General features: G+C 73.0%; 55 protein-coding genes (2 of these 55 cut by a window edge). 32 read left to right on the forward strand and 23 right to left on the reverse strand.

The features are described from left to right. The 3 genes in view from argB to ABD774_RS13475 are tightly spaced (each overlapping or abutting the next) and all read left to right on the forward strand, a layout consistent with a single transcriptional unit that may run on beyond the window. Positions 1 to 800, forward strand: the 3' portion of a protein-coding gene (gene argB, locus ABD774_RS13465; protein ID WP_345042080.1) for an acetylglutamate kinase. 130 nt of this gene lie to the left of the window's left edge; the window shows 800 of its 930 coding nt (coding positions 131-930); the start codon falls outside the window, past its left edge; the stop codon is at positions 798 to 800. Beyond that, on the forward strand, positions 797 to 1,174 hold the full coding sequence (locus tag ABD774_RS13470; RefSeq protein ID WP_345042082.1) for a hypothetical protein: 378 nt from the start codon (positions 797 to 799) through the stop codon (positions 1,172 to 1,174). Before argB ends, ABD774_RS13470 begins: the two co-directional genes overlap by 4 nt. Continuing rightward, positions 1,171 to 1,758 carry a TetR/AcrR family transcriptional regulator gene (locus ABD774_RS13475; RefSeq protein WP_345042085.1) on the forward strand — a complete coding sequence of 196 codons (588 nt, stop codon included), beginning with the start codon at positions 1,171 to 1,173 and terminating at the stop codon, positions 1,756 to 1,758. The genes ABD774_RS13470 and ABD774_RS13475 overlap by 4 nt, the downstream gene beginning before the upstream one ends. A gap of 31 nt (positions 1,759 to 1,789) precedes the next feature. Here the strand turns inward: ABD774_RS13475 and ABD774_RS13480 are convergent, their stop codons facing one another. Beyond that, complete coding sequence (locus ABD774_RS13480) at positions 1,790 to 2,854, reverse strand: metallophosphoesterase family protein (protein WP_345042087.1); 1,065 nt, start codon at positions 2,852 to 2,854, stop codon at positions 1,790 to 1,792. A gap of 154 nt (positions 2,855 to 3,008) precedes the next feature. Between ABD774_RS13480 and ABD774_RS13485 the strand changes: the two genes are divergently transcribed. Then, entirely contained in the window at positions 3,009 to 3,677 is a 669-nt protein-coding gene (locus ABD774_RS13485) for a class I SAM-dependent methyltransferase (RefSeq protein WP_345042089.1), read from the forward strand. Here ABD774_RS13485 and ABD774_RS13490 read toward each other — a convergent pair. Beyond that, positions 3,649 to 4,419 carry a DUF554 domain-containing protein gene (locus ABD774_RS13490; protein WP_345042092.1) on the reverse strand — a complete coding sequence of 257 codons (771 nt, stop codon included), beginning with the start codon at positions 4,417 to 4,419 and terminating at the stop codon, positions 3,649 to 3,651. The two genes, ABD774_RS13485 and ABD774_RS13490, sit on opposite strands and share 29 nt — an antisense overlap. 129 nt (positions 4,420 to 4,548) lie before the next feature. On the opposite strand from ABD774_RS13490, the gene ABD774_RS13495 reads away from it, so the two are divergent. The 6 genes from ABD774_RS13495 (at position 4,549) to ABD774_RS13520 (ending at position 9,112) form a co-directional block, all read left to right on the forward strand. After that, a complete protein-coding gene (locus tag ABD774_RS13495; protein WP_345042094.1) occupies positions 4,549 to 4,983 on the forward strand; it encodes an ATP-binding protein in 435 nt (144 codons plus the stop codon). Between the two features lie 13 nt (positions 4,984 to 4,996). Continuing rightward, on the forward strand, positions 4,997 to 6,457 hold the full coding sequence (locus ABD774_RS13500; RefSeq protein ID WP_345042096.1) for a wax ester/triacylglycerol synthase domain-containing protein: 1,461 nt from the start codon (positions 4,997 to 4,999) through the stop codon (positions 6,455 to 6,457). Positions 6,458 to 7,128: 671 nt separating this feature from the next. Beyond that, positions 7,129 to 7,692 carry a nuclease-related domain-containing protein gene (locus ABD774_RS13505; RefSeq protein ID WP_345042098.1) on the forward strand — a complete coding sequence of 188 codons (564 nt, stop codon included), beginning with the start codon at positions 7,129 to 7,131 and terminating at the stop codon, positions 7,690 to 7,692. Between the two features lie 91 nt (positions 7,693 to 7,783). After that, the gene (locus ABD774_RS13510) at positions 7,784 to 8,215 is read left to right on the forward strand and encodes a nitroreductase/quinone reductase family protein (protein WP_345042101.1); all 432 of its coding nucleotides are present in this window, start codon (positions 7,784 to 7,786) and stop codon (positions 8,213 to 8,215) included. Beyond that, positions 8,212 to 8,631: a helix-turn-helix domain-containing protein gene (locus tag ABD774_RS13515; protein ID WP_345042104.1), complete on the forward strand. Its 420-nt coding sequence runs from the start codon at positions 8,212 to 8,214 to the stop codon at positions 8,629 to 8,631. The genes ABD774_RS13510 and ABD774_RS13515 overlap by 4 nt, the downstream gene beginning before the upstream one ends. A gap of 55 nt (positions 8,632 to 8,686) precedes the next feature. Then, positions 8,687 to 9,112, forward strand: coding sequence for a VOC family protein (locus tag ABD774_RS13520; protein ID WP_345042106.1), 426 nt, complete (start codon positions 8,687 to 8,689; stop codon positions 9,110 to 9,112). Positions 9,113 to 9,207: 95 nt separating this feature from the next. On the opposite strand, the gene ABD774_RS13525 is transcribed toward ABD774_RS13520, so the two are convergent. Next, positions 9,208 to 9,870, reverse strand: a complete 663-nt coding sequence (locus ABD774_RS13525) for a response regulator (RefSeq protein ID WP_345042111.1) — start codon at positions 9,868 to 9,870, stop codon at positions 9,208 to 9,210. After that, positions 9,867 to 10,973 carry a sensor histidine kinase gene (locus ABD774_RS13530; protein WP_345042114.1) on the reverse strand — a complete coding sequence of 369 codons (1,107 nt, stop codon included), beginning with the start codon at positions 10,971 to 10,973 and terminating at the stop codon, positions 9,867 to 9,869. The genes ABD774_RS13525 and ABD774_RS13530 overlap by 4 nt, the downstream gene beginning before the upstream one ends. Before the next feature lie 219 nt (positions 10,974 to 11,192). Here ABD774_RS13530 and ABD774_RS13535 point away from each other — a divergent pair, with 219 nt between their 5' ends. After that, on the forward strand, positions 11,193 to 11,570 hold the full coding sequence (locus tag ABD774_RS13535; RefSeq protein WP_345042116.1) for a DUF6223 family protein: 378 nt from the start codon (positions 11,193 to 11,195) through the stop codon (positions 11,568 to 11,570). Between the two features lie 56 nt (positions 11,571 to 11,626). Here ABD774_RS13535 and ABD774_RS13540 read toward each other — a convergent pair whose 3' ends face one another. Beyond that, complete coding sequence (locus ABD774_RS13540; RefSeq protein ID WP_345042118.1) at positions 11,627 to 12,307, reverse strand: TetR/AcrR family transcriptional regulator; 681 nt, start codon at positions 12,305 to 12,307, stop codon at positions 11,627 to 11,629. A 124-nt stretch (positions 12,308 to 12,431) separates the two neighbouring features. Here ABD774_RS13540 and ABD774_RS13545 point away from each other — a divergent pair, with 124 nt between their 5' ends. Further along, positions 12,432 to 14,957, forward strand: coding sequence for an MMPL family transporter (locus ABD774_RS13545; protein WP_345042121.1), 2,526 nt, complete (start codon positions 12,432 to 12,434; stop codon positions 14,955 to 14,957). Positions 14,958 to 14,989: 32 nt separating this feature from the next. On the opposite strand, the gene ABD774_RS13550 is transcribed toward ABD774_RS13545, so the two are convergent. Further along, positions 14,990 to 15,358 carry a cupin domain-containing protein gene (locus ABD774_RS13550; protein ID WP_486327316.1) on the reverse strand — a complete coding sequence of 123 codons (369 nt, stop codon included), beginning with the start codon at positions 15,356 to 15,358 and terminating at the stop codon, positions 14,990 to 14,992. A 96-nt stretch (positions 15,359 to 15,454) separates the two neighbouring features. Continuing rightward, entirely contained in the window at positions 15,455 to 16,156 is a 702-nt protein-coding gene (locus ABD774_RS13555) for a TetR/AcrR family transcriptional regulator (RefSeq protein WP_345042126.1), read from the reverse strand. A 171-nt stretch (positions 16,157 to 16,327) separates the two neighbouring features. Here ABD774_RS13555 and ABD774_RS13560 point away from each other — a divergent pair, with 171 nt between their 5' ends. From ABD774_RS13560 to ABD774_RS13570, 3 genes are read left to right on the forward strand one after another with little or no spacing between them, the layout of a single operon-like run. Further along, on the forward strand, positions 16,328 to 17,293 hold the full coding sequence (locus ABD774_RS13560; RefSeq protein ID WP_486327317.1) for an NAD(P)-dependent alcohol dehydrogenase: 966 nt from the start codon (positions 16,328 to 16,330) through the stop codon (positions 17,291 to 17,293). 54 nt (positions 17,294 to 17,347) lie between these two features. Then, complete coding sequence (locus ABD774_RS13565; RefSeq protein WP_345042131.1) at positions 17,348 to 18,094, forward strand: DUF4386 domain-containing protein; 747 nt, start codon at positions 17,348 to 17,350, stop codon at positions 18,092 to 18,094. A 23-nt stretch (positions 18,095 to 18,117) separates the two neighbouring features. Beyond that, positions 18,118 to 18,852 carry a DUF4386 domain-containing protein gene (locus ABD774_RS13570; protein WP_345042134.1) on the forward strand — a complete coding sequence of 245 codons (735 nt, stop codon included), beginning with the start codon at positions 18,118 to 18,120 and terminating at the stop codon, positions 18,850 to 18,852. 53 nt (positions 18,853 to 18,905) lie between these two features. Here ABD774_RS13570 and ABD774_RS13575 read toward each other — a convergent pair whose 3' ends face one another. From ABD774_RS13575 to ABD774_RS13595, 5 genes are all read right to left on the reverse strand, one after another. Next, positions 18,906 to 20,186 carry a ubiquitin family protein gene (locus ABD774_RS13575; protein WP_345042137.1) on the reverse strand — a complete coding sequence of 427 codons (1,281 nt, stop codon included), beginning with the start codon at positions 20,184 to 20,186 and terminating at the stop codon, positions 18,906 to 18,908. Between the two features lie 163 nt (positions 20,187 to 20,349). Continuing rightward, complete coding sequence (locus ABD774_RS13580) at positions 20,350 to 21,519, reverse strand: MFS transporter (protein ID WP_345042140.1); 1,170 nt, start codon at positions 21,517 to 21,519, stop codon at positions 20,350 to 20,352. A gap of 4 nt (positions 21,520 to 21,523) precedes the next feature. Next, positions 21,524 to 23,029: a tripartite tricarboxylate transporter permease gene (locus ABD774_RS13585; RefSeq protein WP_345042142.1), complete on the reverse strand. Its 1,506-nt coding sequence runs from the start codon at positions 23,027 to 23,029 to the stop codon at positions 21,524 to 21,526. Further along, positions 23,029 to 23,580 (reverse strand): tripartite tricarboxylate transporter TctB family protein, encoded by a 552-nt coding sequence (locus tag ABD774_RS13590; protein ID WP_345042144.1) that lies wholly within the window; start codon positions 23,578 to 23,580, stop codon positions 23,029 to 23,031. The genes ABD774_RS13585 and ABD774_RS13590 overlap by 1 nt, the downstream gene beginning before the upstream one ends. Next, entirely contained in the window at positions 23,577 to 24,629 is a 1,053-nt protein-coding gene (locus ABD774_RS13595; protein WP_345042146.1) for a Bug family tripartite tricarboxylate transporter substrate binding protein, read from the reverse strand. Before ABD774_RS13595 ends, ABD774_RS13590 begins: the two co-directional genes overlap by 4 nt. A gap of 145 nt (positions 24,630 to 24,774) precedes the next feature. Between ABD774_RS13595 and ABD774_RS13600 the strand changes: the two genes are divergently transcribed. Continuing rightward, complete coding sequence (locus tag ABD774_RS13600) at positions 24,775 to 25,437, forward strand: GntR family transcriptional regulator (protein ID WP_345042148.1); 663 nt, start codon at positions 24,775 to 24,777, stop codon at positions 25,435 to 25,437. 146 nt (positions 25,438 to 25,583) lie between these two features. Continuing rightward, entirely contained in the window at positions 25,584 to 25,973 is a 390-nt protein-coding gene (locus ABD774_RS13605; RefSeq protein ID WP_345042150.1) for a universal stress protein, read from the forward strand. Positions 25,974 to 26,020: 47 nt separating this feature from the next. Here the strand turns inward: ABD774_RS13605 and ABD774_RS13610 are convergent, their stop codons facing one another. Next, on the reverse strand, positions 26,021 to 26,353 hold the full coding sequence (locus tag ABD774_RS13610; RefSeq protein ID WP_345042153.1) for a YnfA family protein: 333 nt from the start codon (positions 26,351 to 26,353) through the stop codon (positions 26,021 to 26,023). A 61-nt stretch (positions 26,354 to 26,414) separates the two neighbouring features. On the opposite strand from ABD774_RS13610, the gene ABD774_RS13615 reads away from it, so the two are divergent. Further along, positions 26,415 to 26,813: a MerR family transcriptional regulator gene (locus ABD774_RS13615; protein ID WP_345042155.1), complete on the forward strand. Its 399-nt coding sequence runs from the start codon at positions 26,415 to 26,417 to the stop codon at positions 26,811 to 26,813. A 108-nt stretch (positions 26,814 to 26,921) separates the two neighbouring features. Here ABD774_RS13615 and ABD774_RS13620 read toward each other — a convergent pair whose 3' ends face one another. Continuing rightward, entirely contained in the window at positions 26,922 to 27,581 is a 660-nt protein-coding gene (locus ABD774_RS13620) for a TetR/AcrR family transcriptional regulator (RefSeq protein WP_345042157.1), read from the reverse strand. A 115-nt stretch (positions 27,582 to 27,696) separates the two neighbouring features. Between ABD774_RS13620 and ABD774_RS13625 the strand changes: the two genes are divergently transcribed. Beyond that, positions 27,697 to 29,292: a GMC family oxidoreductase gene (locus ABD774_RS13625; protein WP_345042159.1), complete on the forward strand. Its 1,596-nt coding sequence runs from the start codon at positions 27,697 to 27,699 to the stop codon at positions 29,290 to 29,292. Positions 29,293 to 29,506: 214 nt separating this feature from the next. Here ABD774_RS13625 and ABD774_RS13630 read toward each other — a convergent pair whose 3' ends face one another. Beyond that, entirely contained in the window at positions 29,507 to 30,952 is a 1,446-nt protein-coding gene (locus tag ABD774_RS13630; protein WP_345042258.1) for a SulP family inorganic anion transporter, read from the reverse strand. Positions 30,953 to 31,306: 354 nt separating this feature from the next. On the opposite strand from ABD774_RS13630, the gene ABD774_RS13635 reads away from it, so the two are divergent. Both ABD774_RS13635 and ABD774_RS13640 read left to right on the forward strand, forming a co-directional pair. After that, positions 31,307 to 32,536 (forward strand): serine hydrolase domain-containing protein, encoded by a 1,230-nt coding sequence (locus ABD774_RS13635; RefSeq protein ID WP_345042161.1) that lies wholly within the window; start codon positions 31,307 to 31,309, stop codon positions 32,534 to 32,536. A gap of 13 nt (positions 32,537 to 32,549) precedes the next feature. Then, positions 32,550 to 33,110, forward strand: a complete 561-nt coding sequence (locus ABD774_RS13640) for a putative glycolipid-binding domain-containing protein (protein ID WP_345042164.1) — start codon at positions 32,550 to 32,552, stop codon at positions 33,108 to 33,110. Here ABD774_RS13640 and ABD774_RS13645 read toward each other — a convergent pair. Next, positions 33,074 to 33,685, reverse strand: coding sequence for a GNAT family N-acetyltransferase (locus ABD774_RS13645; protein ID WP_345042166.1), 612 nt, complete (start codon positions 33,683 to 33,685; stop codon positions 33,074 to 33,076). The two genes, ABD774_RS13640 and ABD774_RS13645, sit on opposite strands and share 37 nt — an antisense overlap. A gap of 363 nt (positions 33,686 to 34,048) precedes the next feature. Here ABD774_RS13645 and ABD774_RS13650 point away from each other — a divergent pair, with 363 nt between their 5' ends. From ABD774_RS13650 to ABD774_RS13700, 11 genes are all read left to right on the forward strand, one after another. Then, positions 34,049 to 35,071 carry a LacI family DNA-binding transcriptional regulator gene (locus ABD774_RS13650; protein WP_345042168.1) on the forward strand — a complete coding sequence of 341 codons (1,023 nt, stop codon included), beginning with the start codon at positions 34,049 to 34,051 and terminating at the stop codon, positions 35,069 to 35,071. Next, positions 35,068 to 36,048 carry a carbohydrate ABC transporter permease gene (locus ABD774_RS13655; protein WP_486327314.1) on the forward strand — a complete coding sequence of 327 codons (981 nt, stop codon included), beginning with the start codon at positions 35,068 to 35,070 and terminating at the stop codon, positions 36,046 to 36,048. Before ABD774_RS13650 ends, ABD774_RS13655 begins: the two co-directional genes overlap by 4 nt. Further along, positions 36,048 to 36,875, forward strand: coding sequence for a carbohydrate ABC transporter permease (locus ABD774_RS13660; RefSeq protein ID WP_345042173.1), 828 nt, complete (start codon positions 36,048 to 36,050; stop codon positions 36,873 to 36,875). Before ABD774_RS13655 ends, ABD774_RS13660 begins: the two co-directional genes overlap by 1 nt. Positions 36,876 to 36,903: 28 nt before the next feature. Continuing rightward, positions 36,904 to 38,193 carry an ABC transporter substrate-binding protein gene (locus ABD774_RS13665; protein ID WP_345042176.1) on the forward strand — a complete coding sequence of 430 codons (1,290 nt, stop codon included), beginning with the start codon at positions 36,904 to 36,906 and terminating at the stop codon, positions 38,191 to 38,193. A gap of 195 nt (positions 38,194 to 38,388) precedes the next feature. Then, positions 38,389 to 39,570 carry an ADP-ribosylglycohydrolase family protein gene (locus ABD774_RS13670; protein WP_486327315.1) on the forward strand — a complete coding sequence of 394 codons (1,182 nt, stop codon included), beginning with the start codon at positions 38,389 to 38,391 and terminating at the stop codon, positions 39,568 to 39,570. Continuing rightward, complete coding sequence (locus ABD774_RS13675; protein WP_345042180.1) at positions 39,567 to 40,922, forward strand: ADP-ribosylglycohydrolase family protein; 1,356 nt, start codon at positions 39,567 to 39,569, stop codon at positions 40,920 to 40,922. The genes ABD774_RS13670 and ABD774_RS13675 overlap by 4 nt, the downstream gene beginning before the upstream one ends. Beyond that, entirely contained in the window at positions 40,919 to 41,872 is a 954-nt protein-coding gene (locus ABD774_RS13680) for a ribokinase (RefSeq protein WP_345042182.1), read from the forward strand. Before ABD774_RS13675 ends, ABD774_RS13680 begins: the two co-directional genes overlap by 4 nt. Then, positions 41,869 to 43,854, forward strand: coding sequence for an SUMF1/EgtB/PvdO family nonheme iron enzyme (locus ABD774_RS13685; RefSeq protein WP_345042185.1), 1,986 nt, complete (start codon positions 41,869 to 41,871; stop codon positions 43,852 to 43,854). Before ABD774_RS13680 ends, ABD774_RS13685 begins: the two co-directional genes overlap by 4 nt. Further along, the gene (locus ABD774_RS13690; protein ID WP_345042188.1) at positions 43,851 to 45,059 is read left to right on the forward strand and encodes a CaiB/BaiF CoA transferase family protein; all 1,209 of its coding nucleotides are present in this window, start codon (positions 43,851 to 43,853) and stop codon (positions 45,057 to 45,059) included. The genes ABD774_RS13685 and ABD774_RS13690 overlap by 4 nt, the downstream gene beginning before the upstream one ends. Continuing rightward, a complete protein-coding gene (locus tag ABD774_RS13695; protein WP_345042190.1) occupies positions 45,056 to 45,883 on the forward strand; it encodes an HpcH/HpaI aldolase/citrate lyase family protein in 828 nt (275 codons plus the stop codon). The genes ABD774_RS13690 and ABD774_RS13695 overlap by 4 nt, the downstream gene beginning before the upstream one ends. Before the next feature lie 46 nt (positions 45,884 to 45,929). Beyond that, complete coding sequence (locus ABD774_RS13700; RefSeq protein ID WP_345042192.1) at positions 45,930 to 48,095, forward strand: alpha/beta hydrolase-fold protein; 2,166 nt, start codon at positions 45,930 to 45,932, stop codon at positions 48,093 to 48,095. Here ABD774_RS13700 and ABD774_RS13705 read toward each other — a convergent pair. The 7 genes from ABD774_RS13705 to ABD774_RS13735 all read right to left on the reverse strand — a co-directional run. Next, on the reverse strand, positions 48,082 to 48,828 hold the full coding sequence (locus tag ABD774_RS13705) for a competence/damage-inducible protein A (RefSeq protein WP_345042194.1): 747 nt from the start codon (positions 48,826 to 48,828) through the stop codon (positions 48,082 to 48,084). The genes ABD774_RS13700 and ABD774_RS13705 overlap by 14 nt on opposite strands. 49 nt (positions 48,829 to 48,877) lie before the next feature. Next, positions 48,878 to 49,180, reverse strand: coding sequence for a DUF1540 domain-containing protein (locus tag ABD774_RS13710; RefSeq protein WP_345042197.1), 303 nt, complete (start codon positions 49,178 to 49,180; stop codon positions 48,878 to 48,880). Positions 49,181 to 49,269: 89 nt separating this feature from the next. Continuing rightward, positions 49,270 to 50,955, reverse strand: a complete 1,686-nt coding sequence (locus ABD774_RS13715) for a long-chain-fatty-acid--CoA ligase (RefSeq protein WP_345042199.1) — start codon at positions 50,953 to 50,955, stop codon at positions 49,270 to 49,272. A gap of 104 nt (positions 50,956 to 51,059) precedes the next feature. Then, entirely contained in the window at positions 51,060 to 52,505 is a 1,446-nt protein-coding gene (locus ABD774_RS13720; RefSeq protein WP_345042201.1) for an amidase family protein, read from the reverse strand. A 26-nt stretch (positions 52,506 to 52,531) separates the two neighbouring features. After that, a complete protein-coding gene (locus tag ABD774_RS13725; RefSeq protein ID WP_345042204.1) occupies positions 52,532 to 53,221 on the reverse strand; it encodes an ABC transporter ATP-binding protein in 690 nt (229 codons plus the stop codon). After that, entirely contained in the window at positions 53,221 to 54,960 is a 1,740-nt protein-coding gene (locus tag ABD774_RS13730) for a branched-chain amino acid ABC transporter ATP-binding protein/permease (protein ID WP_345042206.1), read from the reverse strand. Before ABD774_RS13730 ends, ABD774_RS13725 begins: the two co-directional genes overlap by 1 nt. After that, positions 54,957 to 55,646 carry the 3' portion of an ABC transporter substrate-binding protein gene (locus tag ABD774_RS13735; protein WP_345042208.1) on the reverse strand. Its footprint extends 549 nt past the window's final position, so only the last 690 of its 1,239 coding nucleotides appear in the window; its start codon lies off the right edge, out of view — the gene reads right to left on this strand; it ends in the stop codon at positions 54,957 to 54,959. The genes ABD774_RS13730 and ABD774_RS13735 overlap by 4 nt, the downstream gene beginning before the upstream one ends.

Below are 55,646 nucleotides of genomic sequence, written 5' to 3' on the forward strand. Positions count from 1 at the left end.
AGTACGGCGGCCACGCCATGGTCGACCCGGCGCTCCAGCGGGCCTTCGCCCAGGACGTGCTGTTCCTGCACCGCGTCGGGCTCAGGCCCGTCGTCGTCCACGGCGGGGGGCCGCAGATCTCCCGCATGCTCGACCGGCTCGGCATCGCCACGGAGTTCCGCGGCGGCCTGCGGGTCACCACGCCTGAGGTCATGGACGTCGTCCGCATGGTCCTGACCGGCCAGGTCCAGCGCGACCTCGTCGGCCTGCTCAACGCCCAGGTCGCGCACGCCGTCGGCATCTCGGGCGAGGACGGCGGGCTCTTCCGCGCGCGGCGCCGGCGGGCGCTGGTCGACGGCGAGGAGGTCGACGTCGGCATGGTCGGTGACGTCGTCGCCGTCAACCCCCAGGCCGTGGAGGACCTGCTCGCGGCGGACCGCATCCCGGTGATCTCCACCGTCGCGCCGGACATCGGCGATCCCGAGCACGTCCTGAACGTCAACGCCGACACCGCGGCCGCGGCCCTCGCCGTCGCGCTGGGCGCCCGCAAGCTCGTGGTGCTCACGGACGTGGAGGGCCTGTACTCCCGGTGGCCCGACCGCTCCTCGATCCTGCGCCGGGTCTCGGTGTCCGAGCTGGCGGAGATCCTCCCGGGGCTGCAGTCCGGGATGGCCCCGAAGATGGAGGCGTGCCTGCACGCGGTCCGCGCCGGCGTGCCCCAGGCCCACGTCATCGACGGCCGGCTCGAGCACTCCATGCTGCTGGAGATCTTCACCGACGACGACATGGGCACGATGGTGCTGCCGGACGGTGCCCTGTGAGCAGCGCGACGCAGGAGAGGACCGTCCCGGTCGCGGCGCCGGTCCTCGTCGACGCCGGGGAGCCGCCGCTCGGGCGCGTCCTGCACGGACTCGTCCGGCGGATCGTCACGGCGGAGGACCTGGTGGTCCTGACGACCGCGCCGGGTGGCGCGCCGGCGGTCGCGGCGGCGATCGAGCGTGCTCGCATCGCCCCGATCCTCGCTACCGTTGCCGGGAACGCGACGGTCCTGACCAGGACCCGTTCGACCATCGCGGCCGGGGTCGTCGCCAGGTATCTGACGGCGGTCGCCGGCGTCGGTGGCGTCCGCCCCGGCGCGGCGGGGCACAGAGCAGAGACGGGGACGCCCGACGCCCCCGCGGAGGAGACGAGATGACGACCGTGGGCCGTCCGGCACCCGCCGCCCGCCCGAGCACCACGGGCAGGGGCGGGCGTCGCCGCGCCGAGATCGCCGAGGCGGCGGCGGCCATCCTGCGCGAGGAGGGGCCCGCCGGCGTCTCGCACCGCACGGTCGCGCGCCGGGTCGGCTGCTCTCTCTCGCTGACGACGTACTACTTCGAGAACCTCGACGAGCTCCTCGGCGAGGCGGGGCGCATCAACATCGGGCTGTGGGCCTCGCGCGCCGAGGCCGTGGCGGAGGCGGTCGAGGGGGCGCCCCCGCCGACGGGCCGGGACGAGATCACCGCGCTGATCCTGCGTGCCTGCCTGCCGGAGGGGGACGCGCTGCTCGGTCACTACCTGCAGCTGATCGCGTCCGCCGGCGCCGCGCCGGTGACGTCGGCCTACCGCACGGGCCGCGACCGGCTCAACGGCGCCGTGGCCCGGGTGCTGCGGCAGCTGGAGATCGACTGCCCGCCCGAGCTCGTCATCGCCGTCGTCGACGGCGCGGCGGTCACGGCCCTCAGCGAGGGCCGGGACGTGCGGAGGACCGCGGAGCGGCTCCTCCAGCACGTCCTCTAGCGTGACCCCAGCCCTCGAAGGGCACCCGACCTCAGCCCTCGAAGGGCACCCGCTCCCAGCTGAGCACGTCCGCGGTCTCCGACGCGTTCGGAGCCACGGAGACCCGGAGGTAGTTGTCGGCGGCGGCGGAACCGTCGACGGTGACCCGCTCGAGCGCGGGCGCCGTGACGCCGTAGACCTCTGCCCACGGCGAGTCCGCGGCCAGCGGCGCGTCCTCGTTGAAGACGTGGCTGTCGCCGTTCACGAGGTAGACCTCGCCGTCGAACGCGTTCGTCCGCTCGGCGACGGCCTCGACGATGTCCTGGAAGCCGGACACGGTGGCGGCATCCTCCTGCGCGGCCGCGAGCTGGGACGGGTCGAACATGTCGGCCTGCATGACGAGGACGACGGCGCGGCTGTTCCGGCGCTCCGCCGTCTCGAAGGTCTCCTCGATCTGCGCGACGGCGGCGTCGGTGCGGTGCTCGACGTCGGCGAGCTGCTCCGCCGTCGGCTCGGCAAGGCCGAGGCCCGTCCAGGGCGCGCGGCCGTTGTTCGAGCCCTGGACGTTCAGGACCGAGAACTCGACCCGGTTGCGGTGGAACGTGACGTTCTCGGGCAGCCCGATCTCCTCGCGGGCGTCCACCGGCATGGTCGCGCCCAGGGTCTTGCCGGGCACGGGGAAGAAGACCTCTCGCACGGCGTCGAGTCGCTCGAGGGGGTCGTACGCGCCGTTGTTCTGCCGGTGGCAGTCGGTCCACTCGTTGTCGCCCGGCGTGAAGACGAACGGGAGGGTGAAGGCGTCGAAGTGCGCCCGGATCATCGCGAAGTACTCGTCCGAGCACTCCGAGGAGCCGTTCTTGATGTCACCGACGTGGGTGACGAAGTCCAGGCTCTCGTCGGCGTTGAGCTGGGCGACCTGGCCGGGGAAGGCCTCGATCGCGGCGGCGCCGTAGGGCACGTCGCCGATCACGGCGAAGCTGAAGGCGTCGCGCTGGGCCGCGGCGGTCGCGGAGTCGTCGGCTCCCGGTGCGGACGCCGCCGCGGCCGCAGGCGCGACGGCGAGTCCGGGGGCGAGCAGCCCGGAGGCGAGAAGGGCGGTGGTGGCGTGGCGGCGCACGTGTGCTCCTGTCGGTCGGCGGAGACGGCCGGGATCGGCCCGTCGGCAGCGCGACCGTAGAGGGCGACGGCGTCCGGGACGGGACCTGTCGGTAAACACCCGGTGACGCGATGCCGCTGTCGTCGCCCCGCGGGCGGGGGTCATACTGGGCGGCATGGCGGGGTGCTGCGACCCGCGCGGCTACGAGGCCACCTTCACCGAGAGGTCCGCGCACCGTGCGGCGAGGCGTTACCGGCGGCGGGGCCTGGACCCGATGGCGGCGAAGGTCGTGCGGCGCTGCGTCTACCACGGCATCGAGGGGGCCACGGTCCTGGAGATCGGCGGCGGCGTCGGGGCGCTGCACCTCGAGCTGCTCCGCCGCGGTGCCGCCACCGCCACCAACCTGGAGCTGGTGGGGACCTACGAGCGCGACGCCGCCGAGCTGGCCGCCGAGACGGGCCTGACCGGCCGCGTGCACCGCCGGGTGCTCGACCTCGCCACCGACCCCGGGGGCGTCGAGCCGGCCGACGTCGTCGTGCTCAACCGCGTGGTGTGCTGCTACCCCGACCTCGGCGGTCTCCTCGGCGCCGCGGCCGGGCGCGCCCGGCAGCTGCTGGTGCTGACCTACCCGCGGTCCAACCCGTTCACCCGCGGGCTCATGGCGGTCGAGAACCGATTCACCGCGCTCCTCGGCCGGTCCTACCGGGCGTTCGTCCGTCCGCCCGCCGAGATCTTCGCCGTCCTGCGCGCCCACGGGCTGGAGCCGGCCGTGAGCGAGAACGGCGCGATCTGGTGCCTCACCGCCGCGACCCACGTCAGCGCAGCAGCACCACGAGCTGCGTGAGCACCGGCGCCACCAGCAGCGCGGGCAGCATGTCGGCCACCGGGACCTCCCGCACACGCAGCAGCCGCAGCCCGATGCCCACGAGCATCAGCCCGCCGGTCGCCGTCAGCGCGGCCACGTGCGCGTCCGGGATCACGGAGCCGAGCACCATCCCGACGACGGTCAGCGCCCCCTGGACCACCCCGACGGAGACGGCGGAGAGCAGCACGCCGACGCCGAAGGTGGAGGCGAACGCCAGCGCGGCGAAGCCGTCGAGCACGGCCTTGAGCGCCAGCTGGTCGATGCCGCGGCCCAGCCCGTCCGAGAGGCTGCCCAGCACGGCGAGCGGGCCGACGCAGAACAGCAGCGTGGCGGTGAGCCAGCCGTCGACGAACCGCTGCCGGGCCGCGTGCGCCTCGAGCCGGACGGCGCCGGGCCGCGTGGTCCAGGCGTGGACCCGGCCGGCCAGGCCCTCGAGGCGGTCCGCGAGCCGGAGCGCCGAGCCGGCCATGCCGCCGATCAGCAGCGCCCCGAGGACGATCAGGACGGGTGCTCCGGACCCCACCGCCGCGGCGAGCGCAGGGTCGGCCACGCTCATGGCGGACTGCGCGGCCAGGAGCAGGGTGACCAGCCCGAGGCAGTCGGTGACGACGTCGCGGACGCGGTCCGGCAGCCGGTGTCCCACCGCCATGCCGAGCACGGAGCCGACGGCGATGGCCGCGACGTTGATGAGCGTGCCCGTCCCGGGAACGGCGACGTCCACCCGCACTCCTCTCGTGTCCACGGTCGCGCGGTGGGCGACCCGGGTTCATGCAAGCGCGACGCCGGTCCGGTTGCCGCCCCGTCCCGCTGCCTGGACGATGAGGCGTCACCATTCGATCCAAGGAGCCCCGTGAACCCCGGACTGCCGACCGAGTCGTACCCGCCAGAGGCCTACGACGTCGTCGCTCACTGGCTCCTCGACCGCCCGGAACACCTCTCGTCGTTCCGCGCGGACCTGACCCAGGCCCTTCTCGACCAGGGCGCCACGTACTCCGGCGGCCTGACCGGCATCGCCGACCAGATGGTCCTCGTGGCCTCCGAGCTGGCGACGAACGCCATCACCCACGCCCTGCCGCCCACCCGGGTGCAGCTGCTCGTAGGCGACGAGGAGTTCGTGCTCGACGTCATCGACCACGCCCCGGACATGCCGCCGCTGATCGCCGAGGACCGTGAGCTCGGCGAGGGCGGTGCCGGCCTGAAGATCGCCCAGCGCATCGCGCTGGACGTCGCCTGGTACCCGGACGGCATGGCGAAGCACGTCTGGGCCCGTTTCCCCCGCCAGTAGCAGGGAGGGCGCCGTGGATGCGGCGGACCGGCTGACCGCGCTCGACGTCACCAACCTCGTCGTCGAGTCTCACGGGGCACCGATGCACGTGGCGGCGCTCGCCGTCCTCGACGGCGCCTCGCTGCTGGACCCGAGCACCGGCGAGCCGCGCGTGGGCGAGGTGCGCGCCCACGTGGGTGAGCGCCTGCCGCGTCGGCTGCGGCAGCGGCTCGTGGTGCCGCCGCGCGGGCGCGGTCGCCCGCACTGGGCGGCACCCTCCGCCGTCGACCTCTCCCGGCACGTCCGCACTCAGGAGGTGCAGGCACCGGCCGACGAGACCGCGCTGCTCGAGCTCTGCTGCCGTCTCAACGAACGGCCGCTGGACCGGCGCCACCCGCTGTGGGAGATGTGGCTGCTCACCGGGCTGGGGGAGGGGCGGGTCGGCCTGCTGATCCGCCTGCACCACGTCATCGCCGACGGCGTCGCCGCCCTCGCGCTCCTCGGCTCCTTCCTCGACCCGGCGCCCGGGGGGTCGCCTGCGGAGGCTGAAGGGTCCCGGGCCACGACGCCGGAGGGCCGGGCGGGCGCGAAACCACGCAGCGACGACGGCGGAGCCGGGTCGCAGCCGCCCGCCGTGGCCGGCGCGGCCGAGCCCGGACGGCAGACCCCGGCCGGCCGGGGCGCCCTCGCTGCGTGGGTGGCGGCCGCCGTGGGCCTGGCCGCGGCCCGCGTCGCGCAGATCGCGGACCTGGTGCGGGCAGGACGGACGCCCGCCCTCTCGTTCAACCGCCCGGTCGGCGGCCGCACCCGGATCGTCCTTGCCCGGGCCGACCTGGGGCGGACGAAGGCGGTCGCCCACGCGCACGGCGGGAAGGTCAACGACGTCGTGCTCGCCGCCGTCGGGGGCGGCGCCCGGCGCCTGCTCGCCGAGCGCGGGGAGCTCACGGACGATCTGACGCTGCGGGTGTCGGTGATCGCCTCGCTGCGCGGCGCGAGGACGGGCGTGACGGCCGGCGCGACGGCCGGCCCGACTCCCGTTGCCGGGGCCGCAGCTCCGCCGTCCCCGGCGGAAACCGCTGGCGGAAATCGCACCGGCGTGCGCGTGATCCCGCTGCCCGTGAGCGAGCCCGACCCCGTCCGCCGCCTCGAGCGGATCGTGGCGGCCACCGCGGCGCAGCGGTCGCGGCCGCCGATGCAGCCCGGCGGGAGGCTGCTGCGGCACGGCATGGTCGCGGTGATGCGCCGGCAACGGATGGTCAACCTGCTCCTCACCAACCTCCCCGGGCCGCCCGAGCCGCTGATCTTCGCCGGGGCGCCGGTGCTCGAGATGTTTCAGCTCGGGCAGAACCAGGGGAACCTGGGCATCTCCGTCGGGGTGCTGTCGTACGCCGGGACGCTGGGCATCGACGTCGTCGCCGACGCCGAGCTCGTGCCCGACGTCGAGACCTTCGCCGCCGGGCTGACCGACACGCTCGAGGCGCTCGGAGCGATGTAGGCGCTCACACACCTGTGGCCCCGGATCGCATCAGAAGGTAAAACGCCTCCATTCTCCGGACGGCAAAGGCACTGCATTGGGAGCATTCGCTTATGAAAGTGCCTCCGTCCGTAAGTGTGGGACTCGACCGGGGATCCGACTGGTCGCGTGCAGTCACGGTCCGACACCACCGGACGTCAATCGGGGACCGTCTCGACGTCCTCTCCGCGGACGGCAGCGTGATCGGGTGGTATTTCCTGACGACCAACACGGCTCACGCCGCGGCGCCAGAGTTCCTGCCCAGCGTGCTGGTCGCGACGGCCGAGTGGCTTCGTCGGCCTCCGGCGACGGGCAGGCACGCCCGGCGGGACGAACCCTACGCACCGGCTGTCGCGCCGGGCGTGAACGCCCCCGCCCCCGCCGTGCGACCGTCGTCGGGCTCCACGGGGTTGTACGGAGGACTGCGGTCCGGAGCTGGCCTGCCGGGAAGCCGGATCATCTCCGGGCCGTCGTCGGCGGTTCCTCCGCCGCTGGTGCCGGGGGCGCCCGCCCGCGCGCTTCGCGGTCGGCGCACGTCCGTGCCTGCACAGGCGCCTCGCCCGCCAGAGCCGCCGCCACCGCCGCTGCCTCCCGGAGCGGACGATCTCGTCGACCGCGTACCGGGGCTGAAGCTGCTGGAGAAAGCCGATGCCTTGCGACGGGAGGCTCCGAGGCGGCGCCTCTTCGCGGCCCGCGCCAGCCAGAACGACGACGGAGGCTCGTGGCGGGCCGGAGCCGCCGGAGAGGAGGCCGTCGCCCGTCGGCTCGGCATGCTGCGAGCCGTGGACTACCGGTGGGGCTACCTCAACTCCGTCCCGGTCGGTTCGCGCGAGGCCGACATCGACCACGTGGTCATGGGGCCCGGCGGCGTCTTCACGATCAACACCAAGCACCACCGCGGCGCGAGCCTCTGGGTGACCGGCGGCACGTTCCTGGTCAACGGTGCCAAGCAGCCGTACATCCGGGCCAGCAGGTTCGAGGGTGAGCGGGCCGCCCGGCTGCTGAGCCGCGCCTGCGGGTTCCAGGTGCCGGTGACGCCGCTCATCGTGCCGGTCGGGTGCCGCAAGCTGACGATCAGGGAGGACCCCGACGGCGTGTCAGTCGTCACCCCCGAGAAGCTGCCGATCTGGCTGGGAAAACACCCCGACGTCATCCCGCCCCAGCAGCTCCGGATCATCCTGGAGAGGGCGCGGATCTCGACGACCTGGACCCGTTAGCTGTACGCCGCGATCCGCCCGGCTGAGACAGCGGCATCGCGCCCGGGACCGTATCGTCGGGACGTGACCGGCGACGGACGAGGAGCGGCCCGTGCCTCGTGATCTCACGCTCAAGGCCATGAACGCCGTGCACCGGGCGTGGATCGCGGTCACCGGTGGGCGCAGCGGCTGGGACGCCGCCCGCATGCCGGTGCTGGAGCTGACCACGACGGGACGGCGGAGCGGCCGCCCGCACAGCGTGCTGCTGACGTCCCCAGCGCGGGTGGGTGAGGCGTTCGTCGTCGTCGCCTCGCGCGGCGGGGACGACCGCCCGCCGGCGTGGCTGCTCAACCTCCAGGCCAGGCCCGAGGTCCAGGTGCGGCTGCAGGGCGGCCCCGCCCGGGCGGCCGCGGCACGGGTGGCGACGCCGGCCGAGCGGGGGGCGCTGTGGCCGCAGGTCACCTCGGCCTACCCGGGCTACGCGCGGTACCAGGCTCGAACGAGCCGGGAGATCGCGCTGGTGCTGATCGAGCCGGCGTCGTGAGCCGGGAGTCGGAGCAGGCGAACCGCAGGCTGCTACGCGCCCGCGACGCCATGGACCGCTCCTACACGGAGCCGCTCGACATCCCGGCGCTCGCGCGCATAGCCCTGGTCTCGGAGGCGCACTTCATCCGCACGTTCAAGGAGACGTTCGGCGAGACCCCGCACCGCTACCTCCAGCGTCGCCGCGTGGAACGGGCGATGAACCTGCTCCGCGAGACGGACCGGTCCGTCACCGACATCTGCATGAGCGTCGGGTTCACCAGCCTGGGCACGTTCAGCCGCACCTTCCACGACATCGTGGGCCGGTCGCCCAGCGAGTTCCGTGCAGCACCGGCGCCGGCGGCCGTCCCGACGTGCTTCACCAAGCGGTGGGACAGACCGAGCAGTTTCGGAGAAGCCTCGCGTGGGCGGGGCTGAATAGCGTCGTGCCGTCGGCCGCCCGCACGGGGCGGCCCCGGACCGGGAGACGGTCATGATCTCGTCATTGCGCATCACCCAGATCTACGTGCTCGACCAGCAGGAGGCGCTCGACTTCTACGTCGGCACCCTCGGGCTCGAGGTCTCCGACGACCAGGACCTCGGCTTCATGCGCTGGCTCACCGTGGCGGTGCCCGGGAACCCCGACCGCAAGATCCTGCTCGAACGGCCAGGCCCGCCCTCGATGGACGAGCGCACCGCCGAGCAGGTCCGGGACCTGTTGACCAAGGGCGCCGCCGGCGGGCACCTCTTCTTCGTCTGCGACGACGCCCGGGCCGAGTACGACCGGCTCGTCGCCCGAGGTGTCGACATCACGGACGAACCGACCGTGCGGCCCTACGGGACCGACTTCGGGCTGCGGGACCCGTTCGGCAACCACATCCGCATCACCCAGCTCGCCGACGTCCCGGCCACAGCCTGATCCGCCCGGCACCGCGGGCACGCACCGCGACGAGTCCGACACCCTGTGGCTCGACGGGAAGGCGACGCGTCCCGCCGGCTGGTGAGCGGCTCAGGTCAGGACGTTCGCGGCGCGACGAGCCCGGACTCGTACGCGAGCACGACCAGCTGGGCCCGGTCGCGGGCGTGGAGCTTCGTCATGGCGCGGTTGACGTGGGTCTTGGCCGTCAGCGGGCTGATCACCATGCGCTCCGCGATCTGGTCGTTGGTCAGGCCGTGCGCGACCAGCGCGACCGCCTCGCGCTCGCGGTTGGTGAGCCCGTCCAGCTTCGTCCCGGCGACGGCGTCGATCGGCTGGGTGACGTAGCGGTCGATCAGCTTGCGGGTGATCGACGGGGCGAGCAGCGCGTCCCCCCGGGCGGCGACGCGCACCGCGTGGAGGAGGTAGTCGGGCTCGATGTCCTTGACGAGGAAGCCGGCCGCGCCGGCGCGCAGCGCGTTGAACACGTACTCGTCCAGGCCGTAGTTGGTCAGCACGACCACGTGCACGCCCGCGAGGGCGGGGTCGGCCGCGATCCGCCGGGTCGCCTCGATCCCGTCGACGACCGGCATCTGGATGTCGAGGAGGACGACGTCGGGCAGGTGCTCCCGGGCCAGCGCGAGCCCCTCGCCGCCGTCGGCGGCCTCGCCGACCACCTCGATGTCGTCCTCGATGTCGAGCAGCGCGCGGAACCCGCTGCGGATCAGCGGCTGGTCGTCCACCAGCAGGACGCGGATCACGCCCGTTCCACGGGCAGCTCGGCGTGGACGGTGAAGCCGCCCTGCCGGCGCGGCGCGGCCCGCAGGCGGCCACCGAGGGCGGCCACGCGCTCACGCATCCCGAGGAGCCCGACGCCGGGCACCAGCGGGGCGTCCGGCGCGGCCCTTCCGTCGTCGTCGACCCGGATGACCAGCGCGTCCGGCCGGTAGTCGATCCGGACCGACGCGCTGACGGCGTCGGCGTGCCGGGAGACGTTGGTCAGGGACTCCTGGACGATGCGGTACGCGGTCCGGTCCACCTCGGCCGGCACGTCGTCGGGGTCGCCCGCGATGGTCAGGGTCGCGTCCAGCCCGCTCGCCCGGGCGCGCCGCATCAGCTCGGGGACCTGGTCGAGCCCGAGCGCCGGTCCGCGCTCGTCGTCGCGCAGCGTCTCCAGGGTCGCCCGCAGCTCCCGGGCCGCCTCGCGCCCCGCCTCCTGGATCGCGAGCAGGGCGGGGGGCACCGGCTCGCCCTGCCGCCGGGCCACGTGCACGGCGGCGTCGGCCTGCACCTTGATCACCGAGATCTGGTGGGTGAGCGAGTCGTGCAGCTCACGCGCGATGTGCAGCCGCTCCTCGTCCGCGCGTCGCCGCGCCGCCTCCTCTCGGCTCCGCTCAGCCTCCTCGGCCCGGCGCTCGGCCTGCCGCAGGGCCTCGCCCGCCGCCCCGGCGGCGATCAGCCACGCGATCTCGAGGGCACCCCGGGACCGGGCGAGCGCCTCGCCGACGTCGTGGAGCGACACCAGCGCCGCGAGCGGCAGGGCGGCCAGCATGATCAGCGAACCCACGACGGCGACGGTGCGGTGGCCCGCGCGCACCGCGCCGTAGACGGCGAACAGGTAGGCGACCACGGGCACGTCGAGGCCGGTGAGCTGATGCCCCAGTGCGCACACGCCCGTCGCGGCCAGGACGGCGACGGGGGCGCGGCGGCGCGCGGCGAGCGCGAGGCCCCCGGCGACCAGCAGCGCGTGACCGAGCGGGTCGAGACTCGTCGACGGCTGCTCGGCCAGGCCGGCGACCAGCTGTGACGCCGCGACACCGACGGCGATGAGCCAGTCGGTCGCAGGGATCCGGCGCCGGACCATGCACGCACTGTAGCGCCGGCGACCGGTCGGGCGGCTCCGACCTCAGGATGATCCAGCCGCTGCTGCGCGTGCAGTACCTCCGGTCTCGCTACGACGCACGCGGCAGCCGCGCACGCCGAGCGCGGCAGCGCGAAGTCACGCCGTCCGGACGACGACCTGGGGCGACCGGGCGGAGAGGATCGTCGGTGTCCACGTCGTAGAGCGAAGAAGGAGCACGTCATGTTCGTCAGTCATCTGGCCGCCGCCGCGGAGGTCGGTGCCTACACCTTCACCACCGCGCGGTTCTGGGCCACCGCGGCGGCGCTGCTGGCGCTGGCCGCAACGGTCCTCGCCGCCCTGGCGCGGGCCCGCGCCGCGCGTGGCCGCGGTGAGGGCGGACGGCGCGCGGCCGTGGTGGCGCTGGTCGCGGGGCTGGGTGCGGCGGCCGGGGGAGCGGTGACCCTTCTCGTGGCCGACGGCGGGCCAGGGACCGGCAACGGCGTGGTTGCCGGCGGTGCGGCCGTCGTGCTCGGGCTGGCCGCCGTGGTCCTCGGCGGGCGCGTCCTCGCCCGCTCGCGCCGGGCCGACGCGCCCGCCCTGGCCGGGAACGGACGCTAGAGCCCGGGCGGGCCGGCAGACCTCGGCCCGACGGCGCCGGTCGGGCTGGGGGACGCTCAGCTCCGCGACGTCCAGCGCCGCGCCACGTCCTCCGCGTCCGCCTCGCCGAGCCGGTCGGGGAGAGGGGCGTCCGGGCCTGTGGCCCGGAGCCCGTCGGTGAAGATCCTCAGGTAGCGCCGGTAGGCCCGGGGGTTGGACGCCGTCGCGTGCATGGCGAGCTCCGTGATCATCAGGAACATCATCGTCAGGTCCTGCGGCGTGGCGTCGGGCCGCACGGAGCCCTCGCCCTTCGCCCGCTCCAGCAGCTCCTCGACGTGGCCGGCCACCCGCTCCGCCACGTCGCCGAAGTCCTCCGAGAGCTGGCCCGGCCCGAGCGCGACGTCACGCAGCCCGAGGTTCGCGGCGAGCAGGTCCGCCACGTGCCCGATCAGCAGCATCAGGCCGTCCCACGCCGGCTCGGCGGCGATCGCCTCGTCGGCGACCGCGAGGATCTGGGCGACCTCACCCTGCAGCGCCTCGCGGACGAGCGTGGCCCTGTCCGGGAAGCGCCGGTACACCGTGCCGACCCCGACGCCGGCGTGGCGGGCGATGTCGTTGAACCCCACACCGAGGCCGTGGGCGGCGAAGGCCTCACGCGCCGCGCGGATGACGCGCAGCCGGTTCTCCTCCGCGTCCCGGCGCAGCGGTCGGGCGCCGCCTGCCCCACTGCCGCCCGCCGTCGCCCTCTCACTCCTCATGTGACGAAGCATACGGACGCATGTGGATGCGCCCTATCCACTTACGCGGGTACCGTACGGAACCGGATAAACCGCATCCACTTCGACGACGGCGGACGCCGCGCGCGCATCCCGGGAGACCTCCATGGCAGAACTGCTCTACCGGCTCGGCAGGTTCGCCGCCCGCCGCGCCTGGCTCATCGTCTCGGCGTGGCTCGTGGTGCTGGTCGCCGCCGGGGCCGCGTTCGCCGCCTTCGGCGGCACGCTGAGCACCGCCATCACCATCCCCGGCACGCCGACGGCGGAGGTCACCGACAGGCTCCAGGCCGAGTTCCCCGACGCCGCGGGAGGCACGGGCACCGTCGTCCTCCACACCAGCGACGGCTCCGAGCTCACCGCCGCCCAGCGGGACGCGCTCACCGAGGTCTTCGCCGAGGTCTCCGACGTCGAGGGCGTCCGCTCCGTCGTCGACCCCTTCGCGGTCCAGACCCAGCTCGCCGGCCAGGAGGGGCAGATCACCGAGGGCCGCGAGCGGATCGCCGCCGGCCGGGAGCAGATCGCCGCGGGGGAGGAGCAGATCGGCGCCGCCCGCGCGGAGCTCGATGCCGGGCAGGCCGAGCTCGACGCCGCCCGTGCCCAGGCCGAGGCCGCCGGCCTCCTGGCCCAGGCGCAGCCTCGGCTCGACGCCCAGCAGGCCCAGCTCGACGCCGCCCGCACCGAGCTCGACACCCAGGCCGCCGCCCTGGAGGAGCAGAGCACGGAGCTCGAGGCCGGCAGCGCGGAGCTCGAGCTCGGCGCCGAGCAGCTCGCCCTGGCGAGCGGCATCCGCACCGTCTCCGACGACGGCTCCGCCGCCACCGTGACCGTGCAGTTCGCCGACCCGCTCTACGAGGTGCCCACCGAGACCAAGGAGGGCGTCGAGGCCGCCTTCGAGGACAACCCGGTCGACGGCGTCGAGGTGGACTACTCCGCCGAGATCACCCAGAGCATCGACAGCATCGCCGGCGCCGCCGAGATCATCGGCCTGGCGGTCGCCGTCGTCGTCCTCATCGTCATGCTCGGCTCGCTCGTGGCCGCGGGGCTGCCCATCCTCTCCGCCCTCATCGGCGTGGCCGTCGGCTCCCTCGGCGCGCTGGCGCTGTCCGGCACGGTCGAGATGATCAGCGTGACGCCGGTCCTCGGCCTCATGCTGGGCCTCGCCGTCGGCATCGACTACTCCCTGTTCATCCTCAACCGACACCGGCGCCAGCTGCGCGAGGGCCTGGAGCTGCACGAGTCCGTCGGGCTCGCCACCGGCACCTCCGGCAACGCCGTCGTCTTCGCCGGGCTGACCGTGCTCATCGCGCTGCTCGCCCTCAACGTCACCGGCATCGGGTTCCTGGGCCTCATGGGCACGGTCGCGGCGGCGTGCGTGGCGATCGCCGTCCTCGTCGCCGTCACCCTCATGCCGGCCCTGCTCGGGCTCCTCGGCGACCGCGTCCTGCCCCGCCGTCAGCGCCACCAGGCCGCCCGCACGCACGCGAGGCGGCCGGTGCGCGCGATGTCCACCGGCGCCGCGATCCTCTCGCTGGTCGCTGGGATCGCCGCGCTCGTCGTGATCGCCCTGCCCGCGCTCGACATGCGCCTCGGCCTGCCGGATGGCTCCTCCGAGCCGCAGGGCTCCACCCAGTACGAGGCGTACTCCGTCGTCGAGGAGAAGTTCGGCGCCGGCCAGAACGGGCCGCTGCTCGTCGTCGCCGAGCTCCCGGCCGGGACCGGGGAGGCTGAGGTGGCCGCGCTCCAGGTCGCCGTCGGGCAGGAGATCCTCGCCCTCGACGACGTCGAGGCGGTCGCGCCCGTGGGCACCTCCGAGGACGCGACGCTCGCCGCGTTCCAGGTGGTGCCCGCCGAGGGCCCGAGCAGCGAGTCCACCGAGGCGCTGGTCCACACGCTGCGCGATCTCAGCGTCGACGGCGAGCCCGACGTCGAGCTGGCCGTCGCCGGTGCGGCCAGCGGCAACATCGACATCTCCGAGAAGCTCTCCGACGCCCTGCCCGCCTACCTCGGCCTGGTCATCGGCCTCTCGTTGGTCATCCTCGTGCTGGTGTTCCGCTCGGTCCTCGTGCCGGTGATCGCCACGGGCGGGTTCATCCTCTCCGTGTTCGCGGCCTTCGGCGGCGTCACGGCCATCTACCAGTGGGGCTGGCTGGGGGAGATCTTCGGCGTCCACACGCCCGGGCCGGTGCTGAGCTTCCTGCCCACGATCCTCATCGGTGTGCTGTTCGGGCTCGCGATGGACTACCAGCTCTTCCTCGTCTCCGGGATGCGGGAGGCGTACGTGCACGGCACCCCGGCCCGCGAGGCCGTCATCGAGGGGCGCCGCGCCGGCCGCGCCGTGGTGACCGCGGCGGCGATCATCATGATCTCCGTGTTCGGCGGATTCATGTTCTCCCACCTCGCGATGATCCGGCCGATCGGCTTCGGCCTCGCCTTCGGCGTCCTCCTCGACGCCTTCGTCGTGCGCATGCTCATCGTGCCGGCGCTCATGCACCTGGCCGGCGACAAGGCCTGGTGGCTCCCGCGCTGGCTCGACCGCCTCCTGCCCGACGTCGACGTCGAGGGTGCCGCGCTGGAGCGGCGGCACCACCGGCACGACGCGGAGCCGGTACGCGAGGGGTCCGCCGTACGCTAGCCGGCCGCCCGGCGGTCGGGCTGACGGTGTCCTCAGGGCCCCGGCGGCTTCGCGTAGCTCTGGACCTGGCCGAAGTCGACCAGGACGCACGTCTCGTCGCCGATCACCTCGGCGTCGTGCCCCGGCGGCAGGGCGAAAAGGTCGTCGGGGCCGACCTCGAACTGCATGCCGTCGTCCATGACGACCCGCATCCTGCCGGACAGGACGTATCCGAAGTGCTCGACCTGGCAGGAGTCGGTCTGGGCGATCGGCCTGAGGTTCACCGACCACTTCCAGCCCGGCTCGAACGTGGCCTTGCTGACCGTACGGCCGTTGACGACGAGAACCTCCGCCCGGCCCTTCCCCTTGAATTCCCTCGTCTCGTCGGGCGAGCTGAAGCTCTTGGACTCGGCGCCGGCCATGAGGACCCGCTTTCTGGGTAGGTGGGCCAAGCGTCCGCTCGTCCGGGCACCGGCGCCATGACCGGAAGGTCCAAGAAAACGCCCCGGAGTCAGTCGTCAGGCCTCGGCGCCGCGCGGCAAGGAAGCTCTCATCGGCCCGGCGAGCCGTTCCAGGGCGTCAAGGATGACGCCCAGGCCGAACTCGAACTCGTCACCGAAGTCGTAACCGGGCTTCATGGCGCGCTCGGTCGCGTACTCCTGCATGTAGGGGTAGTCGCCGCCGGAGAACCGCGCCGCGATCGCGGCGACGACCTCGGGGGTGGTGTTCGTGTCGAACGGCAGTGCCGCCTCCTGGATGGCGAACCCGTAGACGAAGGCGTCGAGCAGGGCGTAGGCGTGCCCGGTCATCTCGAGCGAGAGCCCAGCTCCGCGCAGGGTGGCCAGCACGGCCTCGTGCTGCCTCAAGTTGGCGGGTCCGGGCGTCGACCGCGACTCCATGAGTGCGATCGCCCAGGAGTGGCGCCGCAGCACGCTCCGCGCCGAGGCCGCGCGGCGCGTGATCTCCTCGCGCCAGTCCCCGCCGGGCGAGGGGAGCTCGATCTCGCTGAAGACCTGGTCCACGATGCCGTCGAGGATCTCGTCCTTGTTGGCGAAGTAGTGGTAGAGCGCCATGGGCCTGACGCCCAGCTCCTTGGCCAACGAGCGCATGGTGAGCGAGGCGAGGCCGCCGGCGTCAGCCACCGCGACGGCGTGGTCGAGCACCCGCTGACGACTGAGCGGGATGCGCCCCTCCCGGCTGCCGTCCCCGTCCTCCAACATCGTGACTCGCTCCCTCTTCCACGTTTGTACTATGTACGGTAGCCTACCGTACAAAGTACAGGGCGCGCGACGGGCGTGTCCGCGGAGAAGGGAACCGAGATGGGCGCTGAGGACCAGCACGTCACCACGCACCGCGCGACAGCGGCGGAGGCGGCTACGGCGGAGGACACGATGCGGGCGGTCGTGCGGGAGCGGTACGGCGAGGCCGACGTCGTCCGGGTGTCCCGGGTCGCCAGGCCGGAGCCCGCCGACGGCGAGGTGCTCGTCCGGGTGCACGCGGCCGGTCTCGACCGCGGCGTGTGGCACGTGATGACCGGCCTGCCGTACGCCGGTCGCCTGGCCTTCGGGCTGCGCCGGCCGCGGAACCCGGTCCTCGGGTCCGACGTCGCCGGGACCGTGGTCGCCGTCGGAAGGGCAGTGACGAGATTCGCCGCGGGGGACGAGGTGTACGGCTTCGGCGCGGGCACCTTCGCCGAGTACGCGGTGGCGCCGGAGAAGAGCCTGGCCCGCAAGCCGGCGAGCCTGACGTTCGAGCAGGCCGCCGTCGTCCCGGTCTCGGCCGCGACCGCGCTGAAGGGGCTGCGCGACGTCGGCCGTGTCCAGGCGGGGCAGAAGGTGCTGATCACCGGGGCGAGCGGGGGCGTCGGCTCGTACGCGGTGCAGCTCGCCAAGGCGTTCGGGGCGGAGGTCACCGGTGTGGCCAGCACGGCCAAGCTCGACCTCGTGCGATCGCTCGGGGCCGACCACGTCGTCGACTACACCGCGCACGACTTCGCCGACGGCTCCCGTCGCTACGACCTGATCCTGGACATCGGGGGCAATCCGTCGCTCGCGCGGCTGCGCCGGGCGCTGACTCCGACCGGGACGGCCGTGATCACCGGAGGCGAGGGTGGCGGAAAGCTCACCGGCATGAGGCGGCAGCTCGGTGCCCTGGCCCTCTCGCCGTTCGTGCGGCAGCGGCTGACGATGTTCGTCTCCGTCGTGCGCTCGGCGCAGCTCGAGGAGCTTACCGAGCTCATCGAGGCGGGCGCGGTGATGCCGAGCCTCGAGCGGAGCTACCCGCTCGAGCAGGCTCCGGAGGCGATCCGCCGCCTCGTGGCCGGCGAGGTCAGGGGCAAGGTCGCCGTCACCGTCTAGCGCGCCGTGCGCGGTCGTGCCCCAGGTCTGGCCACCAGTGGAGAAGGAACAGCCATGTCGACGAGAACGACCGGGCGGATCGTGGGGGCCCTCATCCTGCTGGCATTCGTCCTGTACGGCGGTGGCACCATCCTCGTCGGCTCCGGTGCGGGTGTGCCGGCGGTGCTCTCCGACGTCGGCGAGAGCCGCACGCAGATCTCGGCCGGCGCGCTGCTCATCCTGCTCAACTCAGCCGCGGTCGCCGGCATCGGCGTGCTGGCGCTGCCGGTGCTCAAGCAGCACCACGAGGTCTCCGCGTACGCCTACCTGATCACCCGGACCTTCGAGGCGCTGATGCTGGCCGTCGGGGCGTTGTGCCTGCTGGTCCTGATCCCGCTCTCGCGTGAGTACGCCGAGGCAGGAGCGGTGGATGCGTCGGCTCTTCCCGCGCTGGCCCGCGTCGCGCAGGAAGGGAACCAGACGGCCTACCAGTTCGCCATGATCGGGCTGGGACTGGGCAGCATCCTGTTCTGCCGCGTCCTGCTGCGGGCGCGGCTGGTGCCCAGGCTCCTGGCGGTGTGGGGCATGGCTGGATACGCGATCGTCGCGCTGGGCATGTCGCTGGACGTCCTCGGGTACGGCGTCGGCCTGATGATGTGGATCCCGGGCGGCCTGTTCGAGGTCGTCCTGGGAGTGCTCCTCCTCGCGAGGGGCTTCCCTGCCCTGCAGAGCGGTGACCGTGACGGTGCTGTGCACCGCGCTCCGGTGCCCCCGGTGGTCACCATTGAGAGACTCGAGCGCTCGGGAAGCGGGACATCATGAGTCGGACCAGGAGGGGCACAGGTGTGGCTCGGGCGGCTGGCGCGCTGTTCCTGCTCAGCGCGATCACCTTCGCCGTCGCCGCCAGCGTCCTGTCCGCCACCTTCGACTGGCCGGACATCCTCCGGGAACCCGCCGACGTCGTGCTGCCCGCGTTCACCGCCGGAGGCGCGAGCCTGGTGTGGACGTGGTTCGCCACCGCCTGGACCTACGGGATCCTCGCGGTGCCGATCCTGCTGCTGCCGGCCGCGCTGGGCCGGCGGGGCGACCCCGCGTTGCGGGTGGCCACCTGGGCCGGAGCCGTCTCCGTGGTGCTGGCGCTGGTCGGGTTCCTGCGGTGGGTGTTCGTCGTCCCGGCGCTGGCACGCTCCTTCGCCGCGGGCGACGGGACCACCCGCGCCGCGGTGGACGCCGCGTGGACCGCGCAGCACCAGTTCGGCGGCGCCCTCCTCGGCGAGCACCTCGGGCAGCTGCTGGTTGTCGCCTGGTCGGTCACCGTCGCCGTCGTCATCCTGCGCACCGGGGTGCTGCCCCGCTGGCTTGGGGTCACCGGCCTGGCGGCCGGAGCGCTCTACCTCGCGAACCAGGGCGACATCCTCGCGACCGCCGTCCCCGGCTTCCCGGTCTGGGACCTCGCGGGCCTGATCGGCAGCACCGCCTGGGGACTGTGGGTGGCTGCCCTGGGCGCGACGCTGCTGCTGGGGCGGGTGCGCGCCGTGGGTGCCGACGTCACCGAGAACCTCGCGCGCTCGGCCGTCTGACCCAGGTGACCCGGGCGCACGGGACCGCGCCGAGCGCCAGCAGCGCGCCGGCGTCACCCGTTCCGTACCGTGCCCCGGAGCTTCCGAAGGCGGTGTGCGGCCAGGAGGGCGTTCCCGAGACCGTCGACGGTGAGCAGGACGGCGGCGGTGGTGCGCAGCCAGCCGGGCACGTCGCTCCACGCCCCGAGCAGACTCAGCCAGACCAGCGTGCCGAGGGCGAGCTCGAGCAGGCCGAACGCCAGGTGCCATCCCGGACGCGCGCGGAAGAGGCGCCGGAGGCGGCTGAACGGGTCCGAGCCGGTGGGCTCACGGGAGAGCTCCGCCCGGAAGGCGGCGCCGACGAGCCCGGAGGCGCTGCTGGGCTCGACACGTTCGGGCATGCCGGCCCGCAGCTCCGCACCGGGCGCGCCCTCGGCGAGCTCCGCGACGAGCCGCGGCACACCGAGGAGCGTGCCGACGGTGACCAGGAAGTCGTGGCCGTCCGGGCTGCCCGTGGCCGCGACCAGGTCCTCGGCCAGCTCGTCACTGAGGTCCGGGTGCGCCGGCAGGTCGCCCGGGTCGAGCCGGCCGGCGGACAACCACTCGGCCAGGCGTCGCACGGCGGGTCCGTCGCGGCCCGGGTCGGGGAGCACAGGCGCCATGGGCGGCGCCCAGCCCAGCTCGAGCGCGAGCGCCTTCCTTCCCTTCGCGGCGGCGTACGTGAGGGAGCGGACCTCACCCGTGCGGGACATGGTAACGAAGGGAAAGCCGAGGTCCCACGCAGGCGGTTGCTCGAGCACGACGTTCGTGTCGTCCTCCACCACCGCGACCACCCAGGCCTCCTGCCGGTACGCCGTGACCGGCTGCTTCATCGAGCTGGCCAGCGCCCGCGCGCCGAGGAGATCGGTGCCGCGCCAGGCGTAGACGAACCGGAGATCTCCCGCGACGTCGGCCGGGAGGACGTCCTCGCCCGGCACCGGACGACCGTCCGGCCCCAGGGCGTTCTCCTCGTCGATCACCACCGTGACGCCCAGCTGCCGGGCCAGCGCGCCGACGAGCTCCTCCACCTGGACCGACGGCCGCGGCGGCAGTCCGCCCGCGGCCGTGACCACCCGTCCGTCGTCGTCGATGGCGATGCGAACCAGGAGCCAGCCCGGCAGGGCCGCGGTGGCGCCGTCGGCGACCGCGCCCACGACACCGCGCACGCGGAGCGCCTCGACGAGGTTGGACTCGAGGTCGGCCTTGTGACCGGCGCCGTCGGCGGCGGAACCTCCGCGGCGGACGGTGAAGGCGAACGGCTGCCACTGAGCGGCCGGGTCGTCGAGGGCGGGGTGCGGTGCGGACGATCCGGCCAAGGGGGCTCCAGGAGAGGTGACGGGACGCGACCTCAGACGGTAGCGCCTCTGGTCTCGGCCACCGGCGCAGCACGCCGCGGCTCCCCCCGGACCTGCGAGGACGAGCCTCCCGCTCACGGCGCGGGCCCCACCTGCGGCGTCGTCGTTCCTGAACAGCGACCGCTCAGGTCGGCCGACCGCGCCGGACCACCAGGGCGACCCCGGCCAGGGCGGCGGCCATCACCCACAGCACGCCGCCCACCCCGGCCGAGGAGGCGGCAAGCCCGGCGACGGTCGGCACGACGGTCTGCCCCAGCCGGTTCCCGGTCAGCCGCACCGACAGCCAGGTGGCGCGCGCGCCGGGCGGCGACGCCTCGGTCACCCACGCCATGGTCAGCGGCTGCCCGATCCCGAGCGTCAGCCCGCCGAGGGCCATGACCGCGACGAGCACCGCCAGCGGCATGGGCACCGGGATGGTGGCGACGGCGAGCGCGGAGAGCGCCAGCGAGGCGCCGAGCGTGGGAAGGCGGCGGAAGCGGGCCACCAGCGAGCCGACGAACATGCGCGAGAGCATCGACGCCGCCGCCCGCACGGACAGCAGCACGCCGACCGTCCCCGCGCTGATCCCGGCCTGCGCCCCGAGGGCCGGCAGGTAGACGACGAGCAGGTCGATCGCCGCGATGAGCACCAGCGAGGCCGCGATGGCGGTGAAGAGCTCCCGGCGCACCGGCCCGGTCACGCGCATCGCCAGCCGCAGGCTCCCCGGCGGGTCGTCGCGGGCGGGCCCGGCCGCCCGGGTGCGCATCGCCGCGGTGCTGAGAACCAGCAGGACGGCGAGCACCACCGCCCCGCCGAGGACCGCGGAGGTGTCCGGGAGGGCGCCGTCACCGCCCAGCGCGGTGATCAGGCCCGGCCCGACGATCTGGCCGAACGAGACCGGCAGGGTGTAACGCCCGAACGCCGAGTCGAGCCCGCGCGCGCTGCGCATCACCGTCACCGTGGTCTGCTCGCCCACGATGGTCAGCAGGTGCCCGACGCCCAGCACCACGCTCCACAGCAGCAGCGCGGCGAGGGAGTCGGCCAGCCACGCCAGCCCGGCCGTGGCCACGAGCATGAGGCCGGCGCCAGCCCAGAGCGGGAGCCGCTCGCCACGCAGGTCCGTCATCCGCCCCACCGGGATGGCGATGAGCAGAGGGACGACGGCGAACGCCGCGGAGAGCAGCCCGAGCTGGCTCGCCGGGACGTCGAGCTCGAGGGCGCGGTACGCCGTCGTCGGGCGCACGACGTACGTGAGCGCCTGGACGACGACCGCGTGGCACATGAGGGCGACCGGCCACCCCCGCGCCACCGCCATCGGGTCAGACGGCGGTGTCGGCGGGCGCCCGGGCGGCGGTCCGGCGCGCCAGCACCCGCGGCAGCACGATCGCGACCACCAGGAGCACGTAGACGGTGATCGAGAACGGCGAGCTGACGAGGATGCCCAGGTCCCCGGCGGAGATGTCGAGCGCCCGGCGCAGCTGGAGCTCCGCGAGCGGGCCCAGGATGGCTCCGATGATCAGGGGCGTGACGGGGACGCCGAACCGGCGCATGACGTAGCCGAGGAGACCGATCCCGGCCATGACCCACACGTCGAACACCGCGCCGTTGAGCGTGTAGGCGCCGAGCAGCGCGAACAGCGCGATGCCGGCGTAGAGGTACGGCTTGGGGATCTGAAGGATCTTCACCCACACCCGGATCAGCGGCAGGTTCAGCAGGAGCAGCATGACGTTGCCGACGAACAGGCTCGCGATCAGGCCCCACACCAGCGCGGCCTGGTTGGTCAGCAGCTGCGGACCGGGCTGGATGCCGTACTGCTGGAAGGCCACCAGGATGACGGCCGCGGTCGCCGACGTCGGGATGCCCAAGGTCAGCAGGGGCACGAGGACGCCGGCGGCGTTGGCGTTGTTCGCCGCCTCCGGCCCCGCGACGCCCTCGATGGCGCCCTTGCCGAACTCCTCCGGGTGCTTGGAGAGCCTCCGCTCCAGGGAGTAGGAGAGGAACGTGGGGATCTCGGACCCGCCGGAGGGAATCGTGCCCATCGGGAAGCCGATGGCGGTGCCGCGCAGCCACGGCTTCCACGAGCGGCGCCAGTCCTCGCGCGACATCATCCGGCCGCTGAACCGCGCGATCGAGAACGCCGCGCCGGTCTGGTGGGCGGCCACGTAGAGCACCTCGCCGATGGCGAAGAGCCCGACGATGACCAGGACGACGTCGATGCCGTCCAGCAGGCGCACCAGCCCGAAGTCCAGGCGCGCCTGGCCGCTCTGGAAGTCGAGGCCGACCAGCCCGATGACGAGGCCGAGGGCGAGGCTGACGAGGCCGCGGAGCACGGAGCGGCCCAGCAGCGCGCTGACCGTCAGGAACGCCATGACCATCAGCGCGAAATAGTCGTGCGGGCCCAGCTTGACCGCGATGCCCACGATCGCGGGCGCGGCGACGGCGAGCGCCGCCGTCGCCAGGGCACCGGCGACGAACGAGCCGATGGCGGCCGTCGCGAGCGCGGCGGCGCCCCGGCCGGCGCGCGCCATCTTGTTCCCGTCGATCGCCGTGACGATCGAGCCCGCCTCGCCGGGGGTCTTGAGCAGGATCGACGTCGTCGACCCGCCGTACATCGCGCCGTAGTAGATGCCGGCGAACATGATCAGCGTGCTCGACGGCTCGAGGCCGTAGGTGAGCGGGAGGAGCAGGGCGATCGTCAGCGCGGGGCCGATGCCGGGCAGGACGCCGACGAGCGTGCCGATCGCGGTGCCGGCCAGCGCGTAGAGCAGGTTGGTCAGGGTCAGCGCGACGGCGAAGCCCTGCCCGAGGGCGGTGAGCGACTCCATCACAGCACCCCCTCGAGCAGGCCGGCGGGCAGGCGGATCGACAGCCCCCTGGTGAAGCCGACGTAGATGACGACGGCGAGCGCGACCGAGATGAGGAAGTCCCGGACGTAGCGGCGCGCGCCGAGGGCGTAGGCGATGGCCCAGAAGGTCACCACCGCCGTCGGCACGTAGCCCAGCCGCTCCAGCGCGAGGCCGTACCAGGCGACCGCGGCGACCACGATCAGCGCGCCCCGGACGTGGAGCACGGCGACGTCGACGTCGCCCTCGCCCTCGTCCGGGTCGCCACGCCCGCCCGCCAGCACGTGGACGATCAGGGCGAGCGCCACCGCCATGGTGAACGCCGAGACGACGGTGGGGAAGAACCCGGCCCCGATGCCCGAGGCCGACGTGGACGGCGGCAGCGAGCGGGCGTCAAGCAGGACGACGACGCCGAGGGCCAGGACCGCCAGGCCGAGGACGAGCTCGCCCCACGCGATGCGCCGGCGTGCCCGCCCCGCGGTGGCGGGGCGGGTCTCGGGCGTCGCCGGGTGGGCTCCGCCGTCGGCCGTCACTGGACGAGACCGAGGCCCTCGAGCACCTCGGTGACGCGGGCGTTCTCCTCCTCGATCCACGAGGCGAACTCCTCGCCCGAGATGTAGACGTCCTCCCAGGCGTTCTCGGTGACGGTCTGCTGCCACGTCTCGGACTCGTGCAGCGCGTCCAGGGTGGCGACGTACTGGTCGACGGTCTCCTGCGGCAGGTCGGCCGGGGCGGTGATCGAGCGCCAGTTGTAGAACTCCAGGTCCTCCAGCCCCTCGTCGGTGAGGGTCGGGGCGTCCGGCACCGACTCGACGGGCTCGAGGGAGGAGACCGGGAGCGGGCGGAGGTTGCCGCTGGTGATCTGCTCCTGGAACTCGCCGGTGCCGGCGATGCCGGCCGCCACCTGGTTGCCCAGCAGCGCCGTCGTCGCCTCGCCGCCGCCGGAGAACGGGACGTAGTTGAGGTCGCTCGGCGTGATGCCGCGTTCCTGGGCGAGGAGGCCGAGGAAGAGGTGGTCGGCGCTGCCCGCCGACCCGCCGGCGATCGGCACGGACGCCGGGTCCTCCTCGATGGCGGTCAGGAGGTCCTCGAGGGTCTGGAACTCCGAGGCGGCCGGCACCACGATCAGCTCGTACTCGCCCATGAGCCGCGCCAGCGGCGTGACCTCGTCGAGGGTGACCTCGGAGTTGTTGGTGACGACGCCGGTCATCATCGCCAGGCCGGAGGCCATCCACAGGCCCTCCTTGCCGGTCTGCGGGGCCACCTGGGCGAGCGCGACCGTGCCGGACGCGCCGGGGACGTTGGTGACGGTGACCTGCTCGGCGAGCGACTCGCCCTGCAGGCCCTCCTGCACCGCGCGGGCGGTCTGGTCCCACCCGCTGCCCGGGGCGGCGGGCGCGATGATCTCCAGCTGGGCGATGGGCTCGGCGGCCCCGCCGGCGCCGCCTGCGCCGGTGGTGGACGTCCCGCCGCCGGCGGTGCCGCCGTTGCCGGCGTCGGTGCCGCCGCCACCGCCGCAGGCGGCGAGGGTGAGGGCGGTGGTGGTGAGGGCGAGGAGGCCAAGGGTGCGGCGAGAGCGCATGAGGGGGCACCTTCCGGGTCGACTGAACATCGTTGTCAGCTGTCACGCCCCCGGCCGCGCGCGCGGCTCGGCCCGGGTGCTGACCGGAACGTACCGCCGTGTATGCATGTATGCAAGAGCCAGTTTTGCTGCCACACTGGCCGCCATGTCGATCGCCAACGTCCGACGGGGGACGGGCCTGGAGACCGTGTACGAGACGGTCCGCGGCCAGATCATCGACGGGACGCTGAGCCCGGGGGAGCGCCTGACCGAGCCTGCGCTCGCCGAGCGGCTGAGCGTGAGCCGGACGCCGGTGCGGGAGGCGCTGCGCCTGCTGCTCGCGGAGGGGCTCGTGCACCGGCAGCTCTCCGGCGGTCTGCGCGTGGCACCACTGCGGCGCGAGGACCTGGACCGCATCTTCGACATCCGCGCCCGGCTCGAGGGACTGCTCGCCCGCGACGCGTGCGTGCGCATGACGCCCGAGGCGCGGGCCCGGCTCGAGACCCTGCTGGAGCGGATGGACCGCGCGGAGGGCGACGAGTCCGAGATCCTTCGCCTGGGCCGGGAGTTCCACGCCACGGTCGCCGAGTGCGCCGAGAACCCGTGGTGCACCCAGCTGCTGCACGAGATCCGCGGGCACGTCGACCGGTACAAGGCCTGGGCGACGAGCGACCCGGGCCGGCCCGCGCAGGCCGCGGTCGAGCACCGCGCGATCTACGACGCCCTGGTGGCCGGGGACCCCGAGGCCGCCGACCGCGTCATGCAGGACCACGTCGTCAGCAGCGCCGTCGCCGCCCGGCGGGCGCTGCCGCCGGACAGCCAGGGCTAGCCCGACCCGCCGGACCCGCCGGACCCGCCCGACCCGCCGGACCCGCCGGACCCGCCTGATCTGGCCGATCCGCCCGACCTGCCCGATCCGCCCGACCTGCCAGCTCCGCCCAGACCGCCAGCTCCGCCGACCGAGAGAGGATCACGATGACCATCGTCGTCGGCTACACCACCAAGCCCGAGGGCAGAGCCGCGCTCGCCCGCGCCATCCACGAGGCCCGGACCCACGCCGAGGACCTGCTGGTCCTCAACGTCTCGGGCGGTGAGGCCTACGCCGACCCGCTGCTGGCGACCGAGGACGAGCTCGACGAGGTCCGCGCCCAGCTCGCGGACGCCGGCGTGGCGGGAGAGGTGCGCCAGCTGGTGCGCGGCAAGGACGTCGCCGACGAGCTGCTGACGATCACCGGCGAGCTCGGCGCCAGTCTGCTCGTCATCGGCCTGCGCAGGCGCTCGCCTGTCGGCAAGCTCGTGCTGGGCAGCAACGCCCAGAAGATCCTGCTCTCCGTCGACGTCCCGGTGCTGGCCGTCAAGGCCTGAGCGCACTGCCGGACCTGAGTCCGACCTCAGCGGCCGGCCGCGGAGCGTCAGGCGGGTCGCGGCGCGTACATGATCACCGCGACGCCGGCGAGGCACACCAGCGCGCCGGCGACGTCCCAGCGGTCGGGGCGGAAGCCGTCGACGAGCATGCCCCAGGCGAGCGAGCCGGCGACGAACACCCCGCCGTACGCGGCGAGGATCCGGCCGAAGTTCGCGTCGGGCTGGAGGGTGGCGACGAACCCGTACAGGCCGAGCGCGATCGCGCCGGCACCGATCCAGATCCAGCCCCTGTGCTCGCGCACCCCCTGCCAGACGAGCCACGCGCCGCCGATCTCGAGGAGGGCGGCGACGGCGAAGAGCAGGACGGAACGTAGCGGCATGGTGGTCTCCCTCGGGCGTCAGGGCGACGCTACCGGCAGCGGTCACGGCAGACTGAGCGCCATGACGACGTCGGGGCGTGCACCGGTGATGATGCAGATCGGGAAGCTGGCCGAGCGCACCGGTGTCTCGATCCACACGCTCCGGCACTACGACGAGGTGGGGCTGCTGCGCCCGTCGGGCCGGAGCGAGGGGGGCTTCCGGCTCTACACCGAGGAGGACCTGCAGAGGTTCCTGGTCATCCGCCGGATGAAGCCGCTGGGGTTCTCGCTGGAGGAGATGCGCCAGGTTCTCGAGGTCGTCGACGCCCTGGACGGGGCGGGCGAGGCCGAGCGCGAGGAGCTGCGGTCCCGGCTGGACGGGTTCATCGAGGCGGCGCGCGAGCGGCGCGCGAAGGTGCTCGCGCAGGTGGCGATGGCCGACGAGTTCATCGGCCTGCTCGAGGAGCGGCGGTCGGGCTAGGGCGTGCCTCCCACCAGTTTATGCATTTCCGGAGTCGTCGAGCACTGCGGAGATTCGACAGCGATCACACGAGTCTCGCCGTCGAGAATTCTTGGGGGCGTTGAGCCGTCACGGCAGTCCGGCGAGTTCGCGCCCCAGCGTGCGGCGCAGGGACAGGATCGCTGTGGGCTCGGTCCCGTCGGGGTTCGGGGCAGGCGGTTCTGCGGCCAGCGCGGCGAGCGTGAGGTCCAGGAACCGTCGCGAGGCGCTCCCGGGGTCCTGGTTGCTCCTGTGGACCAGCGTCTCGTTGAGCGCCAGCACGAGGAACACGTCCTCGATCCAGCGGTCTGCCCGCAGAGCCCCCTCCGCCTTCGCGCGCTCCAGCAGTCGACGGAGATGCTCGAGGGTCGAGTCTCGAAGCCGGTCGACCTCGTCGTTCTCACCGGTCGGCACGGCGCGTAGCGCGCTCATGTACGCCGGGTTCTCGACCTGTTCGGCGAAGTGCCAGGTCAGGTAACTGACCAGCCCGTCCCAGGCCGACGGCAGAACGTCCGCATCGGCCAGCGCGTCGGCACTGCGCGCGAGGTTCACCAGCAGGATCTCGATCACCAGATCTCGGCGCGTCGGGAAGTGGCGATAAAGGGTCGCGTTGCTGACACCGGCACGCTTGGCAATGGCATCAAGCGGTGCCTCGATGCCTCTTTCCCGGAACACGTCGCGCGCGGCGGCAAGGAGCGCCTGCCGGTTGCGCACCTGGTCCTTGCGAGCCCCGCGCGTACTTCTGTCCATCCGGCCAATCTACGAGTCCGCGCCTGCAGGGAGACCAACCGGGGATCAGTCCCCGTTTTGCAGATACGATCAAGCGTCTCAACGACGCGACGACGCGACGACGCGAAGGAGTGCAATGTCGGACTTCGACTACATCATCATCGGTGCAGGCGCGGCTGGATCCGTGCTGGCCAACAGGCTCTCGGAGGACCCCGGCAACAAGGTCCTGCTCCTGGAGCACGGGGGGCCTGACACGAACCCGATGCACCACATCCCCAAGGGCTTCTTCTTCACCCTGCGCGGGGACCGTTACACCTACCACTACCCGACCCAGCCCATCGGGCCCAGCGGCCAGGTCGAGAGCTGGACCCGGGGGAAGGTCCTCGGCGGGTCGACGGCGGTCAACGGAATGATGTGGTCACGAGGCGCCAAGGCTGACTTCGACCAGCTGGCTGCGCTCGGCATCCCCGGCTGGGACTGGGAACGGGTGCTCGCCGTCTACCGCACGGTCGAGGACCACAATCTCGGGCCGTCCCCGATGCGCGGGGCCGGCGGGCCGCTCGGCGTCTCGGTGACGAAGAATGACGACGAGGTGGTCGCCGCGATCCTGGCCTCGGCGCAGCAGCAGGGCTGGGACTACGTCGACGACGTCAACGCCCACGACACCGAGCGAGTCGGCTTCACGCCGTCGACCATCAGGGACGGCATCCGATCCAGCAGCTACCGCGCCTTTGTCCACCCGGTCCGCAGACGTCCCAACCTCACCATCAAGACCCACACCCGCGCCGGCTACCTCCTCTTCGACGGCAAGCGCGCGATCGGGGTCCGCACCCGCAGCGGATCAAAGCGCGCTGACTACACCGCGCGCAAGGAGATCATCGTCGCGACCGGTACGGTCGAGACCCCGCTGCTGCTGGAGCGCTCAGGCATCGGCAGGCCGGAGGTCCTGGCCGGAGCAGGCGTCCGCGTCCGGGTCGAGAGCCCCCACGTGGGTGAGCGCGTGATCGAGCAGCGCGGAGTCAGCATGCAGGTGCGGCTCAGGCACAAGATCGGACCCACCCAGGACCTCAACACCGTGCCCAAGCAGGGATGGGAAGGGCTGAAGTACCTCGCAACCCGCCGCGGGCCCATCTCCACCGGCGGCTACGACCTCATGGCGCACTTCAAGTCCTCACCCGAGCTGGACCGCCCGGACATCCAGGGCATCTTCGTCCCGATGGCGCTCGACACCAGCAGCGCAACGATGAAGCTCGCGGAGCACTCGGGCATCATGTTCATGGGCTACCAGGTGCGACCCACGACAACGGGGTCGGTGCACCTTTCCGGCAAGCTGCCGGAGAACCTGCCGATCATCGACGCCCGGTTCCTGGAGGACGAGGCGGACCGCGCGGCGACCGCCCCGATCCTCGAGGTCGGGCGCACGCTCCTGTCCAACGGGCCGGTGGCCGACTACATCCTCGACGAGGAGTTCCCCGGACCCGCGGTATCCACCCCCGAGGAGGTACTGCGGTACTCCTTGGACGCCGGAGGCGGGATCTTCCACGCCGTCGGCTCCGCCGCGATGGGGCCGAACGACGACGACGTGGTCGACCCGCAACTGCGCGTCCGCGGGGTCGACGGGCTCCGCGTCGCCGATGCCTCCGTACTCCCCGTACAGGTCTCCGGCAACACCGCGGCGCCGACCACCGTCGTCGGCTGGATCGCTGCCGACCACATCCTCGCGGACAACTGAGAAGACTGGCGCGAGATCGGCGCCCTCCTCACCAACCTGGGCGTGAGGCAACATCGCGGCCACCGCCAAGACGGCCCGACGGCCTGGTCCGAAGCGCCAGGCCGTCGGTTCCAGGCACCGCTCCCGGCCAGAGCTCCGTGCGGGCGCCGATGCATGAGGTGATCCTGAACCAGTGACCGCGGCGCCGACCAGGGAGCCACATCGGGGTGCTCGGTCAGTGCGCGGCGAGGTGGCCGGCGAGGCGCCCGTGGCGCGCGGCGCTGGCCTCGTCGAGACCGATGATGGTGGCGGTCTTGCCCTTGGCGGCGTACTTGGTGGTGATCGCGTCGAGGGTGGCGACGGTGGAGGCGTCCCAGACGTGGGCGTCGGACAGGTCGATGACGACGTTGCCCGGGTCGCCGACGTAGTCGAACTGGTGGACCAGGTCGTTGCTCGAGGCCCAGAGGAGCTCGCCGCGGACGGCGTAGACGCGGGTGTCCTCGTCCGGGTGGGCGACGTCGACGACCTCGGTGAGGTGGGCGACCCGCCGGACGAACATCAGCGCCGCGACGATCACGCCGGTGACGACGCCGTAGGCCAGGTTGTTCGTGACCACGGTGACCGCGACGGTGGAGAGCATCACCAGCGTCTCGGACCGGGGCATGCGGCGCAGCGTGGCGGGCCGGACGGAGTGCCAGTCGAAGGTGCCGACAGAGACCATGACCATGACGGCGACGAGCGCGGCCATCGGGATGGTGGCGACGACGTCGCCGAGCCCGACGACGAGGATCAGGAGGAAGACCCCGGCGAGGAAGGTCGAGATGCGGGTCCGGGCGCCGGAGGCCTTGACGTTGATCATGGTCTGGCCGATCATCGCGCACCCGCCCATGCCCCCGAAGAAGCCGGTGACGATGTTGGCCACGCCCTGCCCCCAGGACTCGCGGGTCTTGTCGGAGCGGGTGTCGGTGACGTCGTCGACGAGCTTGGCGGTCATGAGCGACTCCATCAGACCCACCAGAGCCATGGCGACGGCGTAGGGGGCGATGATCTGCAGCGTCTCGAGGGTCAGCGGGACGTCGGGGACGAACAGCGCGGGCAAGGACTCGGGCAGCTCGCCCTGGTCGCCCACGTCCGGCACGTCGAGGGCGAACGCCACGGTGACCGCCGTCAGCACGACGATCGTCACCAGCGGGGCCGGCACCACGGTCGTGATCCTCGGCAGGAGCACGATGACGGCGATCCCGGCCGCGACCATCGCGTAGACGATCCAGGAGACCCCGGTCAGGTGCGGCAGCTGGGCGACGAAGATGAGGATCGCCAGGGCGTTGACGAAGCCGACCATGACGCTGCGCGGGATGAACCGCATGAGCCGCGCCACCCCGAGCACGCCGAGGAGCACCTGGACGATCCCGGCGAGGATGACGGTGGCGATGAAGTAGTCCATCCCGTGCTCGCGCACCACCGGGGCGATCACCAGCGCGACGGCGCCGGTGGCGGCGGAGATCATGGCCGGGCGCCCGCCGAGGAAGGCGATCGTGACGGCCATGGTGAACGAGGCGAAGAGGCCCAGCCGCGGGTCGACGCCGGCGATGATCGAGAACGAGATCGCCTCGGGGATCAGCGCCAGGGCGACGACGAGGCCGGCGAGGACCTCGGTGCGCAGCCGGCGCGGGTCGCGCAGCGCGCCGAGGACCGAGGTGACGTCCTCGGTGCGGGCGCGCCTGCGCTCCTCGGGGGTGAGCCGGGCGCGCGGGGCGGCAAGGGGTGAGGTCACACGGACTCCCAGGTCGGTGGGCGCACGACGACGCCCGGTGGTCAGGTCAGGGGCGGCGCACCGTCGCACCGGGAGTGGGGTGCCGGCGCAGGCGAGGGGGCAACGGCCGGCCCGCCAACTCTAACGTGACCCGAGAGTTGGTTCCGTGTGAGATGGACCAAACCGTCGCCGGCAGGACGACGCCGTCGGGGCGGTGCTGGCGCGAAAAAGAATCCGCCGGCGGGGCCCGGTGGGCGTGCTAGCGTCCGCCGGGAGGCAGAGATGGGTGTGACACTGGCCGTCGGCGCAGGCGCCGTGGCGCTCGCGGTGGCGGGCGTGCTGCTGGTCAGGCGCACGGCCCGGCGACCTTGGGTGCGTGCGCTCGCGGGTGGCGTCGTCGTGGTCCTGGTGCTCGCGGTCGGGCTGCAGGCCTGGGCGCGTCTCTCGCTCGACCGCTCCTCCGTGGCCCGTGCGCTGGTGTGGCTGGAGTCGGACACCGGCGACTGGCGCCGCTTCGACTCCCGGGCGGTGGCGGCCGGCGAGGAGACCCTCGAGCTGCGGGACGCTCCGGACGCGGCGATCCTCGGCTCCGACGTCGGCGGCAGAAGCCTCGAGGATCTGCTCGAGGACACGGGGTCGACGGCGTTCGTCGTGCTCCGGGACGAGGACGTCCTGGTCGAGGAGTACCTCGACGGATCCTCGGCGGAGGCGACCCAGACGTCGTTCTCGGTGGCGAAGTCCTTCCTCTCCACGCTGCTGGGCGTCGCGATCGACCGAGGCGAGATCCGCAGCCTCGACGACCCGGTCACGACGTACGTCCCCGAGCTGGCGGACCGGGACGAGCGGTTCTCCGAGGTCACGCTGCGCCACCTGGTCTCGATGTCGTCCGGCCTGCGGTACGAGGAGCGGGGCATGCCCTGGAGCGACGACGCCACCACCTACTACGCGCCCGACCTGCGCGCGGTGGCGCTCTCGGCAGAGGTCGCCGGGCCGCCGGGGGAGCGGTTCCACTACAACAACTACAACCCGCTGCTGACCGGGACGGTGCTCGAGCGCGCCACCGGCATGCCCGTGGCCGAGTACATGGCCGAGGTGCTCTGGGAGCCGATGGGTGCCGGGGCGGACGCCTCGTGGAGCATCGACAGTCCGCAGAGCGGCTTCGAGAAGATGGAGAGCGGCGTCAACGCCCGCGCCATGGACTACGCCCGGTTCGGTTACCTCGTCGCCCACGAGGGCGCGGTCGACGGCCGCGAGGTCGTCCCTGCGGCGTGGCTGCAGCAGGCGACGGCCGAAGACACCACGACCGACCCGGCCGCGCAGTACCAGTACGGGTGGTGGGTCGACGTCGAACGCGAGGGGCGTTTCTACGCCTGGGGCAACCACGGCCAGTACGTCTACGTCGACCCGGCCACGGACGTCGTCATCGTGAGGCTGGGGTCCGGGTACGGGATCGACCCGGACGCCTGGGTCGAGGTGCTCCGCGCCGTGGCCGACGACGTCGGGGCGGGCTAGGGAGGTCGTCGCGATGGAGCGCACGGTCAGGTCGGTGGCGTGGGAACGGACCGACGAGTGGGTCGGGCACAGCGCTGGGCGGATCGAGGCGACCCCGGGCGGGTGGGTGTTCCACGGCGCCGAGGTGCTTGTTGCGCCCGAGCCGAGCTCGTGCTGGTTCCGCGTCGAGGTCGACGAGGGGTGGGTGACAAGGTGTGCCGAGGTGCTCGGCGTCGGCACGTCCGGAGAGCGGCGGCTCCTCCTCCGGGCCGACCGCCGGTGGTCCCGCGACGGCGTGCGCGCGCCGGAGCTGGACGGGTGCCTCGACGTCGACGTCGCCGCCGCGCCCCTGACCAACACGCTCCCGATCCGCCGGCTGCTCGAGCTGCCGGTCGGAGAGGCCGTCACCATCCCCGTCGCCTGGGTGGACGTGCCGGAGCTGACCGTCGACCGGGTGGAGCAGACGTACCGCCGGCTCGGCCCGACGGACTGGGAGTTCCGGGACCCGGTGCACGGCCCGTTCCGGCTGAGCGTCGACGAGGACGGGCTCGTGCTCGACTACGAGGGGCTGGCCAGGCGCGTGCCGCCACGCTGAGCCCACTCGTCCCGGAGCAGCGCGTACCCCATGCCGTCGAGCCACCCGCGCGAGCGGTGCAGCGACTCCCGGACGGTGTAGAGCTCCCGGCGCATCCCGACGCGCTCCATGAGCCGCCACGACGCCTCGTTCTCCGCGAAGCAGTTGGCCATGACGCGCCGCAGACCGAGGTCCTCGAAGCACAGCCGGATCAGCTCGCGCACCGCCTCGGTGGCGTAGCCGCGCCCGGTGTGGTCGGGGTGCAGCGCCCACCCGAGCTCCGCCTGCACCGCCCGCGCCCGCTCGGCCACCTCGACCTGCGCCCAGGCGTCCTCGACGGCGACCATGAGGTCACCGATCACCTCGCCGGTGCGCTCGACGACCAGGGTCTTCGCCAGCGACTCCGGGTCCGCGAAGTGCTCGCGGTAGGCCTCGAGGGTGGCGGGCGCCCGCGTGAGCCAGTGGTTCACGGCGTCGAGCCGGCGGTACCGCCACGTCGCCTCGGCGTCGGGCGGGGTGGCCGGCCGGATCTCGAGGCGTTCTGTGCGGAGGGGCCAGGTCAGATCGGCGAGCGGGGACTGTGCGGGATCGGCCACGGAGACCAGCATGGCAGCCGGGCCGGAGTGCACGACGGGTAGGCGTGCGGGTGGACGACGCCGGCGTGGCTGCGTCATCAACACGGCCGGGTGGCCCCCTCCGCCGTTGCGCCATTCCGGGCGGCCGAGAATGCCCTGAGTGTCCATCCGCGCCCACGAACGGGCACTTGGGGCATGCTCGGCGCGCGAGGCGTCCCCGGCGCTGCACGGTGCACCCTGGACTGGATCACGATCTCGTCACGGCAGTTGACAACTCGCTCCGGTGCTGGAAACGTTTCCGCCTGCGGATGGAAACGTTTCCAGCACCGCTGCACGAGCACAGCGGACGACGACGTCGCCGCCTTCGACGAGGAAGGAGCCACGATGGTCAGCAGCCGCGCAACCCTGCCGCAGGTCGCCGAGCTCGCGGGTGTCTCCCTCGCCTCCGCCTCCCGCGCTCTGCACGGCACGGGCGCCAGCAAGGCCATGGTCGAGCGGGTCCGGGCGGCGGCGGACGAGCTCGGCTACCAGCCGGACCCCGCCGGCCGCACGCTCCGCATGCGCCGGACGTTCCAGATCGCCTTCGCGGTCGCCGACATCGGCAACCCCGTCTACGTCGAGATGATGAGCGCCATCCAGGGCGCCGTCGCCGACCGGGGCTACCGCCTCGTCGTCGCGGCCACCGGTGACACCGCGGCGTCGACCATCGACCTCGTGCGCGGCCTCGCCGCCGGGCACGTCGACGGCCTCGTCGTCTCGCCGCTCCGCATCACCGACGACCTGGTCAGCGAGCTGCGCGAGTGCACCGTGCCCGTGGTGGTCATCGGCCGCTCCCTCGAGGACGCCGGGATCAGCTCCGTCTCCACCGACTCGGCCGGCGGCATCGGCGCTGCCGTCGCGCACGTGCTCGCGCTCGGGCGGCGTCGCATCGGCTTCCTGAACGGCCCGACCGACACCACGCCCGGATCCGCCCGCCAGCGCGGCTTCGACGAGGCCGTCGCCGGCGAGAGGTTTGCCGCGGAGGTCGTCGACACCCAGACGGCCGACGACTTCACCGTTGCCGCCGGCGTCGCCGCGGCCCGCACGCTGCTCGGGCGGCACGAGGGCGCCCCGCTCGACGCCGTCGTCGCCGCGAACGACCTGCTCGCCATCGGAGCGATCAAGGCCGCCCGCGAGGCAGGGTTGAACGTGCCGGCGGACCTCGCGGTCACCGGCATGGACGACACCGAGATCGGGCAGGTCTACCAGCCGAGCCTGACCAGCGTGTCGTTGCGCTCGGCCGAGCGTGGCCGCCTGGCCGCCGAGCTCATGCTCCGTCTGCTCGACGAGCCGTCGAGCGGGCCCGCCACCGTCTTCGTCGAGCCTGAGCTCCGGGTTCGGGAGTCCACCCGAGAGGAGAAGCCATGACAGCGCCGTCCCTGGCCAGCGGGCGACAGCGTCCTCCCGTGCCTCGGCCGCACGACCCGGGCAACGGCCGGCGCGCCGGGAGGGTCAAGCTGGGCGGCGTCGGCCGCGCGCGGCGCCGGGAGGCCATCGGCCTCGTTCTGCCGTCGCTGCTGCCGGTCCTCGTCTTCTCCGTCGCCCCGCTGGTCGTCGGCATCCTGCTCGCCTTCACCGACGCACGCCTGGTGCGCAGTCCCGAGTACCAGTTCGTCGGCGTCGACAACTTCACACGGCTGTTCGACAACTCCTTCTTCTGGGAGTCGTTCCGCATCGGCATGGTGTGGGCCGTCTCGGTCACGCTCCTCCAGCTGGTCGCCGCCATGGGGCTGGCGCTGCTGCTCAACTCCGACCTGCGCCTCCAGGGCCTCACCCGCGTCCTGGCACTGATCCCGTGGGCGATGCCCCCGGTGGTCGTGGCGATCATGTGGCGGATGATCTACTCGCCGAACGCCGGGCCGCTCAACGCGTTCCTCGGCGCGGTGGGGCTGCCGGACAGCATCAACTGGCTGGGCAACTTCGACACCGCGCTGCCGGCCGTCATCGTCGTCGGGGTCTGGCTCGGCATGCCGCAGACCACGGTGACGCTGCTCGCGGGGCTCCAGCAGATCCCCACCGAGCTGTACGAGGCGGCCTCCATGGACGGCGCCAACGCGCTGCGCCGGTTCACGTCGGTGACGATCCCGAGCCTGCGCCCCATCGTCACCTCGATCACGTCGCTGAACTTCATCTGGAACTTCAACTCCTTCAGCCTCGTGTACGTGCTCACCGAGGGCGGCCCGGGCGGCAAGACGATGCTCCCGATGCTCTTCACCTACCTCGAGGCCTTCAAGAACCGGAACATCGGCTACGCGGCGGCGATGGGCGTGGTGCTCGTCGCGGTGGTCGTGATCCTCCTGGCCTTCTACCTGTGGTCGCAGTTCCGTGAGGAGAAGGAGAAGTGATGCGCGCCGCCATCAGACCCGCTCAGTACGTGGCGCTGTTCCTGTACATCCTGTTCCTCGGGTTCCCGCTTCTGTGGCTGATCTCGGCGTCGGTGAAGTCCTCGGCCGAGCTGAACTCCCTGTCCGTGAACCTCATCCCGCAGGAGTGGCACTGGGAGAACTTCTCGGAGGCGCTCGACCGCCAGGGGCTGGTCCGCTCCGCGGGCAACTCCGTGGTCGTCGCCCTGGTCTCCACCTTCCTCGTCATCCTCATCTCGCTGCCCGCCGCCTACGCGCTCGCCCGCTTCAAGGGGATGCTCCGCACCCTGGGCACCGGCTGGATCCTGGTCAGCCAGGTCTTCCCGGTGATCCTGGTGATCCTGCCGCTGTTCCTGATCCTGCGGACGATGCAGCTCACCGACTCCCTGGTCGGGCTGACCCTCGTGCACACCACCTACACGCTGCCGTTCGCGCTGTGGATGCTGCAGGGCTACGTCGCCGCCATCCCCGGCGAGCTGGAGGAGGCCGGCGCCATGGACGGGGCCTCCCGCCTCGAGGTGCTGCGCCGCATCGTCTTCCCGCTGCTCATGCCGGGCATCGTGGCGACGGCGATGTTCTCCTTCGTCTCGTCCTGGAACGAGTTCTTCTTCGCCCTCGTCCTCCTGCAGTCGCCGGAGAACTACACCCTGCCGATCACGCTGAAGATGTTCGTCGGCGGGGAGGGGAAGGTGGCTCTCGGCCCGCTCGCCGCGGGATCCGTCCTGGCCGCCATCCCGAGCATCGTCTTCTTCTCGATCATGCAGAAGAAGCTCACCGGCGGGCTCCTGTCCGGTGCCGTCAAAGGCTGACCCCACCCACACCGCTGAAAGGCAGACCATGAACAAGCGTGGCGCTTCCGTCGTCGCAAGCCTCACCGCCGGCCTCCTCGTCCTCACCGCCTGCGGCGGCGGGGGAGAGGACGACGCCGCAGCCGACCCCACCGGGCCCATCACCCTGGAGTTCCAGTCGCTCTCCGACCAGCCGGCGGCCATCGAGGCCACCGAGACCATCGTGGCGAAGTGGAACGAGGAGAACCCCGACGTCACCGTCGAGATCGTCCCCGCCGGCTGGGACGGCATCTACGACAAGCTGATCACCCAGTTCAACGGCGGCGCGGCGCCCGACATCATCCACTACGAGGCCGCCTCCATCGTTCCGTTCGCCCGCGACGGCTACCTCGCGGACCTCTCCGAGCACATGTCGGAGGACTTCGCCGCCGACGTGCCCGAGGGCATCATGAGCACCGTCACCGTCGACGACCAGGTGGTCGCCTACCCGACGGAGCTGCAGTCCTACATGGTCTTCGCCAACCGCACCCTGCTCGAGCAGGCCGGCGTCGAGATCCCCACCGGGGAGACCATGACCTGGGACGAGCTGCGCGAGATCGCCAAGGCCACCACCACGGACGGTGTCCACGGCCTCGGGTGGGGCCTGAAGAGCCCGACCGCCGCGTTCATGACCATGGGCCCGACCTTCGGCGGCACCTACTTCGACGGCACCGGCGCCGACGCCCAGCTCAAGGTCGACGACGGCGAGCTGGCCATCCCCGAGCTCGTCAACGCCATGAACACCGAGGACAAGTCGATCCTCCCGGTGACCCTGACCCAGTCCGGCTCGGAGGTCCTCGCGTCCTTCTACGCCGGCCAGATCGCCATGACGATCCAGGGCTCCTTCCAGGCCGCCAACATCGCCAACGACGCCCCGGAAGGACTCGACTGGGTCGTGCTGCCGCCGCTCGAGGGCCCGGAGGGCGCCGGCCAGGCGGCCAACCCGCAGACGCTGTCGGTCAACATCGACTCCGAGTACCCGGAGCAGGCCGCGGAGTTCCTCAACTTCTTCACCGAGCCGGAGAACCTCGCCGCCCTGAACGAGGCCGACGCGCTCATCCCCGCCTCCACCTCTGCGCAGGAGCTCATGGCGGAGAACCTCGGTGACGACGCCAACTGGAACACCGTCCTCTCCTCCGGTCAGCACATGACGGACGCGCCCTACCTGTTCGTCGACGCCTACGCCCAGTGGAAGGACACCGTCGCCACCCCGGCGTTCCAGCGGTACCTGGCCGGGGAGATCGACTCCGCTGGCCTGGCCGAGGAGCTGCAGGCCGGCTGGGACGAGATCACGGCCTGACCGCCACCAGCCCCGCGAGATGTCACGAGCTCGGTGAGATGTCACGAGCTGGTGGCGAGGGGCTAGGCGGTGGGCACCGGGGCCGAGCCGGTCCCGGTGCCCACCCCGGCGGCGCGGAGAGCCCACGCCGACCGCAGGACATCTCGACGAGCACGTGACATCTCACCGCCGCTGCTCGGCGCGGGAGTGAGCACGATGAGGGAGCAGAACGTGAGCTGGTTGGAAGACCGTGCGCTGGCCGTGATCACCGGCGCCGCCGTCGGTGACGCGCTGGGCGGAGCCATCGAGGGCTGGACGCCCGAGCAGATCGAGGAGCGCCACGGCGGCCGCGTCACCGGCGTCGTCGGCCCCTGGTACGAGAACTGGCGCGAGGCCCGGCCCATCGCGCCGTACCACAAGGGCGACGGGCACATCACCGACGACACCCTCATGACCCGGGCCCTCGTGGAGGTCTACGCCAGGCGGCGTGACCACCTCGACGCCTACGCCGTGGCCGAGGACCTCGTCCCGCTGATGATCGGCGAGCCCACCTGGATCCCCGAGCTCGAGACCACCGCCCTGCTCCTGCAGCGGGTCTTCCTCGCGGAGAAGTGGCTCGTCGCCCGCCTGCACTACGGGCACGTCGACCCCCGCGAGGCCGGCGTCGGCAACATCGTCAACTGCGGCGCGACCATGTACATGGCGCCGGTGGGGCTCGCGAACGCGGGTGACCCGCGCGCCGCCTACGCCGAGGCGATCGACGTCGCCGGTGCGCACCAGTCGAGCTACGGCCGGGAGGCCGCCGGGGTCTTCGCCGCCATGGTGGCCGCCGCGGTCGCTCCGGGCGCGAGCGTCGACGACGTCGTCGCCGTCGCCCTCGAGCTCGCCCACGACGGGACGAGGGCGGCCCTCGAGGCCGTCGTCGAGGCGGTCCGGGAGATCCCCGTGCCGCAGAGCGACGACGACGAGCGCGCCCTCGCCCGCACCGTCCGCGAGGCCGTGGCCCCGTACGACTCCGTCGGCCCCGAGTACCGGCAGATGTCCATGGACGCCCGCCGCCCCTCCCGCACGAAGTCCATCGAGGAGCTGCCCGTCGCGCTCGGCCTCCTCCTCGCCCACCGCGGCGACTTCCGCGGCGCCGTCCTCGCGTCGGTGAACTACGGCCGCGACGCCGACTCCATCGCCGTGATGGCCGGCGCGGTGTGCGCCGGGCTGGGGGGCTCCGACGTCGTCCCCGCCGAATGGCTCGACCAGATCGAGACCGCCTCGCGGATGGACATCCGTGCCACCGGCCGGCTGATGGGGGAGGTCGCCCGTGAGATCGCCGACCGCGACCGCGAGCGGACCCGCGCCCGGCTCGCCGCCCTCGAGGAGATGACGGCGGGGGAGCTGGCGTGAGACTGACCTGGGCCCAGCCCGAGGACTTGCTCGCCCACGAGCTGGTCCAGTCCGACGCCGAGGGCCGCGCGACCGCCGACGTCGCGGCCCGCTGGGCCGAGGAGGGCGGAGACGTCGTCCCGGCCGTCTCCGGCGCCTCTCCCGCGCCGGCCACGCCGGAGCTGCGCGCCCTGGCCCGCGAGCTCCTCGCCGAGCTCGCCGCCCGGCCCGCCGCCCCGGCCGGGCAGGAGCCCGACGCGTGGGACGAGATCGAGGCGCTGCTGCCGGCCGCGCCTCTCCTGCCCGCCGCGGACCCGGCCGACCAGCCGCGCCGCCTCCTCGGTGCCTGGACCGGCCGGGCCGCGGGCTGCCTGCTCGGCAAGCCCGTGGAGAAGATCCCGCGCGAAGGCATCGAGGAGATCCTGCGCGCCACCGGGCGCTGGCCCCTCGATCGGTACTTCACCGCCGCCGGCCTGCCCGACGACGTCGCCGCCCGCTGGCCCTGGAACCGGCGCAGCGCCCCGACGTCGCTGGGGGAGAACATCGCCGGGATGCCCGAGGACGACGACCTCAACTACCCGCTCCTCGCGCTCGACCTCCTCGAGAGGCACGGCACCGGGTTCACCACCGACGACGTGGCCCAGGCGTGGCTCGACAACCTCCCCGCCGGCCGCGTCTTCACCGCCGAGCGCGCCGCCTACCGCAACATCCTCGACGCCCGGCCGGTGCCGGAGACCGCCACCCACCTCAACCCGTTCCGGGAGTGGATCGGGGCCCTCATCCGCGCCGACGTCCTCGGCTGGGTCCGCCCCGGCGACGTTCGCGGCGCCGCCCGCCTGGCCTGGACCGACGCCCGTCTCTCCCACACCCGCAACGGGGTCTACGGCGCCATGTGGGCCGCCGCCCTGTGCTCGGCCTCGCTCGTGAGCGACGACGTCGAGCAGGTCCTCGACGCCGCCGGCACGGTCGTCCCGCCCGGCAGCCGGCTCGCCGGCGCCGTGCGCCGAGGCCGGGAGCTCGGCGCCGGCGAGGGCGACGTCGCAGCCGGCCTCGACGCCCTGCACACCGAGTACGGAGATCTGCACTGGGTGCACGTGCTCAACAACGCCGCGGTGATCGCCTACGCCCTGACGAAGGGCCGCGGGGACTTCGGCCGTTCCGTGGCGATCGCCGTCACGGCCGGCTGGGACACCGACTCCGCCGGCGCCACGGTCGGCTCCGTCCTCGGCGCGATGCTCGGCACCGAGGGCATCGGCGAGCGCTGGACCGGCCCAATCCGCGGCACCGTGGCGACGTCCCTGCCAGGCGGCGACGTCCGGCGCATCGACGACCTGGCGCAGCGCACGCTGCGCCTGCAGGAAGGAGCGCCATGACCGGCACCGTGGTGGTGGTCGGCAGCGCGAACGTCGACCTCGTCGTCGACGTCCCGCGGCACCCCGGCCCGGGGGAGACGATCCTCGGCGGGAGGCTGCGCCGCAGCCCCGGCGGCAAGGGCGCCAACCAGGCCGTGGCCGCCGCACGGGCGGGCGGTGCGGACACCTGGTTCCTCGGGGCCGTGGGGCGCGACGACGCGGCGGAGCTGCTCCTGGAGTCGCTGAGCGGCGCAGGAGTGCGCACCGACCTGGTCGCGCGGAGCGACGAGGCTTCCGGCACGGCGCTGATCTGGGTCACCGACGACGGCGAGAACGCGATCATCGTGGCCCCCGGCGCCAACGCCGAGGTTGCCGTCGACGACGCTGCCCGCGCCCGCCTCCCCGGCGCGGACGTCGTCCTCGCCCAGCTGGAGATCCCGCTGGAGACCGTCCTGGGTGCGGCCCGCGCCCGCCGCGACGGCGCACGGTTCGTCCTCAACGCCGCACCCTCCCGCGACCTGTCGCCGGAGGTCTGGGACGAGATCGACCTGCTCGTCGTGAACGAGCACGAGGCCCGCGACCTCGCGCCCGCCGGCGGCGCGCTCGGCGCCGCGGGCGCCACGACCGCCGGCGGCTCCGCCGCGGCCTCCACGCCCGCGCAGCTCGCCCGGGCCCTGCTGGAGAAGGTCCCCGCCGTCGTCATCACGCTCGGCGGCGACGGCGCTCTCGTCGCCGAGCGGGGCGGTGAGCCCGAGACGGTGGTCGCCCCGCCGGTCACCGCCGTGGACACCACCGGGGCCGGCGACACGTTCTGCGGTGTCCTGGCCGCCGCGCTGGCCGACGGCGCCACGCTCGTCGGTGCGGCTCGTCTTGCCGCCGCCGCCGGAGCGCTCGCCGTCACCCGGCCGGGCGCGCAGGCGGCCGTCCCCACCGCCGCCGAGACCGCCGACCTTGCGAGGGAGCACGCGTGACCTACAGCTTCGACCCGCTCGTCCCACGCCCGATCGACCGGCCCACGCCCGTCCCGCTCGACGCCGCGGACCTCACCACCCTCGACGAGGCCAAGATCTTCGCCGCCCCCGACGACCCCGCTGCCTGGCCCGCCTGGCGCGAACGCCTGCACGCCTGGCGCGCGGACGCCCGCGCCCGCCACGCCTACGACGGCTCCGCGTACGAGCGCCCGCAGGCACGGTGGGCCGCCCGCTGCTTCACGGTCGCCCAGGTGTGGCTGTGGGACGAGCTGCTGTACTCCTTCGAGGAGCACCGTTTCACCCCGGAGCGGTTCGTCGAGGACGCCCGCGAGCGGTTCGGCGGCCTCGACGCCGTCGTCCTCTGGCACGCCTACCCGGTCATCGGCATCGACGACCGCAACCAGTGGGACTACTACCGTGAGGTCCCAGGGCTCACCCAGCTGGTCGCCGACCTGCACGCCGCCGGCCTGAAGGTGTTCGTCGACTACAACCCGTGGGACACCGGCACCCGCCGCGGCGAGGACGACGTGACCGAGCTCGCCGACCTCGTGCGTGACCTGCCGGCCGACGGCGTCTTCCTCGACACCCTGAAGAAGGCCGACCCCGAGCTCGTCGACTCCCTCGAGCGCGCCCGGCCCGGCATCGTCCTCGAGGGCGAGTCGAAGCTCGCCGTCGAGCGCATCGTCGACCACAACGCGTCCTGGGCCCAGTTCTTCGCCGACAGCTCCGTGCCCGGCGTGCTGCGCGCCCACTGGTACGAGCGCCGTCACATGCAGCACCACATTCGCCGCTGGCACCGCGACCACGCCGAGGAGCTGCAGTCCGCCTGGCTTAACGGCGTCGGCGTCATGGTGTGGGAGGTGGTGTTTGGCGTCTGGGTCGGCTGGAACGCCCGCGACGCCGCCACCGTGCGCCGCATGGTCACCGTCCAGGGCGCCGCAGCCGACCTGCTGCTCGAGGGGGAGTGGACCCCGCTCGCGGAGATCGCTGCCGACGCGCACGCCGCCGGCGTCTACGCCTCGACCTTCGCCCGCGGCGGCGTGACGCTGTGGGCGCTGGCCAACCGCGGCGACGCCGCCTGGGCCGGCCCGCTGCCCGCCGACGGCACCGTGCTGGACCTGTTCGGGTCGGACGACGGCACCGTCACCGTCCCGGCGCGCTCCGTCGGCGCGGCCGTGGTCCTGGCGCCGGGGGCGACCGAGCCGGAGTGGCTGCCGGCGCTGCGCGAGCGCCTCGCGACGATGCCGTTCGACGACGACCCCCGGTTCCCGCACCGTCTTGCCCGCCGGGTGAGCCTGGCTGCGCCAGCGCCGGTTGCAGCGGACCGCGTGCCCGGGGACGCCGTGGTGGTCCCGGCGGGGGAGTACGTCCTGACCGTGCGCCACCGCGCACGCGAGACGGGCATGTACCAGGGCGCCCCCTACGTCGACGAGTGGAAGCCGCTCGTCCCGCGGCTGCACGACGCCCGCACCCTCGAGCGCGACGGGCGGCTGGACCGCCCGGCCGCCGTCGCCGCCGAGGAGGTCACCAACGCCGAGTTCGCCGACTTCGTCGCCGCCACGGGCTACCGGCCCAGTGTCTCCCACCGCTTCCTCGCCCACTTCGACGGCGACCGCCCGCCCGCGGGCCGTGAGGACGAGCCGGTCACCTTCGTCGACCTCGACGACGCGCGGGCCTACTGCGCCTGGCGGGGCGGGCGCCTGCCGAGCGAGGACGAGTGGCAGCTCGCCGCCGAGCGTGGCCTGCGCCGGGCCGCGCCCGAGGTGTGGAACTGGACCGAGAGCGAGCACAGCGACGGCCGAACCCGCTTCGCCATGCTCAAGGGCGGTTCCGCCTACGAGTGCGAGGGCTCGGAGTGGTACTTCGACGGCGGAGTCCGGGAACCGGCGTTCGCCGCCAAGCTGCTCGTGCCCGGGCTTGGCCTGGCCCGCTCGTCCAGCATCGGGTTCCGGTGCGCGTGGACGCTGGAGGAGGAGCGGTGACCGTCTCCCGTGACCCCGCCCGCGGCGCGCTGGCCGGCCTGAGGGTGGTCGACGCCTCCACGCTCTTCGCCGGCCCGCTCGCGGCCATGCACCTCGGCGACATGGGCGCCGACGTCGTCAAGGTCGAGCACCCGCGCAAGCCCGACCCCTCGCGGGGGCACGGCGCCGCCAAGGACGGGGTGAACCTGTGGTGGAAGACGCTGGGCCGCAACAAGCGGGCGGTCACCGTCAACCTCGGCTCCGACGGCGGCCGCGACGTCTTCCTCAAGCTGGCGGAGACGGCCGACGTCGTCATCGAGAACTTCCGCCCCGGCACCCTCGAGCGCTGGGGGCTCGGCTACGACGAGCTCTCCGCCGCCAACCCCGGCCTCGTCCTCGCCCGCGTCTCCGGGTTCGGCCAGGTGGGCCCGTACCGCACGCGTCCGGGGTTCGGCACCCTCGCCGAGGCGATGAGCGGGTTCGCGGCCATGACCGGCGAGCCCGACGGCCCGCCCACCCTGCCCCCGTTCGGGCTCGCCGACGGCGTCGCGTCCCTGGCGACGGCGTACGCGATCATGACCGCCCTGCACGCCCGCACCGCCACGGGGCGCGGGCAGGTGGTGGACGTGTCGATCATCGAGCCGATCCTCGCCATGCTCGGCCCGCAGATCACCCGGTGGGACCAGACCCGAACCGTCCAGCCGCGCACGGGCAACCGGTCCACGAACAACGCCCCGCGCAACACCTACCGGACCCGGGACGGGCAGTGGGTGGCGGTGTCCAGCTCCGCGCAGTCGATCGCGGAACGGATCATGCGGCTGGTCGGCCGCCCGGACCTGATCGAGGAGCCGTGGTTCGCGCACGGCCACCTGCGGGCCCAGCACGCCGACGTCATCGACGAGGCGGTCGGTGCCTGGATCGCCGAACGCACTCGCGCGGAGGTGGTCGCCGCGTTCGAGGAGGCGCAGGCCGCGGTCGCGCCGATCTACGACGCGCAGGACATCGTCGAGGACCCGCAGTTCCAGGCCCTCGGCACCATCCACGAGATCGAGGACCCCGAGCTGGGGGAGATGCGCATGCAGGGCCCGCTCTTCCGGCTCTCCGAGCACGACGGCGTCATCTCCTTCACCGGCCGCCCCCACGGCGCGGACACCGATGAGGTGCTCGGCGAGCTCGGGTTCACGGCCGAGCGCATCGCGGCCCTGCGCGCGGAGGGGGCGGTGTGAACCGGCTCGTCCTGACCCTGCTGTACGTGCCGGCGGACCGGCCCGACCGGGTCGAGAAGGCGCTGGCGTCCGGGGCCGACGTGGTGATCGTCGACCTCGAGGACGCCGTGGCGCCCGCGCACAAGGACCCGGCCCGCGCCGAGGCGCGACGGCTCCTCGCCGCGGTCCGGCGGCCGGTCCAGGTGCGGGTCAACCACGTGAGCACGCCGTGGCACGGGGAGGACGTCGCGATGCTCGCCGACCTGCCCGAGCAGGTCGGGGCACGGGTGCCGAAGGTCGAGTCGCCCGAGCAGGTGCGCGAGCTCGCGTCCGCACTGCCCGGGCGTTCGCTCCACCTGCTGCTGGAGTCCGCGCTGGGGGTGGAGCGGGCGTTCGAGATCGCGACGGCGTCGGGTCAGGTGGCCTCGATCGGTCTCGGCGAGGCGGACCTGCGCTCCGACCTGCGGCTGACCGACGACGCGGGGCTGGCCTGGGCGCGCAGCCGGGTCGTCGTGGCCGCGCGGGCCGCACAGCTGCCCTCCCCGCACATGTCCGTCTACCCGCACGTGAAGGACGCCGACGGGCTCACCGCATCGTGCCGCGAGGGCCGCGCGCTCGGCTTCCTCGGCCGCACCGCCATTCACCCGGCGCAGCTGGCCACGATCCGCGCCGCCTTCCGCCCGACCGACGCCGAGGTCGAGCGCGCCCGCACCGTCGTCGCCCGGGTCGGCGACGCGCGCACCGACGGGGTGGGCGCCATCGCCCTCGAGGACGGCACCTTCCTCGACGTCGCGATGGTCGACCAGGCCCGCGCGGTCCTCGCCCTCGCCGACCGGGCCGACTGACGGCCGCAATCACCCACCACCGCCGATGCACTCAAAGGAGAGACGCATGACCGTACCGTCCAGGATCCGCCGAACTCTCACCACGCTCGCCGCCGCGGCCATTGCCGGCGCGGGGGTGGTCCTCGCCCTTCCGGCGCTCGCGGTGGAGAAGGGCACCGTGCTCGGCGCTGAGGCACCCTCGGACGGCGTCGGGGTGATCGACTACAGCGTCTACCTGCCCGCCGGGTACGACGAGACCGACACGGACTACCCCACGCTCTACCTGCTGCACGGACGCGGTGACACGCAGGCCGCCTGGCAGCGCGTCGCCGGGGACCTCGACGAGATGATCGCTGCGGGGACGATCCAGCCCATGGTCGTCGTCATGCCGGACGCGCCCTGGAACGAACGCGGGAACTGGTACACCGACTCCCTCTACACCGGTGCGAAGAAGACCGGCGACGGCGCCGGCGTGCCGGTGGAGACGGCGTTCACGGAGGACCTCGTCGAGCACATCGATGCGACCTACCGCACCGTCGAGGACCGGTCCGCCCGGGCCGTCGGCGGGTACTCCATGGGCGGCGCCGGTGCCTTGCGGTTCGCCCTCGCGCACCAGGACGTCTTCTCGGCGAGCATCGTCCTGAGCCCGGCTGTGTACGTGCCGCAGCCGCCCGCCGACTCCTCGGCCCGCGACCACGGCGCGTACGGCGTCGGCCACAAGCTGTTCGACAAGGCTCGGTACGACGAGCTGAACTACCCGTCGGCTCTCGAGGCGCTGGACCCCACGTTGCCGGTGCACCTCTTCATCGCCGTCGGAGACGACGAGTGGGCCAATCCCGACCCCGCGGACGCCACTCACGACCTCGATTTCGAGGCCGCACAGCTCTACAACACGGCCCGGCGGACAGACGGCGTGACCGCGGAGTTTCGGGTCCTCGACGGGGGCCACGACTGGGACGTCTGGCAGCCCGCCTTCCGCGAGGCCATCACCGACGTCTCCGCGCGGCTGCGGACGTCACCGGCCGAGCCCTGGGACGCGGAGCTGCTCGGCACGGGGGGCGACGACCGCGCCGGCGGTGTCCTTCAGGTCGTCGACGGCGGCACGGCCCTCGGCCTCACGGTCGGCGCTGCGTACGCCGAGGTTCCGTACTCCGGCGGCACGGACGTCGTGATCGAACGTCGCTCGGCCGACGGCACGGTTGCGTGGCGTCACGCGCTGGCGACGGCGGCCAACGACCGCGCCTACGGTGTCGTCCCCGGCGCCGACGGCGGGGTCGTCACTGGTGGGTACACGCGTGGGAACCTCGACGGCGACCACCCGACCGGGGTGAGCGACGACGTCTTCGCCGCCGCGGTCGACGCCTCCGGCGCCCGAGTGTGGACCGTCCAGCTCGGCGATCCCGCAGCGGCCGACCGGGGCTACGCCGTCGCCTCCGACGGTGCGGGCGGCGCGTTCGTCGCGGGGTACACCAGCGGCAGCGTCGACGGCCCGAGCGCCGGCGACAAGGACGCTCTCGTCGCGTCCATCGGGCCGGACGGGGCACTCAGGTGGGCCACCCAGGTCGGCGGCCCGGGGGAGGACAAGGCACTGGCCGTCGCCGCCGCACCGGACGGCGGTGTGTACGTCGGTGGCGTCACGGGCGGTGCGATGCCCGGCGGCTCGCACGCCGGTTCGCTCGACGGCTGGACCGCGAAGCTGTCCACCACCGGCGACGTCGTCTGGCTCGACCAGCTCGGCACCGCCGAGCCCGACCAGGTCAGCGGCATGACGGTCCGCGCGGACGGGACGGTCGTTGTCGCCGGGCACACCGGCGCCCGGCTCGGCGCAGACGCGCACGGCGACAAGGACGCCTTCGTCCGGGCGTACTCGGCCGACGGGAACCAGCTCTGGACCAGCCAGCTCGGGTCCGCAGCGGACGACCGCGGCGCCGCCGTGGTGGCTCAGCCGGACGGGGCGGTGCTCCTGGTCGGGACGACCTACGGCTCCCTCGGCGGCTCCGTCGGCGGGGTCGACGTCTTCGCCGCCCGGCTCGACAGCGCCGGAACGGTGGGTGACGTCAGTCAGTTCGGCTCCAGCGAACGCGACGGCACCGACGAGTGGGACGAGGCGAACCTCTACGTCTCCGGTGCGGACGACGGCGGTGTGCTCATCTCCGGTCTGACCTTCGGAGCTCCTGACGGAAAGACGCGCGCGGGAGCTGGCGACGTGTTCTCCATGGTTATCGCCCCGTAGGTCGAACCGCGGTCGCGGCCCGGATCTCCTCGAGCCGGGTCACGGCGTCGTCCAGCACCGTCGGGTCGGTCCCGCGCACGACGATGTTGGTGCCGCGGATCTCACCCTCGCGGAAGGGGTAGGAGCCGAAGGTGACCTCGGGCATGGCCTGCGCGAGCTCGCGCAGCGGGGTGGCGATCCGGCCCTCGCCCACCTCGAAGCGCAGCTCGCGCGACAGGCGGGGGGCTCCGGCGTCGAGCGTGGGCAGAACGGTCCCGAGCATGTCGACGAAGATGCTCGGCACCCCGGCCATCACGTGCACGTTGCCGATGCTGAAGCCCGGGGCGCCGGTCCGGCCGTTGACGATGAGCCTGGCGCCGTCGGGGATGCGCGCCATCCGCAGCTGGTCCGCCGTCGGGGTCAGCCCGCGCTCGGCGAGCGCCCTCTCGAGGAGCTCCCGGGCGTCCTCGCGCACGTCGATCCCCACGCCGAAGGCCGCGGCGACGGCGTCGGCCGTGATGTCGTCGTGGGTGGGGCCGATCCCGCCGGAGGTGAACACGTGCGTGTGCGGCGCGCGCAGGGCGTTGAGGGCGTCGACGATGACGTCGTGGTCGTCGGGGACCACCCGGATCTCGCGCAGGTCGATGCCGACGCGCGTCAGCTCGTTGGCGAGGTGGTAGGCGTTCGCCTCGCGGGTGCGCCCGGAGAGGATCTCGTCCCCGATCACGAGGATGGCGGCGGTGGGGTTCGGCATGCCGCCACCTTAGAGGCGCACCCGTCGGGTGTGCCCGGCGCGGGCGGGGTCAGCGCGGTGAGTAGGTGAGGCAGTCCGCCGAGTCGCGGCCGGGGCCCACGCGCACGGCGGGGGCGGAGCACTCGAGCGACTGGTTGTGCACGCAGTCCTCGCGGGAGCACGCGCCGACGTGCGCGACCACCTTCTCCAGCCCGCCGTGGTGGGACAGCGGGATGAAGGTGGCGCACTGGGCGTCGGACCCCGCGCCGCTGATGGTGATCGCGGCGGCGTGGCAGTGCTCGTGCTCGTCGTTGTAGGAGCAGCCGGCGACCGAACAGGTCGTGACCGGGGGCAGGTCCATCACGGTCGACATGGTGACCTCCAGCAGGCGAAGTGAGGGAGATCACACTAGGCCGACCTCGGGCCGGCTGCCAGTGGTGCGGCGCGCCGACGTGCCCCGCCCTACAGCCGGGCGGGCAGCTCGTCGCGCACCTGCTTGCGCAGCACCTTCCCGAGCATCGACTTCGGCAGCGCGTCCACCGCCACCACTCGCCTGGGCACCTTGTAGCGGGCGAGCTGGTGGCGGCAGTGCTCGCGGACCGACTCCTCGTCGAGCGTGGCGCCGTCGGCCAGGACGACGACCGCGACGATCGTCTCCCCGCCGTCGGCCTGGGGGACCCCGACGACGGCGGCGTCGGCGACGTCCGGGTGGGTGCGCACGGCCTCCTCGACCTCGCTCGGCGAGACGTTGAACCCGCCGGTGATGATGAGCTCCTTCGCGCGGTCGACGATGGTGGTGAAGCCGTCGGCGTCGACGGTGACGACGTCCCCGGTGCGGAGCCACCCGCCCGGCAGGAGCGCCTGCGCCGTCGCCTCCGGGTCCTGCCAGTAGCCCTGGAAGACCTGCGGCCCGCGGACGAGCAGCTCGCCCGGCTGGCCGGGGGCGACCTCGCGCGAGGGGTCGTCGACCTCGACGACCAGCATGTCGGTCGAGGGGAACGGCACGCCGATGGTGCCGGTGCGCCGGTGCTCGTTGAAGGGGTTGCCGAACGCGACGGGGGAGGACTCCGTCATCCCGTAGCCCTCGACGAGCTTGCCCCCGGCGACGGACTCCCACAGCTCGACGACGTCGTCGGTCAGCGCCATCGCCCCGGAGATGCAGAACTTGGCGCTGCGCAGCGACACCCCGCGCTGCCTCGCCGCCTCCGCCGTCTTCCGGTAGATCGGCGGAACGGCGGAGAAGACGGTCGGCGGGGTCTTCCGCGCGGCCTTGAGGACGAGGTCGACGTCGGGGGTCGGGAACAGGACGAGCAGGCTCTGCTTCAGGATCCCGAAGGTGAGGTAGATGGTCATCCCGAACGCGTGGAACATCGGCAGGATGGCGTAGTTGACCTCCTTGCGCTGCCGCGCCCCGACCATCCACGCCGCGCCCTGCAGGGCGTTGGAGTAGAGGTTGAGGTGGGTGAGCATGGCGCCCTTGGCCCGGCCGGTGGTGCCGGAGGTGTACTGGACGACGGCGAGGTCGTCGACCGACGGGCGCGGGTGCCGCCTGCTGATCCGGCGGCCGGAGACGAGCTCCTTCCACGGCATCGCACCGGGTGCCCGGGTGGTCAGCGCCCTGCGCTTCCTGCGCACGGACCCGAGCGGCAGACGCAGAGCCGCGCGCAGGGTGGCCGGGAACTCGTCGAGGAGGTTGACGGCGACGACGTGGTCGATCTCGACGTCGTCGGGAAACTGCTCGATCTTGGCGACGGCGGAGTCCCAGGCGATGACGACGCGGGCGCCGTGGCTCTCGAAGAGGTGGCGCAGCTCGCGTGAGGTGTAGAGCGGGTTGTGCTCGACGACCACGGCGCCCAGGCGCAGCACCGCGTAGAAGGCGACCACGTGCTGTGGGCAGTTGGGCAGCACCAGGGCGACGCGGTCGCCGTGACGCACCCCGAGCCGGCGCAGGCCCTCGGCGGCGCGCTCGACCATCTCGCCGAGCTCGGCGTAGGTGTGGCGCCGGCCGAAGAACTCGGTGGCCGGGTGGCGGCCGCCCTCCTTGACGGCCCGCTCGAACATCTCGACCAGCGAGGTGGTCGGCAGCTCGATCTCGGCGGGGGTCTCGTGGTGGTAGTAGCGGACCCAGGGGCGCGGCGTCGACGGCATGGTCCGATTCTGTACCTACGGAACCGTAACCGCAGCATGGCCCGGGGGGTCGGGTGTGGGGAGCCGATGACTTCTGGTGCGGCTCCCCACACCGATGGCGCTTCCTAACGCCGGGCCGTCTCGGCGACCGCGTAGAACGACGGCGTGATCGGCGCCGAGACATCGTTGCGTGCCTCGATCACCCGCCCGGCCTGGAGCACCAGGTCCTCCCGGAACTTCTGACCGACCAGCTGCACGCCGATCGGGAGCCCGTCGCCCCGTGACACCGGAACGGACAGACCCGGGAATCCGAGGAAGGCCAGTGACATCATCGGCCACTGCGCGTTGATGACCTGCTCCATGCGGTCGACGTCCTGGACGTCGGCGTCGATCTCGAACGTCCGCTCGGCCGAGACGGGAGTCAGGAGCACCTGGAAGTCCTGGAGGAACAGCTGCAGCGACCGCATGAGCGTGCCGCGCCGCCCGTACCCCCTGACGTAGGCGTCCAGGCCGAAGTCGCTGTGCATCCGCTTGGTCACGGCGAACTGGAGATCCGCGGACCTGCGGATGGCGTCGTCGCCGTGCTCCTCGATGAGCCGGCCGAGGTCGTCGAACTCGACGCCCTGCACCAGCTGCCACCAGAGCCGCCACGCCTCGGCGAAGAGTGGGAGCTCGACCTCCTCCACCTCGTAGCCGGCGTCCTGGAGCCAGCCCGCCGCGGTGGTGATCGCGGCATCCACCGCCGGGTCGAGCGAGGCCACCCCGACGTCGCGAAGCACCGCGGCCCGGCGGCGTCCCCGGGGCAGACCCTGGAGCGGTACCGGCACGTAGGAGGGGTCGCGCGGGTTGGGGGCGGCCATGGCCCGCAGGCCGAGCTCGACGTCCGCCACGGTCCGCGCGATCGGACCCTCGACCTCCATGAGCTGGGTGCCCAGCAGCATGTCGGTGTCCCAGGGGCCGTACCAGTGCGGCACCCGTCCCGGGGTCGGGCGGAGACCGACCACGCCGCAGGCGGCGGCGGGGTAGCGGATCGAGCCGCCGATGTCGTTCCCGTGCCCGATCGTGCCCATGCCGGTGGCGGTCGCCGCCGCCGCGCCGCCGCTGGAGCCGCCGGGCGTCCGCTCGCGGTTCCAGGGGTTGAGCGTCCGGCCGTGCAGCTGGTTGTCGGTGAACCACCGGATGGAGAAGGACGGGGTGTTGGACCGGCCCACGAAGACAGCGCCGGCAGCCCGGAGGTTCTCGATGTGCGGGGCGTCGACCTGAACGACGGCGTCGCGGAACGCGGCCACCCCGTTGGTCGTGGCACGCCCGGCCTGGTCGCTGTTGATCTTCGTCGTCACGGGGACCCCGTGGAGGGGGCCGAGCAGCTCGCCGGACCGTCGTCGGGCGTCCGCCTCGTCCGCGGTGGCGAGCGCGTCGTCCGTCAGGACCTCCGCCAGCGCGTTGACGACCGGGTTGACCTCCTCGATCCGTCGGAGCGTCGCGGCGACCGCCTCGCGCGAGCTGATCAGGCCGTTCCTGATGGCGTCGGCCGTCTGGACGGCCGACCATTGCCAGATCTCGTCGGGCACTGTGGTGTTCCTTTTCTTCGGGTGGACTAGCCGACGACGAGAAGGTTCGTCAGAGGCTCTGGGTTGACTCGGAGACGGGGGACTTCCTCGTCGAAGACGACACGGCCCTTGACCATGCCGATGATTCGGTCGGCGTAGGCGAGCGGGAGCTGGGGGCCCTGCTCCACGAGCAGGACGCTCACCCCCGTGTCGGCGATCCTGCGGAGAGCCTCCAGTGCCGCCTTCGCGAGGGAGGGCTGCAGGCCCTGGGAGAACTCGTCGACGACGATGAGTCGCTCGCCGGCGAGCATCGCCCGGGCGAGGCCGAGCTGTTGCTTCTGCCCTCCGGAGAGCACCCCCGCCAGCTGCCGGGATCGATCCCGGAGCAGGGGGAAGAGTGCGAAGACGTCGACGGGCGGGGTGTAGCTCCGCCGCTGCGCCAGGCGCAGGTTCTCCTCGATGGAGAGGCTCGGGAAGACGCCGCGATGGTCCGGCATGAAGGAGAGCCCGTGCTGGGCGAGCCGCTCGGGACGTTCCAGCGGCAAGGGGGTTCCGTCCATGGTCAGCCGGCCGGCGAAAACGTCGCAGAGCCCGAACATGCTCCGCAGCAGCGTGGTCTTTCCCATGCCGTTGCGGCCCAGCAGGGCCACCACCTCCCCGGCCGGGATCTCCAGATCCACGTCGTCGACGATCCGGGTCTTTCCGTACCCGGCCGTCATGTTCTCGAGCTTCAGCATCAGACCGCTCCTATGTAGGCGGCGCGCACCTCGTCGTGGCTGGCCACCTCGTCCATGTCACCGCTGACCAGGACCCGGCCCTCGGCCAGGACGACCACCCGGTCGCCTAGTTGGCGGACGATGTCCATGTCGTGCTCGACGACGACGAGGGTGCAGCCGAGATCCTTGTTGATGGCCCGGAGCGTCCCCGCCAGCCGGACGGAGTCCTCGTGCGAGAGCCCGGCGGCCGGTTCGTCCAGCAGCACGATCTCGGGACCCCACGCGATCGTCAGGGCGAGCTCGAGGGCTCGCTGGTCGGCGAGCGAGAGATCGCTGGCCGGTGTGTCGTCGACGTCGGCGAAGCGAGCGAGCTCCGGCGGGAGGGACACGGACTGGTACGCCTCCGCCTGGGCGAGTGCCAGGTTCTGCGCCGGGGTGAGTTCGGGGTAGACGCTGGGCGTCTGGAAGAGTCGGCCGAGCCCGAGAGCGGCGCGGTGGTGGGGATGCCAGCTGGCGACGTCCTGACCCTTGAGGTGGATCTGGCCGCTCGTGGGCCGGAGGTCGCCCGCGACGAGGTTGAGCAGGGTGGTCTTGCCCGCGCCGTTGGGACCGATGAGGCACACCACCTCGCCCTGCCGGATCTGAAGATCCACGCCCCGGATGACCGGCGTAGCGTCGAAGCTCTTCGTCAGGTCCCGGACGTCGATCGCCACGTCGGCCGCATCGGCGCCGGGCCGGTCCGTCGCCGGGAGCCGGGTCCCCGGGGCGTCCGGCCGGTCCGCCGGCGGCTGGACCACCGCTCCCTGCGACGCGGTCTCGGACACGGGCCGGCGCAGCCTCGCCGTCACCAGACCCACGAGCCCGCCCGGCGCGAACCGGACGACGAGCACGAAGATGATCCCGATGACGAACAGGTACCAGCTGCCGATCGCGGCACCGAGGTACTCCTGCCCGATCGTCACCAGAGCCGCACCGAGGAACGCTCCGAGGATGGAGCCCCGGCCGCCGACGGCCAGGAAGACGAGCACCTGGGTCGACATGACGACGCCTGCGATACCGGGCGAGACGAGGCCGACGATGGGCGCGGCGACCACACCGGCCAGCGCCGCCACGGTGGCGCTGAGCACGAAGGCCTGGATCTTGACCCGACGGGGGTCGATGCCGAGGTGTTCGGAGCGCGGCTCGTTGATCCGCACGGCGAGCAGCCGCCGCCCGAAGCGTCCACGCAGGAGGTGGGCCCACACGACGGCGACCGTCAGGGCGACGACCACCGCGGTGCGGTAGTACGTGCTGACGATCCCGCCGGACCCGACGAACAGGCCGTTGGAGCCGTTGGTCAGACTGAGCAGCGACCGTGCGGCCTGCTCGGCGAGGAGCGTCAGGGCGAGCGTCAGGACCGCCATCGTCGACGGCGACGTGCCGCGGCGCAGGCCCGCCAGGCCGACGGCGAGCGCGAGGACCGCAGCCAGCGCGAGGGTGACCGGGACCGCGAGCAGGAGCGGTACCCCACGCTCGGTCCCGATGGCGACGCCGTAGGCTCCCACGCCGAAGAACGCGGCGTGCCCGATGCTGATCACGCCGGCGCGACCCCACGCGAGGTCCAGGCCGAACGCGAACAGCCCGTAGGCCAGCGAGAGTGTCAGCAGCGAGAGCGGGTACGAGGTCAGGACGAACGGGGCGGCGGCGAGCGCGACGACGGCCCCGGCCAGGCCTATGCCGTGACGTCGCTGGATCCGCGCGACACGAGATGAACGGTTCATGAGCAGGCGGGGTTGGGCGGAAGGGTGTCCAGCGCTCCGAGCTCCTCGACCGGGGCGTAGGCGCCGCCGGGCTGGATCTCGAAGAGGTACATGTCGGTGACGAAGTAGTGGTCCTCGGTGAACCGGCCGTTCCCGAAGACGCCGTCCTCGACGGTGGTCCCGGCGAGCGCCTCGGCCACCGCGTCCGCCTCGGTGGTGCCCGCCTCCTCGACGGCGCGGGCGATCGCCTGGACGCCCTCGTAGGCGTTCGCGGCGACCGAGGGGATCGGGTCCTGGAAGTCGTAGGTCTCCCGGTACTTCTCCACGAAGTCGGCGTTCGCCTCGCCCTCCAGCTGGTCGGAGTACCGACCGCTGAGAACCATGCCCTCCGTCTTGGTGGTGAGGCTCGGGTAGAACTCCTGGATCAGGCTGATCCCGCTGAAGCCGGTGTCGTCCAGGAGGCCGGCCTGGTCGGCCTGAGTGACAAGGGTGACCGCGTCTCCGCCCACGACGGCCGACAGGATCCAGTCGGGCGAGGCGCCGTCGATCTTCCGCAGCACGGGCTGCCAGTCCGTCGTGCCGAGCGGGGAGTACTCCTCGACGACGACCGATCCACCCGCCTCCTCGATCATGGCGCGCGCCTTGGCGTTGTAGTTGCGCGGGAACACGTAGTCGTTGCCGACGAGGGCGACGTTCGTGCCGTACTC

Source organism: Georgenia daeguensis (assembly GCF_039537705.1).
In the GTDB taxonomy this organism is placed as follows: Bacteria; Actinomycetota; Actinomycetes; order Actinomycetales; family Actinomycetaceae; genus Georgenia; species Georgenia daeguensis.

Excerpts from the sequence above, each read along its gene's own strand:
- ABD774_RS13555 (WP_345042126.1), bottom strand. The coding sequence starts at position 16,156 with ATGTTGGAGGACGGGGACGGCAGCCGGGAGGGGCGCATCCCGCTCAGT.
- ABD774_RS13605 (WP_345042150.1), top strand. The coding sequence starts at position 25,584 with ATGACCATCGTCGTCGGCTACACCACCAAGCCCGAGGGCAGAGCCGCG.
- ABD774_RS13565 (WP_345042131.1), top strand. The coding sequence starts at position 17,348 with ATGTCGACGAGAACGACCGGGCGGATCGTGGGGGCCCTCATCCTGCTG.
- ABD774_RS13655 (WP_486327314.1), top strand. The coding sequence starts at position 35,068 with ATGACAGCGCCGTCCCTGGCCAGCGGGCGACAGCGTCCTCCCGTGCCT.
- ABD774_RS13660 (WP_345042173.1), top strand. The coding sequence starts at position 36,048 with ATGCGCGCCGCCATCAGACCCGCTCAGTACGTGGCGCTGTTCCTGTAC.
- ABD774_RS13545 (WP_345042121.1), top strand. The coding sequence starts at position 12,432 with ATGGCAGAACTGCTCTACCGGCTCGGCAGGTTCGCCGCCCGCCGCGCC.
- ABD774_RS13580 (WP_345042140.1), bottom strand. The coding sequence starts at position 21,519 with ATGGCGGTGGCGCGGGGGTGGCCGGTCGCCCTCATGTGCCACGCGGTC.
- ABD774_RS13715 (WP_345042199.1), bottom strand. The coding sequence starts at position 50,955 with ATGCCGTCGACGCCGCGCCCCTGGGTCCGCTACTACCACCACGAGACC.
- ABD774_RS13615 (WP_345042155.1), top strand. The coding sequence starts at position 26,415 with ATGACGACGTCGGGGCGTGCACCGGTGATGATGCAGATCGGGAAGCTG.
- ABD774_RS13535 (WP_345042116.1), top strand. The coding sequence starts at position 11,193 with ATGTTCGTCAGTCATCTGGCCGCCGCCGCGGAGGTCGGTGCCTACACC.
- ABD774_RS13600 (WP_345042148.1), top strand. The coding sequence starts at position 24,775 with ATGTCGATCGCCAACGTCCGACGGGGGACGGGCCTGGAGACCGTGTAC.
- ABD774_RS13635 (WP_345042161.1), top strand. The coding sequence starts at position 31,307 with ATGGGTGTGACACTGGCCGTCGGCGCAGGCGCCGTGGCGCTCGCGGTG.
- ABD774_RS13610 (WP_345042153.1), bottom strand. The coding sequence starts at position 26,353 with ATGCCGCTACGTTCCGTCCTGCTCTTCGCCGTCGCCGCCCTCCTCGAG.
- ABD774_RS13730 (WP_345042206.1), bottom strand. The coding sequence starts at position 54,960 with ATGAACCGTTCATCTCGTGTCGCGCGGATCCAGCGACGTCACGGCATA.
- ABD774_RS13540 (WP_345042118.1), bottom strand. The coding sequence starts at position 12,307 with ATGAGGAGTGAGAGGGCGACGGCGGGCGGCAGTGGGGCAGGCGGCGCC.
- ABD774_RS13595 (WP_345042146.1), bottom strand. The coding sequence starts at position 24,629 with ATGCGCTCTCGCCGCACCCTTGGCCTCCTCGCCCTCACCACCACCGCC.
- ABD774_RS13700 (WP_345042192.1), top strand. The coding sequence starts at position 45,930 with ATGACCGTACCGTCCAGGATCCGCCGAACTCTCACCACGCTCGCCGCC.
- ABD774_RS13475 (WP_345042085.1), top strand. The coding sequence starts at position 1,171 with ATGACGACCGTGGGCCGTCCGGCACCCGCCGCCCGCCCGAGCACCACG.
- ABD774_RS13665 (WP_345042176.1), top strand. The coding sequence starts at position 36,904 with ATGAACAAGCGTGGCGCTTCCGTCGTCGCAAGCCTCACCGCCGGCCTC.
- ABD774_RS13550 (WP_486327316.1), bottom strand. The coding sequence starts at position 15,358 with ATGGCCGGCGCCGAGTCCAAGAGCTTCAGCTCGCCCGACGAGACGAGG.
- ABD774_RS13640 (WP_345042164.1), top strand. The coding sequence starts at position 32,550 with ATGGAGCGCACGGTCAGGTCGGTGGCGTGGGAACGGACCGACGAGTGG.
- ABD774_RS13620 (WP_345042157.1), bottom strand. The coding sequence starts at position 27,581 with ATGGACAGAAGTACGCGCGGGGCTCGCAAGGACCAGGTGCGCAACCGG.
- ABD774_RS13520 (WP_345042106.1), top strand. The coding sequence starts at position 8,687 with ATGATCTCGTCATTGCGCATCACCCAGATCTACGTGCTCGACCAGCAG.
- ABD774_RS13625 (WP_345042159.1), top strand. The coding sequence starts at position 27,697 with ATGTCGGACTTCGACTACATCATCATCGGTGCAGGCGCGGCTGGATCC.
- ABD774_RS13585 (WP_345042142.1), bottom strand. The coding sequence starts at position 23,029 with ATGGAGTCGCTCACCGCCCTCGGGCAGGGCTTCGCCGTCGCGCTGACC.
- ABD774_RS13680 (WP_345042182.1), top strand. The coding sequence starts at position 40,919 with ATGACCGGCACCGTGGTGGTGGTCGGCAGCGCGAACGTCGACCTCGTC.
- ABD774_RS13670 (WP_486327315.1), top strand. The coding sequence starts at position 38,389 with ATGAGGGAGCAGAACGTGAGCTGGTTGGAAGACCGTGCGCTGGCCGTG.
- ABD774_RS13650 (WP_345042168.1), top strand. The coding sequence starts at position 34,049 with ATGGTCAGCAGCCGCGCAACCCTGCCGCAGGTCGCCGAGCTCGCGGGT.
- ABD774_RS13705 (WP_345042194.1), bottom strand. The coding sequence starts at position 48,828 with ATGCCGAACCCCACCGCCGCCATCCTCGTGATCGGGGACGAGATCCTC.
- ABD774_RS13485 (WP_345042089.1), top strand. The coding sequence starts at position 3,009 with ATGGCGGGGTGCTGCGACCCGCGCGGCTACGAGGCCACCTTCACCGAG.
- ABD774_RS13560 (WP_486327317.1), top strand. The coding sequence starts at position 16,328 with ATGCGGGCGGTCGTGCGGGAGCGGTACGGCGAGGCCGACGTCGTCCGG.
- ABD774_RS13530 (WP_345042114.1), bottom strand. The coding sequence starts at position 10,973 with ATGGTCCGGCGCCGGATCCCTGCGACCGACTGGCTCATCGCCGTCGGT.
- ABD774_RS13710 (WP_345042197.1), bottom strand. The coding sequence starts at position 49,180 with ATGTCGACCGTGATGGACCTGCCCCCGGTCACGACCTGTTCGGTCGCC.
- ABD774_RS13725 (WP_345042204.1), bottom strand. The coding sequence starts at position 53,221 with ATGCTGAAGCTCGAGAACATGACGGCCGGGTACGGAAAGACCCGGATC.